This is a genomic window from Micromonospora sp. LZ34, from assembly GCF_052981855.1.
In genome coordinates, this window is record NZ_JBRIQN010000001.1 from 392021 (window position 1) to 449691 (window position 57671).

Annotated in this window: 47 protein-coding genes and 1 pseudogene (1 of these 48 cut by a window edge); 26 read left to right on the forward strand and 22 right to left on the reverse strand. The window is 73.2% G+C overall.

Features of this window, described 5'->3' with window-relative positions:
• Positions 1-396 carry the beginning of an ECF subfamily RNA polymerase sigma factor, BldN family gene (locus tag ACVCAH_RS01875; RefSeq protein WP_447134265.1) on the reverse strand. Its footprint begins 561 nt before the window's first position, so 396 of the gene's 957 nt are visible here — the first part of the coding sequence; its start codon is at positions 394-396; its stop codon lies beyond the left edge, outside the window.
• A gap of 781 nt (positions 397-1177) precedes the next feature.
• On the opposite strand from ACVCAH_RS01875, the gene ACVCAH_RS01880 reads away from it, so the two are divergent.
• Genes ACVCAH_RS01880 through ACVCAH_RS01890 form a run of 3 tightly spaced genes read left to right on the forward strand, consistent with a single transcriptional unit; the run spans position 1178 to position 3744 of the window.
• Positions 1178-2827 (forward strand): AMP-binding protein, encoded by a 1650-nt coding sequence (locus tag ACVCAH_RS01880; RefSeq protein ID WP_447134266.1) that lies wholly within the window; start codon positions 1178-1180, stop codon positions 2825-2827.
• Positions 2820-3071, forward strand: a complete 252-nt coding sequence (locus ACVCAH_RS01885) for a glutaredoxin family protein (RefSeq protein WP_447134267.1) — start codon at positions 2820-2822, stop codon at positions 3069-3071. The genes ACVCAH_RS01880 and ACVCAH_RS01885 overlap by 8 nt, the downstream gene beginning before the upstream one ends.
• Positions 3072-3093: 22 nt before the next feature.
• Complete coding sequence (locus tag ACVCAH_RS01890; RefSeq protein WP_447134268.1) at positions 3094-3744, forward strand: HAD family hydrolase; 651 nt, start codon at positions 3094-3096, stop codon at positions 3742-3744.
• Between the two features lie 31 nt (positions 3745-3775).
• Here ACVCAH_RS01890 and ACVCAH_RS01895 read toward each other — a convergent pair whose 3' ends face one another.
• Both ACVCAH_RS01895 and ACVCAH_RS01900 read right to left on the reverse strand, forming a co-directional pair.
• Positions 3776-4429, reverse strand: a complete 654-nt coding sequence (locus ACVCAH_RS01895) for a response regulator transcription factor (RefSeq protein WP_447134269.1) — start codon at positions 4427-4429, stop codon at positions 3776-3778.
• Positions 4430-4499: 70 nt separating this feature from the next.
• Positions 4500-5798, reverse strand: coding sequence for a sensor histidine kinase (locus ACVCAH_RS01900; protein ID WP_447134270.1), 1299 nt, complete (start codon positions 5796-5798; stop codon positions 4500-4502).
• A 390-nt stretch (positions 5799-6188) separates the two neighbouring features.
• Between ACVCAH_RS01900 and ACVCAH_RS01905 the strand changes: the two genes are divergently transcribed.
• The 5 genes from ACVCAH_RS01905 to hemB are packed head-to-tail and all read left to right on the forward strand — an operon-like array spanning position 6189 to position 11870.
• Entirely contained in the window at positions 6189-6959 is a 771-nt protein-coding gene (locus tag ACVCAH_RS01905) for a redox-sensing transcriptional repressor Rex (RefSeq protein ID WP_447134271.1), read from the forward strand.
• Positions 6956-8326 (forward strand): glutamyl-tRNA reductase, encoded by a 1371-nt coding sequence (locus ACVCAH_RS01910; RefSeq protein ID WP_447134272.1) that lies wholly within the window; start codon positions 6956-6958, stop codon positions 8324-8326. Before ACVCAH_RS01905 ends, ACVCAH_RS01910 begins: the two co-directional genes overlap by 4 nt.
• On the forward strand, positions 8323-9291 hold the full coding sequence (hemC, locus tag ACVCAH_RS01915) for a hydroxymethylbilane synthase (protein ID WP_447134273.1): 969 nt from the start codon (positions 8323-8325) through the stop codon (positions 9289-9291). The genes ACVCAH_RS01910 and hemC overlap by 4 nt, the downstream gene beginning before the upstream one ends.
• Positions 9288-10868 (forward strand): uroporphyrinogen-III synthase, encoded by a 1581-nt coding sequence (locus tag ACVCAH_RS01920; RefSeq protein ID WP_447134274.1) that lies wholly within the window; start codon positions 9288-9290, stop codon positions 10866-10868. The genes hemC and ACVCAH_RS01920 overlap by 4 nt, the downstream gene beginning before the upstream one ends.
• A gap of 18 nt (positions 10869-10886) precedes the next feature.
• A complete protein-coding gene (gene hemB, locus ACVCAH_RS01925; protein WP_447134275.1) occupies positions 10887-11870 on the forward strand; it encodes a porphobilinogen synthase in 984 nt (327 codons plus the stop codon).
• Between the two features lie 775 nt (positions 11871-12645).
• On the opposite strand, the gene ACVCAH_RS01930 is transcribed toward hemB, so the two are convergent.
• From ACVCAH_RS01930 to ACVCAH_RS01950, 5 genes are all read right to left on the reverse strand, one after another.
• Positions 12646-13749 carry a hypothetical protein gene (locus ACVCAH_RS01930; protein ID WP_447134276.1) on the reverse strand — a complete coding sequence of 368 codons (1104 nt, stop codon included), beginning with the start codon at positions 13747-13749 and terminating at the stop codon, positions 12646-12648.
• Positions 13750-13751: 2 nt separating this feature from the next.
• Positions 13752-14291, reverse strand: coding sequence for an RNA polymerase sigma factor (locus ACVCAH_RS01935; RefSeq protein WP_447134277.1), 540 nt, complete (start codon positions 14289-14291; stop codon positions 13752-13754).
• 156 nt (positions 14292-14447) lie between these two features.
• Positions 14448-17723 (reverse strand): lamin tail domain-containing protein, encoded by a 3276-nt coding sequence (locus ACVCAH_RS01940; protein ID WP_447134278.1) that lies wholly within the window; start codon positions 17721-17723, stop codon positions 14448-14450.
• Positions 17724-17817: 94 nt separating this feature from the next.
• On the reverse strand, positions 17818-18834 hold the full coding sequence (locus ACVCAH_RS01945) for a GNAT family N-acetyltransferase (RefSeq protein WP_447134361.1): 1017 nt from the start codon (positions 18832-18834) through the stop codon (positions 17818-17820).
• Positions 18835-18906: 72 nt separating this feature from the next.
• Positions 18907-20331: a lytic murein transglycosylase gene (locus tag ACVCAH_RS01950; protein WP_447134279.1), complete on the reverse strand. Its 1425-nt coding sequence runs from the start codon at positions 20329-20331 to the stop codon at positions 18907-18909.
• A gap of 38 nt (positions 20332-20369) precedes the next feature.
• Here ACVCAH_RS01950 and ACVCAH_RS01955 point away from each other — a divergent pair, with 38 nt between their 5' ends.
• Positions 20370-20594 (forward strand): FmdB family zinc ribbon protein, encoded by a 225-nt coding sequence (locus tag ACVCAH_RS01955; protein ID WP_447134280.1) that lies wholly within the window; start codon positions 20370-20372, stop codon positions 20592-20594.
• A 142-nt stretch (positions 20595-20736) separates the two neighbouring features.
• Entirely contained in the window at positions 20737-23580 is a 2844-nt protein-coding gene (locus ACVCAH_RS01960) for an ATP-binding protein (RefSeq protein ID WP_447134281.1), read from the forward strand.
• Between the two features lie 132 nt (positions 23581-23712).
• On the opposite strand, the gene ACVCAH_RS01965 is transcribed toward ACVCAH_RS01960, so the two are convergent.
• Together ACVCAH_RS01965 and ACVCAH_RS01970 are read right to left on the reverse strand one after the other, a co-directional pair.
• The gene (locus tag ACVCAH_RS01965) at positions 23713-24252 is read right to left on the reverse strand and encodes a phospholipase (RefSeq protein ID WP_447134282.1); all 540 of its coding nucleotides are present in this window, start codon (positions 24250-24252) and stop codon (positions 23713-23715) included.
• Between the two features lie 175 nt (positions 24253-24427).
• Positions 24428-26086, reverse strand: a complete 1659-nt coding sequence (locus tag ACVCAH_RS01970) for a glycoside hydrolase family 10 protein (RefSeq protein WP_447134283.1) — start codon at positions 26084-26086, stop codon at positions 24428-24430.
• 323 nt (positions 26087-26409) lie between these two features.
• On the opposite strand from ACVCAH_RS01970, the gene ACVCAH_RS01975 reads away from it, so the two are divergent.
• A complete protein-coding gene (locus tag ACVCAH_RS01975) occupies positions 26410-27909 on the forward strand; it encodes an amino acid permease (protein WP_447134284.1) in 1500 nt (499 codons plus the stop codon).
• 227 nt (positions 27910-28136) lie between these two features.
• Here ACVCAH_RS01975 and ACVCAH_RS01980 read toward each other — a convergent pair whose 3' ends face one another.
• The 5 genes from ACVCAH_RS01980 to arfA form a co-directional block, all read right to left on the reverse strand.
• Positions 28137-29159, reverse strand: a complete 1023-nt coding sequence (locus ACVCAH_RS01980; protein WP_447134285.1) for a glycoside hydrolase family 43 protein — start codon at positions 29157-29159, stop codon at positions 28137-28139.
• A complete protein-coding gene (locus tag ACVCAH_RS01985) occupies positions 29156-30013 on the reverse strand; it encodes a carbohydrate ABC transporter permease (protein WP_447134286.1) in 858 nt (285 codons plus the stop codon). Before ACVCAH_RS01985 ends, ACVCAH_RS01980 begins: the two co-directional genes overlap by 4 nt.
• A gap of 10 nt (positions 30014-30023) precedes the next feature.
• Entirely contained in the window at positions 30024-30989 is a 966-nt protein-coding gene (locus ACVCAH_RS01990; RefSeq protein WP_447134287.1) for a carbohydrate ABC transporter permease, read from the reverse strand.
• Positions 30990-30995: 6 nt separating this feature from the next.
• Positions 30996-32324 (reverse strand): ABC transporter substrate-binding protein, encoded by a 1329-nt coding sequence (locus ACVCAH_RS01995; protein ID WP_447134288.1) that lies wholly within the window; start codon positions 32322-32324, stop codon positions 30996-30998.
• A gap of 62 nt (positions 32325-32386) precedes the next feature.
• The gene (gene arfA / locus ACVCAH_RS02000; protein ID WP_447134289.1) at positions 32387-33901 is read right to left on the reverse strand and encodes an arabinosylfuranosidase ArfA; all 1515 of its coding nucleotides are present in this window, start codon (positions 33899-33901) and stop codon (positions 32387-32389) included.
• A gap of 146 nt (positions 33902-34047) precedes the next feature.
• Between arfA and ACVCAH_RS02005 the strand changes: the two genes are divergently transcribed.
• The gene (locus ACVCAH_RS02005; RefSeq protein ID WP_447134290.1) at positions 34048-35055 is read left to right on the forward strand and encodes a LacI family DNA-binding transcriptional regulator; all 1008 of its coding nucleotides are present in this window, start codon (positions 34048-34050) and stop codon (positions 35053-35055) included.
• Positions 35056-35180: 125 nt separating this feature from the next.
• Here ACVCAH_RS02005 and ACVCAH_RS02010 read toward each other — a convergent pair whose 3' ends face one another.
• The 3 genes and pseudogenes from ACVCAH_RS02010 to ACVCAH_RS02020 form a co-directional block, all read right to left on the reverse strand.
• Positions 35181-35906 carry a methyltransferase domain-containing protein gene (locus ACVCAH_RS02010; protein WP_447134291.1) on the reverse strand — a complete coding sequence of 242 codons (726 nt, stop codon included), beginning with the start codon at positions 35904-35906 and terminating at the stop codon, positions 35181-35183.
• Between the two features lie 234 nt (positions 35907-36140).
• Positions 36141-36386: pseudogene (locus ACVCAH_RS02015) on the reverse strand (hypothetical protein); the annotation flags it as partial.
• Positions 36387-36424: 38 nt separating this feature from the next.
• Entirely contained in the window at positions 36425-38062 is a 1638-nt protein-coding gene (locus ACVCAH_RS02020; protein WP_447134292.1) for an ABC-F family ATP-binding cassette domain-containing protein, read from the reverse strand.
• Positions 38063-38124: 62 nt separating this feature from the next.
• Here ACVCAH_RS02020 and ACVCAH_RS02025 point away from each other — a divergent pair, with 62 nt between their 5' ends.
• The 7 genes from ACVCAH_RS02025 to ACVCAH_RS02055 all read left to right on the forward strand — a co-directional run bounded on the left by ACVCAH_RS02025 (position 38125) and on the right by ACVCAH_RS02055 (position 43847).
• A complete protein-coding gene (locus ACVCAH_RS02025; protein WP_447134293.1) occupies positions 38125-38895 on the forward strand; it encodes an ROK family protein in 771 nt (256 codons plus the stop codon).
• A gap of 86 nt (positions 38896-38981) precedes the next feature.
• Complete coding sequence (locus tag ACVCAH_RS02030; RefSeq protein WP_447134294.1) at positions 38982-39350, forward strand: tetratricopeptide repeat protein; 369 nt, start codon at positions 38982-38984, stop codon at positions 39348-39350.
• A gap of 165 nt (positions 39351-39515) precedes the next feature.
• Entirely contained in the window at positions 39516-39770 is a 255-nt protein-coding gene (locus ACVCAH_RS02035; RefSeq protein WP_013736060.1) for a Smr/MutS family protein, read from the forward strand.
• Between the two features lie 400 nt (positions 39771-40170).
• Positions 40171-40890, forward strand: coding sequence for a hypothetical protein (locus ACVCAH_RS02040; protein WP_447134295.1), 720 nt, complete (start codon positions 40171-40173; stop codon positions 40888-40890).
• Positions 40891-41213: 323 nt separating this feature from the next.
• The gene (locus ACVCAH_RS02045) at positions 41214-41852 is read left to right on the forward strand and encodes an MBL fold metallo-hydrolase (RefSeq protein ID WP_447134296.1); all 639 of its coding nucleotides are present in this window, start codon (positions 41214-41216) and stop codon (positions 41850-41852) included.
• 691 nt (positions 41853-42543) lie between these two features.
• The gene (locus tag ACVCAH_RS02050) at positions 42544-43398 is read left to right on the forward strand and encodes an alpha/beta fold hydrolase (protein WP_447134362.1); all 855 of its coding nucleotides are present in this window, start codon (positions 42544-42546) and stop codon (positions 43396-43398) included.
• Positions 43399-43499: 101 nt separating this feature from the next.
• Positions 43500-43847: a pyridoxamine 5'-phosphate oxidase family protein gene (locus ACVCAH_RS02055; protein ID WP_447134297.1), complete on the forward strand. Its 348-nt coding sequence runs from the start codon at positions 43500-43502 to the stop codon at positions 43845-43847.
• Here ACVCAH_RS02055 and ACVCAH_RS02060 read toward each other — a convergent pair.
• Both ACVCAH_RS02060 and ACVCAH_RS02065 read right to left on the reverse strand, forming a co-directional pair.
• On the reverse strand, positions 43841-44080 hold the full coding sequence (locus tag ACVCAH_RS02060) for a hypothetical protein (protein ID WP_447134298.1): 240 nt from the start codon (positions 44078-44080) through the stop codon (positions 43841-43843). The two genes, ACVCAH_RS02055 and ACVCAH_RS02060, sit on opposite strands and share 7 nt — an antisense overlap.
• Positions 44081-44166: 86 nt before the next feature.
• A complete protein-coding gene (locus tag ACVCAH_RS02065) occupies positions 44167-46587 on the reverse strand; it encodes a M28 family peptidase (protein WP_447134299.1) in 2421 nt (806 codons plus the stop codon).
• A gap of 229 nt (positions 46588-46816) precedes the next feature.
• On the opposite strand from ACVCAH_RS02065, the gene ACVCAH_RS02070 reads away from it, so the two are divergent.
• From ACVCAH_RS02070 to ACVCAH_RS02100, 7 genes are all read left to right on the forward strand, one after another.
• On the forward strand, positions 46817-48061 hold the full coding sequence (locus ACVCAH_RS02070; RefSeq protein WP_447134300.1) for a PP2C family protein-serine/threonine phosphatase: 1245 nt from the start codon (positions 46817-46819) through the stop codon (positions 48059-48061).
• On the forward strand, positions 48058-49809 hold the full coding sequence (locus ACVCAH_RS02075; RefSeq protein ID WP_447134301.1) for a sensor histidine kinase: 1752 nt from the start codon (positions 48058-48060) through the stop codon (positions 49807-49809). The genes ACVCAH_RS02070 and ACVCAH_RS02075 overlap by 4 nt, the downstream gene beginning before the upstream one ends.
• Positions 49806-50258, forward strand: coding sequence for a response regulator (locus ACVCAH_RS02080; RefSeq protein ID WP_447134302.1), 453 nt, complete (start codon positions 49806-49808; stop codon positions 50256-50258). The genes ACVCAH_RS02075 and ACVCAH_RS02080 overlap by 4 nt, the downstream gene beginning before the upstream one ends.
• Positions 50251-51060, forward strand: coding sequence for an inositol monophosphatase family protein (locus ACVCAH_RS02085; RefSeq protein ID WP_447134303.1), 810 nt, complete (start codon positions 50251-50253; stop codon positions 51058-51060). Before ACVCAH_RS02080 ends, ACVCAH_RS02085 begins: the two co-directional genes overlap by 8 nt.
• Before the next feature lie 206 nt (positions 51061-51266).
• Positions 51267-52271 (forward strand): coiled-coil domain-containing protein, encoded by a 1005-nt coding sequence (locus ACVCAH_RS02090; RefSeq protein WP_447134363.1) that lies wholly within the window; start codon positions 51267-51269, stop codon positions 52269-52271.
• A gap of 36 nt (positions 52272-52307) precedes the next feature.
• Positions 52308-53861, forward strand: coding sequence for a fused MFS/spermidine synthase (locus ACVCAH_RS02095; RefSeq protein WP_447134304.1), 1554 nt, complete (start codon positions 52308-52310; stop codon positions 53859-53861).
• A gap of 71 nt (positions 53862-53932) precedes the next feature.
• Positions 53933-55549, forward strand: a complete 1617-nt coding sequence (locus tag ACVCAH_RS02100) for a serine/threonine-protein kinase (RefSeq protein WP_447134305.1) — start codon at positions 53933-53935, stop codon at positions 55547-55549.
• Between the two features lie 43 nt (positions 55550-55592).
• Here the strand turns inward: ACVCAH_RS02100 and ACVCAH_RS02105 are convergent, their stop codons facing one another.
• Entirely contained in the window at positions 55593-56225 is a 633-nt protein-coding gene (locus ACVCAH_RS02105) for a potassium channel family protein (protein ID WP_447134364.1), read from the reverse strand.
• Positions 56226-56250: 25 nt separating this feature from the next.
• On the reverse strand, positions 56251-57585 hold the full coding sequence (locus tag ACVCAH_RS02110; RefSeq protein ID WP_447134306.1) for a TrkH family potassium uptake protein: 1335 nt from the start codon (positions 57583-57585) through the stop codon (positions 56251-56253).
• Between the last annotated feature and the right edge of the window lie 86 nt (positions 57586-57671).

Below are 57671 nucleotides of genomic sequence, written 5' to 3' on the forward strand. Positions count from 1 at the left end.
CGGGTCGGACGGGTCCGGCCGGCTCGGGTAGCCCGTGGAGGCGTTGACCGGGGCGGCCGCCGGCACCGCGGGGAGCACCGCGGTCTCGGTCGTCGACGGGTCGGCCACCGCGGGTGGCTCCCCGGTGCGGCGTCCCTGCGCCGGCATGGTCGGTCGGGCGGGAACCGCCACCCGGCCGCCGACCGGCTTCGCGTTTCCCCCCGGTGTGGCCGGTCGCGGCGGCGGGTCGTTGTGGTGCGGCCGGCTGCGCAGCCGGTTCGACGCGCCCTCCCCCCGGGCCGGGAGGCTGCCGGTGTCCTCCACCGGGCCGCGGGCGGCGAGCCGTTCGTTCACTGTGGGGCGGGCCGCCGGGCCGGTCAGGCCGAGGGGGCGCTCCGCGTAGCCGAAGGTCGTCACCGGGCCGCCTCCGTCCCGCCGGCGGCCGAGCACGCCGGCCGGTGCGTCGGCGGCGACACCCGGTCGGGTAGGTGGTCGGGCACGGCGGGTCGGGGGTGTGCCGACGGGCGGCAGATCCCCTTGAGGTGCTGGTCCAATGCGCTCACAGGCACGGGGGCCTCCTCGGGCTGAGGGGTGTCGACTCACGGCAAATGGGGTGAGCCGACCCGAGTGATGATAGGGGCCAACGTCACCCGCGCGTGGCAAGTCCGTTACACAGGGCGGAAGTATTTCCCGCCGCGTCGCACGGATGGCGGACCGGTTGTCCGTCGTGTGCGGTTGACTTTCGGATTGGCAGATGGTCCGGAGTGGAAACCCTGGTCATCGGCGTGAACCAGGTTCGCTGAGCGTCCCGGGCGGACGGTGCCGCGGTGCGTCCGGCCCGGTGTCGAGCCGGCCCGGGTGCGTCCTGTCGACGGGACTGATCTTGTCCCGGGCGTCGTCATCGGCGTGTCCCGTCCACGGGACCCATCCCCCGCCCGGAGGAGCCCGCCCCACCGACCCGGCTGCGCCGCCCCGCCGACCGGACGATCCGCCCCCGTCCCGACCGCCAGCGGCCGCTCCGGCCGGCCCCGTCCGCCCGTCGTACGGGGGAGAGCCGCTCGCCGGCGACGTCCCGGACCGGGCGGCGTCCAGCGCACCGGTTGCCCCGCGCTCCACTCCGGCCGGCGGTGGACGCCCCGCCCGGCGCGGGCCGCTCCGGCATGGCCGGCGGGCCCGCGCTGTGCCAGACTCAGCCACCGTGCAGGACGCAGCCGACAGTTCCGCGCCGAACCTCGCCGACCGGCTCCACCGGGCGGCCGTCGCCCATGGCGACCGACCCGCGCTGCACTGGCGCGAGCAGACCCTGAGCTGGTCCGAACTGGACGCGGCGGTGACCGAGGTGGCCACCGCGCTGGCCGCGGCGGTGCCGGCGGCCGACCCGGCCGGGCGGCCCGCGCGCGTCGCGGTCGCCCTGCCCAACTCGCCGGACTTCGTGCTCGGCCTGCTCGGCGCCCTCCGGGCCGGGCTGGTCGCGGTGCCGGTCAACCCCGGATTCACCGCCCCCGAGCTGCGCCACGTGCTCGCCGACTCCGGCGCCTCCGTGCTGATCGGCACGGACCGGGTCGGCGACCTGGTGGCCGGCGTCGCCGGGGAACTGCCCGCGCTCACCGCCGTGCACAGCACGCCGCCCCGGCGGTCGGCCACCGGCGGCCCGTTCCCCGCCCGGCACGGCGACGACCTCGCGGTACTGCTCTACACCTCGGGCACCGAGGGGCGGCCGAAGGGCGCGATGCTCTCGCACCGGGCGTTGCTGGCCAACCACGAGCAGGTGGAGCGGATCGAACCGCCGGTGGTCGGCCCGGACGACCCCGTGCTGCTGGCGCTGCCGCTGTTTCACGCGTACGGGCTGAACTCGGGGCTCGGCGCGGTCGTCCACCATGGCGCGACCGGGGTGCTCGTCGACGACCTCGGCGCCGACGGAGGGCTCGCCGAGATCGCCCGGCACGGGGTCAGCGTGCTGGTCGGCGTACCGTCGATGTTTCTGGCCTGGTCCACGGCGGACGCCGGCGCGACCGCCGCGGCGATGGCGTCGGTGCGGGTCGCGGTCTGCGGCGCGGCGCCGCTGGAGCCGGCCGTGGCGGCGCGCTACGCCGAGGTCGCCGGCCACCCGGTGCACGTCGGCTACGGCCTCACCGAGACCGCCCCGGTGCTGACCACCACCCTGGTCGGCGGAGTCGCGAAGGCCGGCTCGATCGGCCGGCCGCTGCCCGGCGTCGAGCTGCGGCTGGTCGGCCCGGACGGCGCTGACCTGTGGCGCGACGGCGCGGCCGAGCCGGACGAGGACGCCGACGAGCTGGACTTCGCCGACTCGGCGCCGGGCACCGATCCGGGGCAGATCGTGGTGCGCGGGGCCAACCTCTTCTCCGGGTACTGGCCGGACGGCCGGGGCGGGCCGGACGCGGACGGCTGGTGGGCCACCGGCGACGTGGCGTACGCCGACGCCGACGGCGACCTCTTCCTGGTCGACCGGATCGGCGAGTTGATCCTGGTCAACGGCTTCAACGTCTATCCGCACGAGGTCGAGTCGGTGCTCTCCGCGCACCCGGGCGTGGCCGAGTCGGCGGTACTGGGTGTGCCGCACCCGCGGACCGGCGAGACTGTCCGGGCGTACGTGGTGCTGGCGCCGGGGCGTCCGGTGACCGGCGAGGAACTGCTCGCCCACTGCGCCCGCAACCTGGCCCGGTTCAAGTGCCCGACCGCCGTCGAGTTCGTCGACGCGCTGCCCCACTCCGCGATCGGCAAGGTGCGCAAGACCCTGCTCCGGCCGGTGCCGTCCCCGGCGGCCCCGGCCGGCGACCGCCCGTCGGCTCCGGCCGGCGCCAGCAGCACGGAGGACACCGATGCGTGAACCCCGACTCACCCTGATCACCCGGCCCGGCTGCCACCTCTGCGACGACGCCAAGGCGGCGTTGGACCGGGTGGTGGCGGTCACCGGCGACAAGTGGGTCGAGCAGGACGTCACCGGCGACATCGAGCTGGAACGCGAGTACGGCGACCGGTTGCCCGTGGTGCTGCTCGACGGCAAGGAGCACGGCTACTGGCGGGTGGAGGAGGAGCGGCTGCTGCGGGACCTGACCACCCCGCAGCTGTAACGGGGTTGGATAGGGTGCGGCGATGACCCCTGCGCGCACCCACCTGGTGTGGGACTGGAACGGCACCCTGCTCAACGACCTGAGCCTGGTGGTCGCCGCCACCAACGCCGCGTTCGCCAGCGTCGGCGGGCCCAGCGTGACCGCCGACGAGCACCGGGTCAGGTTCCGCCGGCCGGTCGCCGACTACTACGCCGAGGTGCTCGGCCAGGCCGTCGACGACGAGGCGTTCGGGCGGCTGGACCGGATCTTCCACGACGCGTACCGGGACGGGCTGACCACCTGCGAGCTGGCGCACGACGCCTCGTCGGCGATGGCGGCCTGGCCCGGCAGCCAGTCGCTGCTCTCCATGTGGTTCCACGACGAGCTGGTGCCGACCGTGCACACCTACGGGCTGAGCGGGCACTTCGTCCGGGTGGACGGCCTGCGGGCCGAGGTGGGCGGCGACCGCAAGGCCGAGTCGCTGGAACGGCACCTGGCCGAGCTGGGCCTGGACGGCGGCGCCGTGGTGCTGATCGGCGACTCCATCGACGACGCCGACGCGGCCGCGTCGGTGGGCGCCCGGGCGGTCCTCTACACCGGCGGTTTCACCGACCCCGACCGCCTGCTCGCCTCCGGCCACCCTGTTGCCGACACCCTCACCGAAGCGGTCAAACTAGCCCAAACCCTCCCCTGATCCCGGGCCTCCCCTGGCCGAGGGGCGGGGGTCAGTTGCGGAGGTAGGCGAGGACGGCCAGGACGCGGCGGTGTTGTTCGGTGTCGGGCGGCAGGTTGAGCTTGGTGAAGATGTTGCGGACGTGCTTCTCCACGGCCCCGTCGCTGACCACCAGGGTGCGCGCGATGGCGGTGTTGGACCGGCCCTCGGCCATCAGGGCGAGCACCTCCCGCTCACGCGGGGTCAGCTCGCGGAGCGGGTCGTCGCGGCGGCGCCGGGCGAAGAGTTGGCCGACCACCTCCGGGTCGAGCACGGTGCCGCCGCCGGCCACCCGGTCCAGCGCGTCGAGGAACTCGTCGATCGCGGCCACCCGGTCCTTGAGCAGGTAGCCGATCCCGCCCCCGCCGGCACCCGTGGTGGCGAGCAGGTCGTCGGCGTACGAGACCTCGACGTACTGGGAAAGGACCAGGATCGGCGTACGGGGCACCAGCCGGCGGGCCTCCACCGCCGCCCGCAGCCCCTCGTCGGTGTGCGAGGGCGGCATCCGCACGTCGACGATCGAGACGTCGGGCCGGTGCGCCACCACCGCCTCGACCAGCGCCTCGCCGTCCCCGACCGCGGCCACCACCTGGTGCCCCCGCTCGCTGAGCAGCCGGATCAGCCCCTCCCGCAGGAGCACGGCGTCGTCCGCGATCACGATCCGCATGGTGCTGTTGTCTACCACGTCCCGACCCCGCCCACGGGCGGTCGCGGCGCGCGGACCGCGGGTACCTCGGTCACAGCGGCAGTTCCGCGCGGACCTCGGTGGGCCCGCCGGCCGGGCTGACCACGTCCAGCCGGCCGCCGGCGGCGCGGACCCGGTCGGCGATCCCGACCAGCCCGTGCCCCTTGGCCAGGTGCGCCCCGCCCTGGCCGTCGTCGCCCACGGCGACCACCAGCCGCTGGTCCTGCCGCGCCACCGCGACCTGGCACTCGGTGGCCCGGCTGTGCTTGGCGACGTTGGTCAGCGCCTCGGCCACCACGAAGTACGCGGTGTTCTCCACCGCCGGGTCGAGCCGCCCGGCCGGGGTGCCGAGGTCCGGATCCACCCGCAGCTCGATCGGGATCAACCCGCGCCCGGCGAGCGCGGCGAGGGCGCTGGGCAGCCCCCGGTCGACCAGGATCGGCGGGGCGATGCCCCGGGACAGCGCGCGGAGCTCGGCGAGGGTCTCCCGGGTCTGGGTGACCGCCTCGTCCAGGGTCCGTCCGGCCGCCTCCGGGTCGGTGGCGAGCTGCTGGCGGGCCCGGCTCAGGTCCATGGCCAGCCGGACCAGGCGCTGCTGCGGGCCGTCGTGGATGTCGCGTTCGAGCCGGCGCAGCGCGCTGGCCTCGGCCGACACGGCGGCCCGCTTCTGCTCCTCCAGCACGGTGATCCGGTTGCGCATCTCGGCCACCCCGGTGAGCATCGCCCGGCCGAAGCTGGCCTGCAGCAGCGCGCAGCCGCGGGCCACGATCGGCAGGGTGATCAGGAAGAACAGCCCGATCGCGGTGTGCAGGCCGATCCGGGCGGTGGTCGAGTCGCCCAGGCCGAGGAGCTGGGGAAGGTCGACGTCCTCCGGGTCGGCGCGGGGCAGCGCCCAGTCGTACGCCCAGTAGAGCGAGCCGGCGACGGCGCCGGCCCACCAGACCAGCGTGACCACGAAGGTGATGATGGCCACGATCAGCTTGAAGATGCCGTGCGCCAGGTCGAGCCAGGACTGGGCGTCCGCCATCGGCACGAAGATCCGCCGCCAGGCGCTGGCGCCGGGTTCGGCGAGCCGGTACTGCGGGCGGATCCGGGCCTGACGCAGCACGGCCGGCAGCCGCAGCCGCTCGATGTCCGCCAGTCCCCGGGCGGCGTAGAGGGTGCCGCTGAGGATCGGCAGGCCGATCACCGTCACCACCAGCCCGAGGCCGGCGGCGAGGCCCACCACGAGCACGACGAAGCTGGCCAGGGCCAGCGGGAGGCCGAGCAGGACGTACCCGGAGTCGAGGAAGAGCTGGCGGGGGATGCTCGGCGCCAGCGGCGGCTGGGCGGCGGCGGGAACAGCGGTCATGTCACGAGGCTAGGCAGCGCGGTGGGGCCGGACCCATCCCGCCGGCCGCCGTTTCCGCCGTAGGGCTGGCCCTACCGGCGCCCGGCGGGGCGGGCGCGGCTTGCCGGTCGGGCCGCGACGCGCGGTCGCGCGATTGGTCAGAGAAGTCGGGATTGAGCAATAATTGCCGAGCGGCGCCGGCACTGGTTGCCGGATTGATCTTGCGGAATGGAGAGCCTGGTGGAGCCGCGTCGCGAGCTGTCAAGATCGCGATTTGTGCGTGCGTTCACAAGCGCCTACTCTGTAATTCCGACGCGCCCTGCTAGCACAGCCGGCAATCTCGGTCGCCAGCGGGAGTCCCGAAACGGCCGGCCGGTGGAGTTGGTCGAGGATCGCACCGCACGGAGTCTCATGAGTCAGCACCGTCACCCTGGCGCGCCCGGTCGCGCCGGTGCCGTACCGGCGCTACCGGACCTGCCCGAGGCGACCGTCGCACGGCTCCCCGAATACCTCCGCGCCCTGCACAATCTCGCCGAAACGGGCCACGAGACGGTGTCCAGCGAGGGGCTGGCCAGTGCCGCCGGCGTCAACTCCGCGAAGCTGCGGAAGGATCTGTCCCACCTCGGCTCGTACGGCACCCGCGGGGTCGGCTACGACGTGGCGCTGCTGATCGAGCAGATCGAGTTCGTGCTCGGGCTCACCCAGCGCCGGGCGGTCGCCCTGGTCGGCGTGGGTAACCTCGGTCACGCCCTGGCCGGCTACGACGGCTTCGCCAGCCGCGGCTTCCGGATCGCCGCGCTCCTCGACGCGGACCCGTCGCGGGTCGGCGAGGAGATCAACGGCCTGGTCGTCCGGCACGTCGACGAGCTGCCCCGGGTCGCCGCCGAGGAGTCCATCGCGATCGGCGTGATCGCCACCCCCGCCTCGGCCGCCCAGCGGGTCGCCGACCAGCTCGTCGCGGTCGGTGTGACGAGCATCCTGAACTTCGCGCCGTGCGTACTCTCGGTCCCGGAGGGGGTCGACGTGCGCAAGGTCGACCTCGCCATCGAGCTGCAGATCCTGTCCTTCCACGAGCACCGCAAGGCGTCGCTGACCGCGCTCCCCGCCACCGGCGGGTCCGCCCTCACCGCCCTGCCGGGCGGGCTCGCGGTCACCGAGACCCAGGAGGCGATCGGCACGTGAAACTGCTCGTCGTCGGCGCGTCGTACCGCACCGCTCCGGTCGCCACGCTGGAACAGCTGGCGGTGGCCCCGGCCGACCTCACCCGGACCCTGGACCGGCTGGTCGCCCAGCCGTACGTGGCCGAGGCGGTGCTGGTCTCCACCTGCAACCGGGTGGAGGTCTACGCCGCCGTGTCCGGTTTCCACGGCGGCCTCGGCGACATCTGCGCCGTCCTGGCCGAGCACGCCGGCAGCCCGCCGGCCGCGCTCGCCAACCACCTCTACGTGCACTACGACGCCGCCGCGGTCGACCACGTCTTCCGGGTGGCCGCCGGGCTGGACTCGATGGTGGTCGGCGAGGCGCAGATCCTCGGCCAGCTCCGCGACGCCTACCACTGGGCCAGCGGGGCGGACACCGCCGGGCGGCTGCTGCACGAGCTGATGCAGCAGGCGTTGCGGGTCGGCAAGCGGGCCCACGCGGAGACCGGCATCGACCGGGCCGGCCAGAGCGTGGTCACCGCCGCGCTGGAGCTCGCGGCCGGCCACCTCGACGGTGACCTCGCCGGCCGTCCGGCGCTGGTGGTCGGGGCCGGCGCGATGGGCTCGCTGGGCGTGGCGACGCTGTCCCGGCTGGGCGCCGGGCCGCTCACCGTGACCAACCGGGGCGCCGACCGGGCCGTCCGGCTGGCCGAGTCGTACGGCGCCGCCGCGGCCCCGATGGCCGAACTGACCGCCACCGTCTCCACAGTGGACATCGTAGTGGCCGCCACCGCGGCCACCGAACCGGTCCTCACCCTGGACACGGTCACCCGGGCGCTGGCCGATCGCGACCCGGGCCGGGGCCCGCTGGTCCTGCTCGACCTGGCCGTCCCGCGCGACGTCGAGCCCGGTGTCGCCGAGCTGCCCGGCGTCGAGGTGATCGACATCGACCGGATGGCGGCGCTGCTCGCCGACGGCCCGGCCGCCGCCGACGCCGCCGCCGTGGAGCAGATCGTCGCCGGCGAGGTGGAGAGCTTCCTCACCTGGCTGCGCGGGGCGGACGTGGCGCCGACCGTGGCCGCCCTGCGCGGGCGCGCCGACGACGTGGTCACCGCCGAGCTGCGCCGGCTCGCCCAGCGCCGCCCCGACCTCAGCGACGACCAGCGCGCCGAGGTCGCCCGCACCGTGCACCGCGTGGTCCAGCGGCTGCTGCACCAGCCGACTGTGCGGGTCCGCCAGTTGGCCGCGGAGCCCGGCGGCGACCAGTACGCGGCGCTGCTGCGCGAGCTGTTCGACCTGCAGGTCCCGCAGACCTCACCGGTCGACACCGTCCCCGACGTCATGGATTCCGACGTCACCACGGCGTTCGGCGCCGCCGACGTCACCCCGCCCGCCGGAGGTGAGCGATGAGCACGCCCCTGCGCCTCGGTACCCGGGGCAGCGCCCTGGCGATGGCCCAGTCCGGCCACGTCGCCGAGGCCCTGACCGCCGCCACCGGGCGCCCGGTCGAACTGGTCGAGGTGGTCACCGCCGGCGACCGCTCCGCCGCGCCGGTGCACCGGCTCGGGGTCGGCGTCTTCGTCTCCGCGCTGCGCGACGCGCTCGTCGCGCGGACCATCGACTTCGCCGTGCACTCCTACAAGGACCTGCCGACCGCCGCGGCGCCCGGGCTGCACATCGCCGCCGTGCCGCCGCGGCAGGATCCGCGCGACGCGCTGGTCGCTCGCGACGGGCGGACGCTCACCGAGCTGCCGCCCGGCGCGACCGTCGGCACCGGCGCGCTGCGCCGCATCGCCCAGCTGCACGCCCTCGGCATGCAGCTGGAGGTCACCCCGATCCGCGGCAACGTGGACACCCGCCTCGCGCGGGTGCTCGGCTCGGAGGCCGACCTGGACGCCGTCGTGCTGGCCCGGGCCGGCCTGGCCCGGCTGGGCCGCACCGACGTGGTCACCGAGACGCTCGACCCGATGCTGATGCTGCCCGCGCCCGCCCAGGGTGCGCTGGCGGTGGAGTGCCGGGTCGACGCCCCGGACCTGGTCGAGCTGCTGGCCGTGCTCGACCACGCACCGTCGCGCGCCGCGGTCGTCGCGGAGCGGGCGTTCCTGGCCACCCTGGAGGCCGGGTGCAGCGCACCCGTCGCCGCCTACGCCGAACTCGCCGAGGGCGACGCCGGCGAGGAGATCTACCTGCGCGGGGCGGTGATCAGTCCGGACGGTACGCGTGACCTCCGGCTGTCCCGCACCGGTACGCCCGCCGACGCGGCGGAGATCGGCAAGGCACTCGCCGCCGAACTCCTCGACCTCGGCGCCGACTCGATCCTCGGCCAAGAAGGACACGCCGGCCCGGGGACCCAGCAATTTGGGAGCACAGAATGACCCGCACCCGTAAGCCCGTAGGCCGTATCGCGTTCGTCGGGGCCGGTCCCGGCGATCCGGGCCTGCTGACCCGTCGGGCGCACGACGCCCTGGTCGACGCCGACCAGGTGGTGTACGACCGGGGAGTCCCCGAGTCGCTGCTCGACGCCGTCCGCGCCCAGGCCAAGACCGACGCCCAGTTCACGCCTGCCGAGGGCGCGCCGGGTGACGTGGCGAAGGTGCTGATCTCGGCGGCCCGCTCCGGGCTGAACGCCGTGCACCTGGTCGCCGGTGACCCGTTCGGCCACGACTCGGTGGTCAAGGAGGTGCAGGCGGTGGCGCGTACCGCCGCGCACTTCGAGGTGGTGCCGGGGGTCGGCCAGGCCGAGGGGGTGGCCACCTACGCGGGCGTGCCGCTGCCGGGCGTACGGACCGCGGCCGACGTCGAGGACGTCAGTACGCTGGACTTCGAGGCGCTGGCCGCGGCCGTCGGCCGGGGCTCGCTGGCGCTGGCCGTGGACGCGGGCGACCTGGCCGCGGTCCGGGACGGCCTGCTCGCCGCCGGGGTGGACGGCGCCACCGCCGTCGGGGTGACCGGCGACGGCACCGGGGAGACGCAGTACACCACCACGTCGACCGTGGACAGCTTCGTCGCCGCCGCGCTCGGTTTCACCGGCCGGGTGGTGCTCACCGTCGGCGCCGGGGTCGGCCAGCGGGACAAGCTCAGCTGGTGGGAGAACCGGCCGCTGTACGGCTGGAAGGTGCTGGTCCCGCGGACCAAGGAGCAGGCCGGCGTGATGAGCGCCCGGCTGCGCGCGTACGGGGCGATCCCGTGCGAGGTGCCGACCATCGCCGTGGAGCCGCCGCGCACCCCGGCCCAGATGGAGCGGGCGGTCAAGGGCCTGGTCGACGGCCGGTACGCCTGGGTGATCTTCACCTCGGTGAACGCGGTCCGGGCGGTCTGGGAGAAGTTCGCCGAGCACGGCCTGGACGCCCGGCACTTCGGCGGCGTCAAGATCGCCTGCATCGGCGAGGCGACCGCCGACGCGGTCCGCGCGTTCGGCATCCAGCCGGAGCTGATCCCGTCCGGGGAGCAGTCCTCCGAGGGGCTGCTGGCCGAGTTCTCGCCGCACGACGAGGTGCTCGACCCGGTCGGCCGGGTGCTGCTGCCGCGCGCCGACATCGCCACCGAGACGCTGGCCGCCGGGCTCACCGAGCGCGGCTGGGAGGTCGACGACGTGACCGCGTACCGGACGGTGCGGGCCGCCCCGCCGCCCGCCGAGATCCGGGACGCGATCAAGTCGGGCGGCTTCGACGCGGTGCTCTTCACCTCGTCGTCGACCGTCCGGAACCTGGTCGGTATCGCCGGGAAGCCGCATGCGCGTACCGTTGTTGCCGTCATCGGGCCCAAGACGGCGGAGACCGCGACGGAGTTCGGCCTGCGGGTCGACGTCCAGCCGCCGCACGCCTCGGTGCCCGACCTGGTGGAGGCGCTCGCCGCCTACGCCGTCGAGCTGCGCGAGAAGCTCGCCGCCATGCCGGCGAAGCAGCGCCGCGGCTCGAAGGTGCAGGGGCCGACCGCCCTCCGCTTCCGGTAGTCGCAGGAGGAGGCCCGCATGTCGTACCCCGAGATCCGGCCCCGTCGGCTGCGCCGCACCGCGGCGCTCCGGCGGCTGGTCTCCGAGACCCGCGTCGACCCGGCCGAGCTGGTCGTGCCGATGTTCGTCAAGGAGGGGCTGACCGAGCCGCGGGCGATCGCCTCGCTCCCGGGCGTGCTTCAGCACTCCCGGGACTCGCTGCGTAAGGCCGCGGTCGAGGCGGTCCAGGCCGGCGTCGGCGGGATCATGCTCTTCGGCGTGCCCGCGCAGCGGGACCCGGAGGGCTCCGGCGGGATCGACCCGAACGGCATCCTGAACGTGGCCATCCGGGACGTGGTCTCCGAGGTCGGCGACGCCACCGTGGTGATGAGCGACCTCTGCCTGGACGAGTTTACCTCGCACGGGCACTGCGGCCTGCTCACCCAGGACGGCGAGGTGGACAACGACGCCACCCTGGCGGCGTATGCCGAGATGGCGGTGGCCCAGGCCGCCGCCGGGGTTGGCGTGGTCGGGCCGTCCGGCATGATGGACGGCCAGGTCGGGGTGGTCCGCAAGGCGCTCGACACCGCCGGCCACACCGACGTCGCCGTGCTGGCGTACGCGGTGAAGTACGCCTCGGCGTTCTACGGCCCGTTCCGGGACGCGGTGGAGTCGGCGCTGGAGGGGGATCGGCGCACCTATCAGCAGGACCCGGCGAACCTGCGGGAGTCGCTGCGCGAGGTGGCGCTGGACGTCGCCGAGGGCGCCGACATGGTGATGGTCAAGCCGGCGCTGCCGTACCTCGACGTGGTGGCTGCGGTCCGCGCGGCGGTCGACGTCCCGGTCGCCGCCTACCAGGTCTCGGGCGAGTACGCGATGGTCGAGGCGGCCGCGGCGAACGGCTGGATCGACCGGGAGCGGGTGATGCTGGAGACGCTCACCTCGATCCGCCGGGCCGGCGCGCAGATCATCCTCACCTACTGGGCGGTCGAGGCCGCCCAACTGCTCCGCGACCGTTACTGACGAGCCCTCGGCCGGCTCGGGCAACCCCGGTCCGGGCAGGTAAGCCTGCCGGCACGGCCACCGGGCACGTCCGGAAGCGCACCGCGGCCGTGCCCGACGACCTGGCCGCGGCCCCGTTCGGACGCCCCGCGGGTAGCCCCCCTTGCCCCCTTTGCTCTGCTTCAACCCACGCAGCGTTTTGCGGCCGGATCCTGTGCGTTGGTTGAAGCAGAGCAAAGGGGCCAGTGCGAGGGTGTCTGTCAGCCGCCCGGCGCGTTGTCCACAGGTTCGTCCACAGGGGTTGCTCCGCAGCCGGACGGCCGGGGAAGGTTCGGCCATGCCCTCCGCGCTCGATCCGCCCGCCGCCGGGCCAACCGTCGGTCGGTTTCCCATCGCCGGCCTGGTCCGGCGGGCCAGCCGCATGGTCGGCGTCGGCCAGCTCCGGATGGCCCGTTTCGCCAAGGTGGCGCCGTCGACCGTCTCGCGGGTCGAGGCCGGGACGTTGACACCGAGCCTGGCGGTGCTCGAACGGCTGCTCGGGGCCGCCGGCCTCTACCTCGTCGTGGTCGATCAGGACGGCCGGATCATCCAGCCGATGGAGACCTGGGACGACACCCGGGACGGTGCCGGCCGGCGCTACCCGGCCCATCTCGACACGATCATCGAACCCGAACCCGGCGAGTGGTGGGGTGACCTCTACGGCCTGGCCCGTCCGCCGGAGACCTATCATCGTTGCCCGGTGGACCGCGAGGAACGGCGACGCCGCAGCGAGTGGGAGGTGCGCCCGCCCCACGCGCTACCGGACGGCGACGGTCACCACCTTCACCCCCTCGTCCACCGAATGCACGCCGCGCGCGCCCTCCGGAGGGTCGGTCCAGGCGACCCGCACCGTCGTGTCGTCGGCCCAGGCGACCCCCTGGATCGCGTCCGCCCCGGAGGCCCGGCGGGACGTGGTGACCGGCTGGTCGGCCCGGAGCGCCCCGCTGCTGATGTCGAAGACCGCGAGCCGCCGCTCCCGATCGCCGGTCCGGTCGGGGAAGCGCTGGTACGGGACCGCGACCAGACGGCCATCCGGCGACAGCCGGAGACCGTTCTCGCAAAGACCCTCGACCGTGAGCCGAGCGATCCGCTTCCCGTCGGTCAGCCGGCGCACGTCTGTGCGGCAGCCGTCGTCGGTCCGCTGCTCGGCCAGGTGGCCGGGCCCGAGCGCGGTCTGGCTGGCCGCCAGCAGGTCGACGCCCGCGGTCGACGAACGGAGCAGGAACTCCTCCCGACCGGTGGCCAGGTCGTGCGCCAGGATGCCACCGTCCCGGGCCAGGTAGGCGGACGTCCCGTCGGCGCCGACCAGCTCCACGCCGGCACCCCTGACCCGGACCTCCCGGCTCTGCTCGACGGTGTCGTCGGGGCTCAGCACCACCAGCTTGATCGACAGGCCCTCGACCTCCGGGCCGTCCCGCCGGGGCACCCCCGGCCGCAGATCGGTCAACTGCAGTCCGACCAGCCGTCCGTCGGCCAGCGCGACGGTCTGCTCCCACCCGTCGGGTACCCGGTGCCGCCGCAGCGTTCCGTCGGGTAGCACCTCGACCGCCATGCCGCCCAGCAGCCGCTGGGCCGGTGCGACCGTGGGCACGACCGGGGTCGCCGGTGGACTCGTGGCGGGGAGCGCCGGGATCGTCGGCGGGGTCGCCGGCGCGGGCGCGGTCCGGGCGTCGGCCAGCATCGGAAGAGCGCCGCCGGTGAGCGCCACCAGAGCCGCGAGTCCGCCAGCCGTGGCGGCCGCTCGCCGGCGGCGCCGGGCACGCCGGCGGCGGTGCACGTTCGCGAGGTCGGCAGCGTGCGGCGGGGTCGCCCGCGCGGCCTGGTGCACCGCTTCGATCAGGTCGTCGGGTACGGCGGTCATGGTCACTCCTTCTCGACCAGCGCGGCGCGCAGCCCGGCGAGCCCCCGGGACAGCCGGCTCTTCACCGTGCCCTCGGTCAGGTCGAGCACGGCAGCCGTCTCGGCGGTGGAGAGGTCGAGCAGGATCCGGCAGACGATCACGGTGCGCTGCGCGGTGGGCAGTCCGTCCAGGGCCGACCGGGCGGCCAGGGCGGCCGGATCCGGCCCGGCCTGGGACGGATGCAGTTCGTCGATGGCGGGCGGGCGCTCCCGGCGTACCTTGCGCCACCAGGAGGTGGCCCAGTTCAACCCGACCCGGAACACCCAGCCGGCGGGGTTGTCGAGCCGACGCACGTGTTCCCACCGCGCGTACGCCCGCGCCATCGCCTCGTCGGCCGCCTCGCGAGCCAGCGCGACGTCCCCGGTGGCCAGCGCCAGCGCCCGGTGGACCCGGTCGACGTGCGCCCGGTAGAACCGCTCGAACGGCAGGTCCGGATCGGGATCCGGCCGAGCGGGGACGAGCTCGTCCGGTGGGCGGGCCGGCGGTGCCGCGTTCCTTCCCATGCCAGGTACACGCCCGGCGGTCCGGATCCGTTCCCGTCCGTGCCGGCCGTCTTCTCCTTGGCCGCCCCGTGTCACCGTGAGCGCCAGTGCGACGGCCGACGGCCCGTCGGCCAGGCGCAAACCTGGCCGACGGGCCGTCGTCTTCCGCTGCCGACGTCAGTCGTCGTTGGCGATGGTGCCGGTGGCGATCGGGTCGGCCAGGCGCAGCCCCGGCACGCCGGTCACCACGAGGGTGAACTTCTCGTCCGGCTCCGGCTTCCGGTCGCCGCGTACGGTCACCGGGAAGGCCAGCGAGGTCTGCCCTGCGGCCAGCGTGCGGCAGCCGGCGTACGGGTCGTAGTCCTGGCCGGACTGGGCGGTGATGCCGATGGTCGCGGCGCAGACCAGCACCGGCTGGGACAGCGGCCGGGAGACGGTGACGGTGAAGGTAAGCGGGCTGGTGCCCTTGTCGCCCTCGGCCACCGTCGCGTTCCCGACGCTCAGCGAGGCGCGCGAGCGGAACCGGGCCACCTGCGGGTCGTGGTCGCTGGAGCCGCGGGTGCCGTCACCGGCGTGGTCCGCCGGCCAGTCGGCGTTGATGTGCGCGGCCCGCATCTGCACTAGGTCCCCGTGCAGCGCCTCGTTGACGAAGAGGTGGTCCAGCGTCTGCGCCTGCCCCTCGAAGCTGTACGAGTAGGCGGACGACGGCGCGTCGGCGAGCAGGTCCTCCCAGAGGTTGCGCATGCCCGCCTCGTACAGCGGGGCGAGCTGGTCCGACGGGGTCGGCCGGTCGGCCGTGGCGATCGGGTCGTCGGGGCGGGGGAAGACGTTCAGGTCCCCGCCGTAGACCACCCGGGCGTGCGGGTCCGACGCCTCGATCGCGGTGACGATCGCGGCCCCGTACGCGGCCTGCTCCCGGCGCTGGCCGACCCGGCTGTCCGGGCCGGACGAGTAGTGGTTGCTCGCCGCCCAGAGGGTGAACCGCTCGGTCGAACCGGGCGCGGCCGCCACGGTGAACTTGCCGAGCTGCGGTGCGCGGGTGAAGACGTTGTTGCCGTCCCGGCCGGTCGAGGTGTCCACGTCGGCCGGCAGCACCGCGTTGAGCGCCTTCGGGTTCTGCACGTCCGCGTTGCCGGGCAGCCCCGGCGCGCGGTACTGCACGGTGGGCGCGGAGCCCAGCAGCGGGTCGGTCGCGGTCGCCTCGGCCAGCGCCACCCGGTCGGTGCGGTAGAGGAAGGCGGCGGTGATGCCGCGGGCGTCCGCGCCGGTCCGGTCGTACGCGGCGGCGTAGGCGGGACCGCCGGCCGCCGCGATGGTCAGCGCCAGGTCCTGCAGGGTGTCCGGCGCGCCGTCGGCGTTGTTCGTGCTGCCGCAGCTCAGCTGCCCGCCGGAGACCGCGCAGATGTCCTGGTCCTCGGCCTCCTGGACGAGGATCAGGTCCGGGCTGTGCAGGTCGGTGGTGATCTGGTCGGCCAGCGCGGCCAGCTGGTCGCGGTACTCCTGCTCGCTGCCCGGCACGTAGTCGAACGGCGGGCTCACCCCGGCACAGCCCGCGTTGCCGGCGAAGTCGCAGCCGTCGAACGGGTCGTCCCGGAAGTCGTACAGGTTCTCGACGTTGTAGGTCGCGACGGCGACCTCCTCCGACCGGTTGGCCGGCTGCGGCGGGTGGTTCGTTGACGGGTCGGTGCCCGCCGCGAACTCGGCCCGCTCGACCTGCACGCCGTACTTCTCGAACGAGTAGTAGAGGCCGCCGACGGCGTCGGCGCTCAGCGTGTCGAAGGTGTGCACCGGCGGCAGCAGCGCGCCGCTGTTCCCGGTGCTGCCCTTCACACCCATGCTGCCGAGCATGATCCGCTGGCCGTTGCCGTCGTCGAAGCGGCGGGTCGGGTCGTTGTCCAGCGGGTGCGCGTCGCGGAACACCCGGCGGGCGTACGGGTCGGCGCGGTCCAGCAGCGGGTCGTCCCGGTCGATGACCCACAGCTCGGCGTCGGCGGTGGAGGCGAAGACGTCCCGCCCGCTCACCGCGCCGCTGCCGGCGCGCACCCGCAGCCGGGCGCCCTCGTGCCGCTCCCAGAAGCGGCCCGCCTCGACCAGATCGGCCGGCGGCACCGCGTCGGTGACCTCGACGGCGGCGTCCACGTCGACCCCGGAGGCGACCTTGCGGACCAGCGAGGCGCTGGAGAGCTGGGTCATGGTGAAGTACTCGGACACCCGGGCGCGGAGCACCACCTCGTCGCCGACGGTCGGCACGTAGCCGCCGATCAGCGAGGTGAACGAGCCCATGAACACGAAGATGCCGTCGGAGCTGGTCGGGTCGCCGTCGGTGGCGTCGGCCCGGCTCTGCAGGAAGAAGCCGCGCTGGTCCCGCCCGGAGGAGTCCCGGGCCAGGGTCAGCTGGGTGATCACGCCGCGGACGTCGTAGAGGGCGCTGCTGGTCCCGTTGCCGCTGGCCGGCGCGTACGGGGACCGGTCGGCCGGCCCGGACTCGCCGTCGGTGGTCGGGCCCTGCACCTCGCCGACCGTCAGCTCCCGGGTGACCTGCACGGAGAGCGTGCAGGTGGCGGTGCCGCCGCCGGCGTCGGTCGCGGTCAGCACGACGGTGTACGCCCCGGCGGCCAGGTCGGCGCTCGCCGCGACCGTGGCCCGGGCGGTGCCGCCGACCGCGTCGGCGGGGGTGAGCGCGGTGCGGCTGATCGAACCGGCGGTCGGGGTGGGGGTGACCGAGGTGACCGTCAGGTCGACGATCCGGTCGTCGGCGTCGGTCGCGGTGACCTCGCGGGTCGCCGCGGTGCCGGCCGGGGTGACCAGCGCCCCGCCGCAGTTCAGCGTGGCCGGCGCGTCGACCGGGCCACCTCCGTCCAGGGAGTGGGCGCCGAGCCCGTCGAAGGTGTCGGTGGCGAAGCCGGACCACTGGGCGGCCGGATCGAAGGCATCGGACGGCTCGGTGTCGCCGGCGGTGACGCTGGCCAGCCGGCGGAGGGTGTTGTCCGCGGTGCTGGTCAGGCCGCCGCCCCACTCGGTGCCCGGGTCGACGCCGACCTGGCCGAGCGAGTCGAGCACGGTGCCGGCGCGGCTCAGCACGACGGCGTCGTCGCCGTTGAACAGCCCCACGCTGGTGGTCTGGTCGGCCTGGGCGAGGATCGCCGGCCCGGCGGAGGCGTGGGCGAAGACGAAGACCTCCCCGGCCGCGACGCTGCCGGTCAGCGGCACGTTCGTCGGGGTGGTGGAGCCGTTGAAGTAGAGCTGGAGCTGGTATCCGCCGGCGGCCAGGTCGACGGCGGCGCCGGTGCCGTTGTAGAGCTCGATCGCCTTGTTGTTCGACGAGCCTTCGACGTACTCGGAGATGAACAGGTCGGTGGGCGCGGCGCTGGCCGCGGTGGGTGCGACGGCGACGGCCGTGGTGGTGACGGCTGCGGCGGTCGCGAGCGCGGCGATTGTGCGGCGCGGGCGCATGTGGCCTCCACGATGGGTGGACGTGAACTAACGCACGTTAAGGGGCGTCGCTGTCCAGCGTCCATCCCCCGGTGGACTGTTTCGTGAACTCCGGTCAGCGCGGGGCGTCGAGCCGGTGGACGAGGTCGGCGACGTCGACACTGTATTCGCACCAGTCCCGGTCGGGGCGGTAGCCCAGCTCCGCGTTGACCTTGAGCATCGCCTCGTTGGCCTGCGCGTTCCAGGTCTGCACCTCGGTCAGGTCGGGCTCGGCGGAGCGCAGCTCCAGCAGCATCCGCGCCTTGATCGCCCGGTCGATCCCGTAGCCCCGGTGGTCCTGCCCCACGATGGTGTCGTACTGGTCGGCCCGGGTGGGGTGCTGTGCCGGCACCACGACCTCGGTCAGGCCGGCCACCTCGCCGGTCTGCTCGTGCAGGGCGAGCACGATGTACGGCTTCATGCCGCGCCGGTGCAGGCAGTCCAGGCTGTCCCGCAGCCGCTCCGGGTCGTACGAGCTGGGGCGCAGTTCGCCGTCGTCGACGTCACGCACCTCGGCCTTGGCCCGCGCGTACGCCTCGATCAGGTCGTCCGGCGGCCCGCCGGGGCAGAACTCCAGGTGGTAGCCGGCGCCGACGCCGGTGGCCATCTCGGCCAGGTCGGCCCAGTCCACCGTGGAGAGGTCGAGCACGCTGCGGGTCTCGACGTATTCCCGGGTGAAGCCGAGCGACTCGTAGAAGGCCACCGCCGGGGTGTCGCCGACCACCTCGACCCCGATCGACTGGAAGCCCTCGTGGTAGGCCCGGCGGGCGGCGGTCCGCACCAGGTCGCGGCCGAGCCCGGAGCGCCGCTCCGAGGGGTGCACCAGCACCTCCAGCACGCCGATGTCGCCGAGCAGCAGCACCTGGACGTGGCCCAGGATCGCCCCCGGCGCCCCGTTGGCGGCCGGCTCCGCCTGGGCGACCCAGGAGAGCCGCCGTTCGCCGGGCATCACCTCGGAGAGGTATTCACGCAGGGAACTCTCCCGCCACGGCGGATCCTGCGGGAGATCGACCGCGAGGACCGCGTTGAGCGTGTCCAGCAGCGACGCGATCTCGGCGGACGACGCGGTCCTGGGGTCCCACTCGCGCACCATCACCCGTCTAGCTTGCCGCTAACAGCTGCCCGGGGGAAGTGTCCAGTTCTCCAATGTATGCGGACGATCACTTCACGTGCGGCTGGCCTGTCCGTACCGGTTGGCGGTGTCGAAGACGTCCTGGGCGTAACGGCGCACGTCGTTGTACGACAGGATCGCGTTCCACCAGTCGCCCGGAATGGTGAGGTTCCGGCCACCCTTGCAGAGGTAGTTGCCGGCGGCCAGGGCGGCGTCGTCCAGGTCGTGCGGGTCCTTGCGGCCGTCGTTGTCCGCGTCGGCGCCGATCTCCTGCCAGGTGGTCGGGATGAACTGCATCGGCCCGATCGCCCGGTCGTAGCTGGTGTCCCGGTCCAGCAGGCCGCGGTCGGTGTCGGTGATCCGCATCCGGCCGCCCTGCCCGTCCAGCGGCAGGCCGATGATCTCGGGCAGCGCCCGGCCGTCGGTGCCCAGCCGGGCGTTGTTCGCCTGGCCGTGCGCGGACTCGACGAACCCGATCGCGGCCAGCGTGGTCCAGCTCAGGCCGCAGCTGCGGTTCGTCTCGGCGAGCACCAGTTCGGCGTAGCCGTAGGCCTGCATGGCGACCGGCGAGATGCCGACCTTCGGGCCGACCTGCTGGGCCCACGCGGCGAGCGCGTCGGCCGGCCGGCCGGTGGCCACCGGGCCGACGGTGGGCCCGGTGGGCAGCGCGCCGCCCGGCGGCAGCGTCCCGGTGGGCAGCGGCGTGCCGGGCAGCCCCGGCAGGGCGGGCGGTGGGGTGGCGCTGGCGTCGGCGGCGACCGTGTGGGGCGCGCGCACGGCGCCGGGCACCACCAGCGCGCCCGCCGCGGCGGTACCCAGGACCAGCGCGAGCAGGAACACCCCGGGCAGGGTGAGCCGCCCGCTGGAGCGCCGCGACCAGTCCCGGGTCGCCCGGGCGGCGGTCAGCGCCACCCGGTGCGGCGGCTGCCGTAGGGCGTGCGCGAACGGCACCCGGCGGCGCCGGGCTCCCGCCGGTCGGTCCGTGGTCTTCGCGTCGCCCCCGGTCGCCGCGGTGTCGGGTTGCTCCGCGGTGGCCTTCGACGCACCCGCGCCGTCAGCCGGCTTGGCGGCGGTGTCCGCGCCCTCGCCCGGCTTGGTCGGGGCGTCCGCGCTGTCACGTGGCTTCGTGGTGGCGGTGTCCGCGCTGTCGCCCGGCTTGGTCGTGGCGTCGGCGTCGCCGTCCGGCTTCGTGGCGGCGGGGGCTGGCGCGTCCGTGCCGGTCGGCGCGGCGGAGACGGCAGCCGACTCGACGGCGGACTCCGCACCGGCGTCGCCGGTCTCCGCCTCGGCCGGCCCGGTCGAGGCGTCCGCCGGCGCGGCGGTTCTCAGCCACGGACGGCGCGGGCGGGGTAGCCGGGTCGCCGGGTCGTCGGGCGCCGCGCCCGAGCCGGCGAGCGGCCCGTCGAGCGGCGCGGCCGGTCGCAGGGGCCGAAGGGTCGGTCTGTCCTCGCCGTCCACCACCCGTCGAGTATCACCCATGTCCCGTCCGAAGTCAGGTCCGGTCGTACCCTGATGCCATGCCCCGCTACGAGTTCCGTTGCCGTGCCTGCGGCGACACCTTCGAGGTCAACCGTCCGATGATCCGGGCCGGTGAGCCGGCCTCCTGCCCGCAGGGGCACGACGACACGGTCAAGCTGCTTTCGACGGTCGCGGTGACCGGTCGCGGCGGCGCCCCGGCGTCCGGTGGCGCGTCCGCGCCCGGTGGCGGCGGTGGCTGCTGCGGTGGTGCCTGCGGCTGCTGATCCCGTCCGCTCGGGCCGTCGCGCTTGCCCGCGTCGAGGTCCAGTGGCACCTTGGGTCGGAACCTGCCCGGCCGTTCTCACGATGCGTGATGGCCCGGTATCAGGCAGCATGAACCCGACGTCACGGGCGGAGGTTCCACGCATGTCGCCACGGATCCACCTCCCGACCGGGTGGGTGACCTTCGTCTTCACCGACATCGAAGGCTCGACCCGGCTGGCTCAGCTGCTCGGGCCGGACTACCGTCCGGTGCTGCGCGAGCACCGCCGCCTGCTGCGCCGGACGATCGCCGCCACCGAGGGCGCGGAGCTGCTGACCGAGGGCGACTCGTTCTTCCTCGCGTTCGGCGACGCGACCGCGGCGCTCACCGCGTGCCTGACCGCGCAACGCGCACTGTCCGACCACGACTGGCCCACCGCCGAGGCCGCGCCCCGGGTACGGATGGGGCTGCACACCGGTTGGGCCGAGCCGCGCGACGGCGAGTACGCCAGCCCCGAGGTGCACCGGGCGGCCCGGATCGCCGCCGCGGCGCACGGCGCTCAGGTGCTCTGCTCGGCCGCCACCGCGCGGCACGCCGACCCGCTCCCGACCGGCGCCTCCCTGCTCGACCTCGGCCTGCACCGGCTGCGTGGCTTCGACGACCGGGAGCGGCTGTTCCAACTGGTCGCCCCGGGCCTGGAGCGGCAGTTCCCGCGGCCGCGTACCGCCGACGCGGTGGCGCACAACCTGCCCACCCAGGTCACCTCGTTCGTCGGCCGGCAGGCCGAGCGCGCCGAGCTGCGCCGGCTGGTCGAGGAGCACCGGCTGGTCACCGTGCTGGGCGCGGGCGGGGCGGGCAAGACCCGCCTGGCCGTGGAGCTCGCCACCGACCTGGTGGAGACGTATCCGGACGGGGTCTGGTTCGTCGACATCGCCACGGTGACCGACCCGGGGCTGGTGGCGTTCGCGATCGCCGCCGTGCTCGGCCTGCGCCCCGAGCCCGGTCGTCCGATGGTGGACACCCTGGTCGAGTACGCGGCCGCCCGCCGGATGCTGGTCGTGCTGGACACCTGCGACGCCCAACCCGCCGCCTCGGCCGACGTGATCTCCCGGCTGCTCGCCGGCGGGGTGGGCGTGCGGGTGCTGGCCACCAGCCGGGAGTCGTTCGGCCTGCCCGGCGAGGTGGTCTGGCGGATCCCGCCGCTCTCGGTCGACCCGCCGGTCGACGGCGCGGAGAGCGACGCGGTCGCGCTGCTGCTGGACCGGACCGCGGCGGCCCGGGGCGGCCGGCAGCCGGACCCGGCCGAGTCGGCCGACCTGCGCCGGGTGGTGCAGCGGCTGGACGGGTTGCCGCTCGCCATCGAGCTGGCCGCGGCCCGGTTGCGGGTGCTCTCGGTCGGCCAGCTCGCCGAGCGCCTCGACGACGTGCTCGGCACTCTGGACGCCGGACGGGACGACCCGGAGCCGCCCCCGGTGGAGCGCGGCTGGATGGGCAACCAGCAGGACACCGTGGACCTGGTCGCGGCGGCGGCCGGCGCCACGCCACCGACCCCGGCCACCCGGGCGGTGCAGCGGTCGGCCAGCGAGCGGCACCTCACCATGCAGGCGACGGTCACCTGGTCGTACCGGACGCTGGGGCCGCGGGCGGCCCGGCTGCTGCGCTGGCTGGCGATCTTCGCCGGCCCGGTGGACCTGGCCACCGTCGAGTGGCTGCTCGGCGACGACCCGCTCGACCCGCTCTCCGTCCTGGTGGACAAGTCGATGGTGCTGGCCGAGCCGCACGCCGCGGGCAGCACCTACCGGATGCTCGACCCGATCCGGGCGTACGCGGCGCGCCGGCTGGCCGAGGCCGGCGAGGAGCAGGCCGCCCGGGACCGGCACGTGGCCTGGTCGGCGCACGCGCTGGAGCGGGCCCACCTCGGCCCGGACGGGCGCCCGGTCACCCTCTCCCTCTACGCCCTCGACCCGCTCGCCGGGGAGCTGCGCGCCGCGCTGCGCTGGTGCGCCACCGGCGGCAGCGCCCGGGCGGGCCTGCGGCTGGCCGGTGGGCTCGACCAGTGGTGGCGGGAGCGGGGCCTGGCCCGGGAGGGACGGCTCTGGCTGTTCCGGCTCTACGGCCGGATCGCGGAGACCGGGGAGCCGATCCCGGAGGACGAGCTGGCGGCGGCGTACCACATGCACTCGCTGCACGCCGGCGCGGACGGCGAGTTCGCCGAGGAGCTGCGCTTCTCGCAGCGGGCCGAGGCGGCGGCCCGGCAGGCCGGCGACGCCGGGCTGCTGGCCCGGGTGCTCGCCGGGCGGGCGGCCCCGCTGGTCGACATGGGACAGTTCGCCGAGGCCGAGCGGGTCTGCCGGGAGGTCATCGAGTGGGCGCACGGCCAGGACGTGCTGGGCGACGCGCTGTTCGCCGTGTTCGGCCTGGCCGAGCTGCTCTGGCGGCGGGGCGCGCTGGACGAGGCGGCGGAGCTGCTCGGCGCCGCCCGCCCGGTCGAGGCGGCCCGCCCGGTGGAGCGGGGCCGGCGCTCGGTGGACATGCTGCTCGGCATGGTCGCCCTGGCCCGTGGTGACCTGATCGCCGCGCACGAGCACCTGCTGGTGGCGCTCCGGTCCCGGATGAGCCACGGCTTCCACGGCCGGGCCTGCGACACCCTGAACGGCGTGGCGGTGCGCTGTGCCGCCGGGGGCCATCCGCTGACCGCGGCCCGGCTCTTCGGCGCGGCCCAGGCCACCCGGGCCAGCCTGCGCTCCACCCCGGGCATCTACGGGACGTACTGGGCGGAGCGGCAGGCGCAGCTGCGCCGGGAGCTGGGCGACGCGGCCTTCGACGACGCGTACGGCGAGGGGGCCGAGCTGGGGCTGGAGGAGGCGGCGGCCCTCGCGCTCGGCGTGGAGCACCCCGACCTGGCGGCCGACTCGACCCGGTTCAGCACCGGCGTGCCGACCCCGGCTCCCCGCCGCCCGGCGGCGGACCCCCACCGCCACCCCACCCCTCACACCGAACACGCCTGACCCACCCCCCGGGCCCCGCCCCCGACCCGGTGATCATGAAGTTCACGTCCGGGTCCGGCCCGGAAATGACGCAAACCTCATGATCGACCTGGAGGTCGAGGGGGCGGGGAGAGGTGGGGTGGGAGGGAGGGTTCAGGAACGGGCGGCGGCGCGGCGTTCCGCGTCGGCCTTCATCCGGGCGGCGCGGTCGATGTCGGCCTGCTGGACGGCGGCGACCGAACCGAAGATGCTGACCGCCTGGTAGTAGGTCCAGGCCAGGCTGTAGCAGGCGGGCCGGACGACGGAGCTGTACGTGGCGCAGACCCGCTTCAGGTCCGCGTAGAAGGCGCTGTCCAGCCGGGACTTGTTGGCCGAGAACTGGCCCATCGCCTTGTAGTTGCGGTAGCCGAAGTCGTGCCGGTAGCAGGAGAGGTTGAAGGTGAACCCGAGGGGGTTGTCCGGGCTGGACGAGCAGTAGTCGGTGGACCAGTCGAACGCGTAGTCGGCCCAGGCGGCCTTGTTCAGCCGCGCCGCGTTCCAGGCGTTGTAGCTGGTGGCGCTGGTCTGGGTCCAGCTGGACAGGACGGAGAGCTTCTGTTGGGGCGTGACGGCGGCGGCGGGGGTGGCGATCCCGAGCGCGACCAGCAGGCCGAGCGCGCCCGAGGCGAGGAGGGTGGCGAGACGACGGGGCATGGCAACCTCCGCGAGGGTGTGCGGAACCATTTGTTACCGGCGGGTCACCGGATGTCGATTAGTGTCGATGAACCGCCCGCCCCGGATCTTGTATCGGTGTGAACTATTGGTGACATACGTTGAAACAGACGAATGCCCCGGGCGTCGGTGACGCCCGGGGCACTCGGTCGGTGGATCAGCGCACGACGTGCGGCGGGCTGAGCGGGCTCTCGTTGGCCAGCCGGTCGAGCGCCGTCACGTAGTAGGTGTAGCGCTTGCCCGGCTCGGCGGTGGTGTCCACCCAGGACTGCACCGCGCCCGGGGTGGCCCGGACGGTGTCCACCAGGTGCGTGGCGTCCGCGACGTCGCACTTGCCGGCCAACTGCACCCCGTCGAAGCGGTAGATCGCGTACGAGGCGGCCGTGCCGAGCGGGCCCATCCCGTCGGCCGGCTGCCGCCAGCTCAGCCGGACCCCGTCGTCCTGCCGAGCCGACCCGGTGACCACCGGCATGAGCAGCGGCTTGGCCGGCAGGTGCGACATGGTCGGGATCAGCGCCGGGCGGGAGTAGTGCTCGGCGGCGTAGATGTCGGTCGCGCCGAGCCGGTTCGCCCGGACCTGGACCGCCGAGAAGTGCACGTTGCCCAGCACCTCCGGGTGCGACCGGTTCAGCGTCAGGTGGTTGGACAGCTCCTGCGGGTTCATCCAGAACGAGCCGTACACCGGGTCACCGCTCTTGTAGTCGGCCTGTCCGATGTAGAGCTGCACCCGGGTGCCCTTCACCACGTCCGCCCACCACGGCACCAGCCGGGCGTAGTCGGCGGCCGGGTACTGGCCGATGTACCAGTAGAGCTGCGGCACCACGTAGTCGATCCACTCCTCCTTGACCCACTTGCGGGTGTCGGCGGAGATGATGTCGTACGACTGGCTGCCGGTGGTGTCCGAGCCGAGCGGGTCGGCGGACTTGTTACGCCAGATGCCGAACGGGCTGACCCCGAACTTCACCCACGGCTTCTCCGCCTTGATCTTGGCGTTCATCTCCTGGACCAGCAGGTTGATGTTGTCCCGCCGCCAGTCGGCCTTGTTGGTGAAGCCGCGGTTGTACGCCGCGAACGTCGCGTCGTCGGGCACCTGGTGGGTGCCGCTCGGGTACGGGTAGAAGTAGTCGTCGAAGTGCACACCGTCGATGTCGTACCGCTTGACGGCGTCCATCATCGCGGTCTGCACGAACTCGCGGACCTCGGGGATGCCGGGGTTGTAGTAGAGCCGGCTGCCGGCGACCCCGGCCGGCGGGTACGCGAAGGTCCACTCCGGGTGCTGCCGCGCCGGGTGGTTCGGGGCCAGCTTGCTGATGTCCGCGCCGGCGCCGCTCGGGGCCGGCATGGAGACGCGGTACGGGTTGAACCAGCCGTGGAACTCGAGGTTCCGCTTGTGCGCCTCCTCCACCACGAAGGCCAGCGGGTCCCACCCCGGGTCCTTGCCGCGCACCCCGGTCAGGTACTCCGACCAGGGCTCGTGCGGCGACGGCCAGAACGCGTCGGCGGTCGGGCGGACCTGGACCACGACGGCGTTGTGGTTCAGCCGCTCGGCCAGGTCCAGCCAGCCCAGGTATTCGGCCTTCTGGGTGGCGATCTGGTCCGGCGAGGTCCAGGACGCCTTGCTGGGCCAGTCGATGTTGGTGACGGAGGCGATCCACATGGCCCGGAACTGCCGCTTGGGCGTGGCCGGGTCGGTGACGCAGGTGGTGGCGGAGACGTCGGTCGCCGCCGCTTCGGTGGCGTTCGCGGGGGTGCTGGCGACGAGCGCGCCGAGCAGTGCCGCGGCCAGCCCGGCGGCTCCGAGCCGAGTTGCCTTCATGCGGTGTGTCCCTTCGTGGGGAATCCCGTGGCAGGTTTCGTCGCGGCGGCCCTCGGCAAGATTCGCCGTCGGCTATCTGCCGCTGGTAGGAAATTTTCACACCAGGTGTGCCGCGCGCAAGTGGTGCGGGGCGGAACGGTCCGTCCGTCGGATAGGCGGCGGTCCGGACTCCCGCGTCACGTTCCGGCGGGTGACCGGGAGCACACGGTGGGTGGTGACCGGGTTGGCCCGAAGAATGGCGGTTGGCGACGGTCCGCGGTGGGTACCGACGGCGGTCACCGGCCGCCAGCGTGGTGGTCGGCACGGTGGGGAGGGGTGACCGGGTGTCCGTGCTGCGTACCAAACCGATCAAGGACGTGCTGGCCCAGAGCGAGGCCGACGGCTCGGACGGCGGGCCCGGACTGAAGCGGCGGCTCGGCGCGCTCGACCTGACCGGTTTCGGCATCGGCATCGTCATCGGGACCGGCATCTTCACGCTCACCGGCATCGAGGCCCGGGACAGCGCCGGCCCCGGCGTGGTGATCTCCTTCGCCATCGCCGGCGTGGTGGCGCTGCTCGCCGCGCTCTGCTACGCCGAACTCGCCTCCAGCGTGCCGGCCGCCGGCAGCGCCTACACCTACGCGTACGCCACCATGGGCGAGATCGTCGCCTGGATCATCGGGTGGGACCTGCTGCTGGAGTTCGCGCTCGGTGCCGCGGTGGTCGCCCGCGGCTGGTCCGGCTACCTCGCCGAACTGTTCGACCTGCCCGCCGCCTGGTTCGCCGAGGACGGCAGCGTGGTCAACCTCGGCGCGATCGCGATCGTGCTGCTGCTCGGCGTGGTGGCCATCGTCGGCATCCGGGAGTCCGCCCGGGTGACCAACCTGCTGGTGCTGGTGAAGGTCGGCATCTGCGTCTTCGTGGTGCTCGCCGGCGCGTTCTTCGTCAAGGCCGCCAACCTGACCCCGTTCATCCCCTCGCCGCAGCCCGCCGAGGCCGGCGAGGACGGCATCAAGCAGCCCGTCACCCAGGCGCTGTTCGGGCTGGAGCCGTCGGTCTTCGGGTTCGTCGGCGTGCTCAGCGCCGCCGCGGTGGTCTTCTTCGCGTACACCGGCTTCGAGGCGGTGGCCAACCTGGGCGAGGAGACCCGCCGGCCGCGCCGGGACCTGACCCTCGGCCTGCTCGGCACGCTGCTGGTCTCCACCGTGCTCTACATCGGCGTCTCGCTGGTGGTGGTCGGCATGGTGCCGTACACCGAGATCGACCGGGGCGCGCCGATCGCCGCGGCGTTCGAGTCGGTCGGCGCCGGGTGGGCCGCCGTGCTCGTCTCCATCGCCGCGGTCGCCGGCCTGACCAGCGTCATCCTGGTCGACCTGGTGGCGATGGGCCGGATCGGCTTCGCCATCAGCCGGGACGGGCTGATCCCGCCGTCGATCGCCACGGTGCACCCGCGCTGGGGCACCCCGTACCGGATCTCGGCCATCATGACCGTGGCCGTCGCGCTGCTGGCCGGCTTCCTGCCGCTGTCCGCGCTGGCCGACCTGGTCAGCATCGGCGCGCTCTGCGCGTTCGTGCTGGTGTCGGTCGCGGTGCCGATCCTGCGCCGCAAGCGCCCGGACCTGGACCGGCCGTTCACCGTGCCGTTCTCCCCGGTGCTGCCGGTCGTCTCGGCGCTGGCCTGCCTCTACCTGATGCTCAACCTGTCGGTGGAGACCTGGCTGCGGTTCGGCGGCTGGATGCTGCTCGGCGCGGTCATCTACTTCGGCTACGGCTACCGGCGGAACCGTCTGGCCCGTCGTTCCTCGTCCTCGTCCTCTCCGGCTACCGAATCGGCTTCCGTGTGATCTCTGGGTGGGTTTCCGGGGAGCCCGGCCCGCTCCGGGCGGTCAGGCTTGATCCCTCCGCGGGCCGGGCTCCCCGGAAACCCTCCGGTGGTCCCACGCCGCGCTCCGGTCACGCTTCCTTTGCTGTACGCGACGGCGCGGCACCCGATCGTGTCGGGTGCCGCGCTGTCGGTGACTCCGGACCCCGGCGTGTCTTCCGGGTGGTCGGATTTATGGAAGGTCCCTGGTCAGGGTTTTTTCTGGGGTTCGGCCGTGGGGCCGTTGATCCTGGGTTTGCCGTCGGGCCAGGTGACCTCGTCGAGCCAGAGTTGGCGGCCCGGGTCGACGCTGCCCTCCTGGCCGGGCGGCCAGGCGTGGTAGAGCAGCCAGGTGCGGCCGTCCTTGACCACCATCGAGGCGTGGCCCGGGCCGGAGGCCGCCTCGTTGGTCTTCAGGATCGGGTTCTCCGGGGCCTTCAGGCAGGGGCCGGTGGGCGACTCGCAGACCGCGTAGCCCTCGGCGTACTCGGCCCGGTCGTAGGCGTTGGCGGCGAAGAAGAGGAACAGCTGTCCGTCCTGGCGGTGGAAGAACGGCCCCTCGATCAGGTTGCCCTCCCACGGCTCGGTCTGCTTGAGCAGCTTCGTCGGCTCGCCGACCAGGCGCAGCCCGTCGTCGGAGAGGCGCTGCGACCAGAGCCAGGTGTCCACCCCGATGGCGTTGCCGTCGTTCTTCCACAGCAGCCACAGGCTGCCGTCGGTGTCCCGGAACGGGCTCGCGTCGATCGCCCCGCCCAGCTCCGCCTGGCAGATCAGCGGCCTGGTCGAGTCGTCCCGGTACGGCCCCTGCGGCGCGCCGGCCACCGCCCGGCCGACGCACTGCCGGCCCGACTCGCGCCCGGCCACCGTGTAGTAGAGCAGGAACCGGTCCGGCGCCAGCTGGATCGCCTCCGGGGCCCAGGTCTTCCCGGCGTCCGCCCAGCCGGGCAGCTCGGGCAGCGCGTCGCCGGCCGGGGTCCAGTCGACCAGGTCGGGCGAGGTGAGCACCGGGACGTTCCGGCCGCCGGCGTTGGTGTGGAACAGGTACCAGGTGTCGCCCACCCGGATCGCCTGCGGGTCGGGCGCGTCGGTGCGTCCGACCGGGTTGGTGAACATGCTCGGGTCGCTCCCGGTGCTCGTCGGTTTCGGATCTTCGGCGCCGCCGCAGCCGGCGACGAGCAGCGCGGCGGCGAAGGCCGCCGCCGCGCCGCGCCACCGGGTCGTCCCGGCCGTCATCCCTTCAGGCCGCTGCGCGACACGCCCTGGATGATGTGCCGTTGGGCGAGCACGAAGAGGATCAGCACCGGCACGCTGGCCAGCACCGCACCCGCCATGATCACCGGGTAGTCGGTCACGTAGGCGCCCTGGAGCAGGCCCAGGCCCGGCGGCAGGGTGAGCATCTCCGGGCTGAACAGCACGAAGATCGGCCAGAGGAAGTCGTTCCAGTTGGTCAGGAACGACAGCACCGCCAGGGTGGCCAGCGCTGGCCTGGACAGCGGCAGCACCACCTTGAAGAAGATCTGCCACTGGTTGGCGCCGTCCAGCACCGCGGCCTCCTCCAGCTCCCGGGGCAGGGAGAGGAAGAACTGCCGCAGGAAGAACACCCCGAACGCGCTCGCCGCGCCCGGCACGATCACCACGGTGAGGGTGTCGATCCAGCCCAGCGTGTCGACGATCAGGAAGTTCGGGATGATCAGCGAGGTCGGCGGAATGAAGAGCGTCCCGACGATCAGCGCGAACGTCACCCCGCGGCCGCGGAACCGCATCCGGGCCAGGGCGTACGCGGCCATCGAGGCGGTCACCAGCACCAGCACCGCGTGCAGGGTGGCGGCCAGCATGCTGTTGGCGAACCAGCGCAGCACCGGGTTGGCCGTGTTGTTCAGGATCTGCTCGTAGCCGTACCCGGAGACCGGATCCGGCAGCCAGCTCGGCGGGATCTGCTGGGCGCCGGCGTAGGTCTTCAGCGAGGTGATGACCATCCAGACCAGCGGGGTCAGGAAGACCAGGGCGAGCGCCACCAGGGTGGCGTAGAGCACGGTCCGGCGCAGCACGGTCCCCGGGGCGCGCGTGGTGCGCGTGGGCGTCGTCATGGCGGTCCCCTCAGTCTTCCCGGTAGCGGAAGAGGCGGAAGTTGGCGATGCTCACCACCGCCAGCATCAGGGCGAACACGATGCTCATCGCGGCGGCCCGACCGGCGTCGTTGTCCCGCAGCCCCTCCTCGACGATGAACCAGACCACCGAGCGGGTCTCGGTGCCCGGCGCGCCCTGGGTGATCAGGAACGACTGGCCGAACACGTTCGCCGAGGCGAGCACGGTCGTGGTGATCACGAAGAGCAGCACCGGACGCAGCCCCGGGAGGGTGACGTGCCGGAACCGTTCCCAGGCGCTCGCGCCGTCCACCTTCGCCGCCTCGTACAGCTCGGCCGGGATGTCCTGCAGGCCGGCCAGGTAGATCACCGCGTTGAAGCCGGAGGTCCACCAGACGGTGACCCCGACCAGCGAGACCCAGGCCCACGGCACGTCGGTCACCCAGGGGGTGTCCGCCGGCAGGCCGACCGCGCCGAGCAGCCGGTTGACCAGGCCCAGGTTGGCGTCGAGCAGGAACCGCCAGAGCAGGCCGATCACCGCCACGCCCAGCACGTACGGCGCGAAGTAGATCGCCCGGAAGAAGGTCCGGCCGGGGAACGAGCGGTTGAGCAGCAGCGCCAGCCCCAGCGGGACCACCACCAGCAGCGGCACCGAGAAGACGGTGAAGATCGCCGTGGCCCGGACGCTCTGCCACCAGTCGCCGTAGACGGCCGAGTCGCTGGAGAAGAGCTCCTGGTAGTTGTCCAGCCCGACGAAGGGCCGGTTGGGCAGCTGGAAGTCCCACTGGTGCACGCTCAGCCAGAGCCCGAGCAGGATCGGCAGCAGGCCGAAGACCCCGAACAGCACCAGGTACGGGGCGAGGAAGAGGTAGGGCGTCAGCCGCCCGGTCCGGCGCGCCGAGGCGCCCCGGCGGGTGGTGCCGGCCGCCGGGGGCGGCGCGTCACCACGCGCCGCCCCGACCTCGATCACGTCCGCCACGGGGCATCAGCTCCCGTACTTCTTGCGGTTGTCCTCGAGCTGCTTGTTGGCCTTGGCCACCCCGTCGTCCATCGCCTGCTTGGGCGACTTCTTGCCGAGCGCGGCCTCGTTGAAGGAGTTGTAGAAGGTGGTCATGACCTCGCCGAGGCCCGGCGTCGCCGGCGGGAAGGCCGCGTACTCCAGCTCGGGGGCGAGCGAGTTGACCTCGGCCAGCGCCTTGAACTCGGCGCTGTCCCGGACCGTCTTGCGGGCCGGCACCTGGCCACCCTTGGCCCAGTCGAGGGAGTGCTGGCTGAGCCAGTTGATGAAGACCTTCGACGCGGAGACCTTGTTGGCGTCGTTGGCCCGCTGCTTGACGATGGTGAAGTTGTGCGAGTTCGCCCAGGCCGCCGGCTTGCTGCCGATCTGCGGCAGGGGCGCCACGCCCCACTGGATCTCCGGGCTCTTCTTCAGGTCGTTGATCTGCCAGATGCCGTTCCAGTTGAAGGCGTTCTTGCCGCTCTTGAACGCCAGGTAGTCGGCGTCCTGGCCGACGTTCGCCGGGGAGTGGCCCTGCTTGATCAGGTCGACCAGCCAGGTGCACGCCTCGACGGCCTGGTCGGAGTTGAAGACCGCCTTGGTGGCCTCGGCGTCGAACACGCTGCCGCCCCACTGGTGCACCAGCGAGTAGAAGGTCATGCCGCCGGTGAACTGGAACGGGCTGACCCAGAAGCCCTGCACGCCGGACTTCTTCAGCTCGGTCAGCGCGGCGGTGTACTCGTCCTTCGTCGTCGGCGGCTTGTTCGGGTCCAGGCCGGCCTTCTGCATGACCCCCTTGTTGTAGTAGAACCCGAGCGGGTGCATGTCCAGCGGGATGCCGTACCGCTTGTTGTTGTAGAGGCCGCCCTGCCAGACGGTGGGGGCGAAGTCGCCCTCGGAGAGCTCCAGGGTCTTGGCCACGTCGTCCAGCTCGGTGATCACGCCGCGGGCGGCGAAGGTGGCGAGCTGGTCCATGTGCATGACCGCGATGTCCGGGCCGTTGCCGCTGGAGGCGGCGCCGGGCAGCTTGTTGTAGTAGTCGTCCCACTGGTAGGTGGCGATCGACACGGCGATGTTCTGGTGCTCGCTGTTGAACTGGTTCACCAGGGTCTTGAAAATGTCGCCGTCACCGCCGGTGAAGCCGTTCCACAGCTTCAGGTCGACCTTCGGCCCGGTGTAGTCCTTGCCACCGTTGCCCGCCGCCGGGCCGGACGCGTCGTCGCCGCCGCCACAGCCGGCCAGGGTCAGCGTGGCCGCGGCGCCGAGCCCGAGCCCGAGGCCGAGCAGCCGCCGCCGGCTCATGTCGTTCTGCATCATGGCTGGTATCTCTCCTTGGGGGGACGGATTGAAATTGTGCCCTGGTCAGGGCCGGTCCGGCGTCAGGCGCCGGCAGGGGCGAAACGCAGCACGTTCCAGGAGACGGCGGGCAGGCGCACGGAGCACCGGCCGCCGTCGATGGTGGGGGTGTTCAACTCCCGGGGCGTCACCCGGTCGGGCTCGGCCTCGGTGTTCGTCGCCGACGGGTCATCCCCGGCGGCGAGGCTCACATGGGATGAAGCGGACAGGCCCGGCAGGCCGCGCAGGTCGAGCCGCAGCTCCAGGTCCGTCTCGTCGCGGTTGACCGCGAAGACGGTCAGTTCGCCGGTCTCCTCGTCGTGCACGGCGACCGTGTCCAGCACCGGGACGTCCCCGTACCGCTTGGTGTCGTAGCGGGGGGAGACCGGCTCGGTGCGCAGCACGGTGCCCCGGGCGTACCGGGCGGTCAGCGCGAACGGGTGGAAGATGCTCTGCCGCCAGGCCGGCCCGCCGGTGCGGGTGCGGATCGGGGCGATCACGTTGGCCAACTGCGCCTGGCAGGCCACGCCCACCCGGTCGGCGTGCCGGAGCAGGGTGATCAGCAGGTCGCCGACCACCACCGCGTCGACCGCGGTGAAGTCGTCCTCGATCAGCGCCGGTGCCTCCACCCAGCCGCGCCGGTCCAGGTCGGCCTTCAGCCGGGACTCGTACCAGACGTTCCACTCGTCGAAGGAGATCTTGAGCTTCCGCTTGTGCCGCTGCTTGGCGGCCACGTGGTCCGCGGTGGCGACCACCTCGCGGATGAAGTTGTCCATGTCCACGGCCGAGGCCAGGATGCTGGCCCGGTCGCCGTCGGAGGGGTCGTAGTAGGTGTGCGCGGAGATGTAGTCGACGTGCTCGTAGGTGTGCTCCAGGACGGTGGCCTCCCACGCCGCGAAGGTGGGCATCCGCCGGTTGGAGCTGCCGCAGGCGACCAGGCTGATCGACGGGTCGATCATCTTCATCGCGCGGGCGGTCTCGGCGGCCAGCCGGCCGTACTCGTCGGCGGTCTTGTGGCCGACCTGCCACGGGCCGTCCAGCTCGTTGCCGAGGCACCAGAGCCGCACCCCGTACGGATCCTCGGCGCCGTGCTTGCGGCGTAGGTCGGACAGCTGGGTGCCGCCCGGGTGGTTGGCGTACTCGAGCAGGTCGCAGGCCTCCTGCACGCCCCGGGTGCCGAGGTTGACCGCCATCATCGGCTCGACGCCGGCCTCGGCGGCCCAGGTCATGAACTCGTCCAGGCCGAAGGCGTTGGTCTCGATGGTCTTCCAGGCCAGGTCGAGCCGGCGCGGCCGGTCGCCGACCGGGCCGATCCCGTCCTCCCAGCGGTAGCCGGAGACGAAGTTGCCGCCCGGGTAGCGGACCACCGAGACGCCGAGCTCGCGGGTCAGCTCGAGCACGTCGCCGCGCAGCCCCCGCGTGTCGGCGGTGGGGTGCCCGGGCTCGTAGACCCCGCCGTAGACGCAGCGGCCCATGTGCTCGACGAACGAGCCGAAGAGGCGCCGGTCGGCCGGTCCGATCGCGAAGGCCGGGTCGATGGTGAGCTGCGCGGTCCGCAAGGGTGCCACCTTTCCTGTTGCCGGTCCCCGGTGACCGCGGTCACCGGGTATCCATGGTTTGTACAACGTTGTAAGCAACGTTGTAAAGAGGCTGTAATGCGGTCGTGACACGGTAAAGTGCGGTCAGCAACTGGGGGAGGAAGTCAGTGCGGCACAGGCTCAAGGACGTCGCGGAACGGGCCGGCGTGTCGGTGAAGACCGTCTCGAACGTCGTGAACGGCTACGTGCACGTACGGCCGGACACCCGGGCCCGGGTCGAGGAGGCCATCGCCGAGCTGAACTACCGGCCCAACCTCTCCGCCCGCAACCTGCGCAAGGGGCGCACCGGCGTGATCGCGCTGGCCGTGCCGGAACTGGACATCCCGTACTTCGCCGAACTGGCCCGGCACGTGGTCACCGCCGCCGCCGAGCTGGGCTGGACGGTGCTCATCGACCAGACCGGCGGCGGGCGCGAGCAGGAGCGGGTGGTCGCCTCCGGGATCACCGACCACCTGATCGACGGCCTGATCTTCAGCCCGCTGGCGCTCGCCGCCGAGGACCTCGCCAGCCTCGACGGCACCCCGATGGTGCTGCTCGGCGAGCGGGTGGACCACGGCCCGGCCGACCACGTGGTGATCGACAACGTGGCCGCGGCCCGGGAGATGACCGCGCACCTGATCGGGCTCGGCCGCCGGCGGATCGCCGCCATCGGCTCGCAGCGCACCCCGGAGGGGGCCAGCGCCCGGCTCCGGCTCGCCGGCTACACCGCCGCGCTCGCCGACGCCGGCATCGACTACGACGAGCGCCTGGTGGCGCCCGCGCCGGCCTGGCACCGCGCCGACGGCGCGGCCGCGATGCGCGCCCTGCTGGCCTCCGGCGTACGCCCCGACGCGGTCTTCTGCTTCAACGACACGCTGGCCCTCGGCGCCCTCCGCGCGCTGCACGAGGCCGGCCTGCGGGTGCCGGAGGACGTCGCGGTGGCCGGCTTCGACGACATCGAGGACGGCCGGTTCTCCATCCCCACCCTCAGCACCATCGCGCCGGACAAGGAGCGGATCGCCCGCCTGGCCGTCGAACTGCTGTCGAACCGCCTGGACACCGACCCCACCGCCCCACCGCGAGAACTCTCCGCCCCCTACCACCTGACCCCCCGAGAATCCACCCTCGGCCGCTAACCCCCTCCCCTCCCCTCCCGTCCCCGGGCCGGCCCCCGGGTCCCCCCGTTGATCATGGAGCTAGCGGCATTTTCGATCTCCGGAAGTGCCGCTAACCTCATGATCAACGAGCGTTGTGGGTGGGGTCAGGCGAAGAAGCGGGAGAGGTGGGTGGTGGGTGGGGGATCGGCGTCGGGGGGCAGGGGGGTGAGGTCGGCGAAGATGGAGGCGCCGTCGCAGCCGGCGTGCAGGGGGTACCAGCGCGGGGTGCCCGGCGGGCGCTGAAGGCAGATCCCCTTGATCGTCTGGACGTCCAGCAGCCGGACGTGAGTCGGGTCGGCGACCGCGTTCACGTGCCCCCACCACGGGCTCATCACGTGCAGCACGCCGCCCGGCCGGAGCACCCGGTGGCACTCGTCCACCAGCGGCAGGAAGTCGATCAGGTGCTCCAGGATGTGCACCGCGAAGAACACGTCCACCGAGTCGTCGGCCAGCGGCAGCGAGCCGGACAGGTCCGCCACCGCGTCCACCCCGGGCGCCGGGAAGATGTCCAGCCCCAGGTTGCCCGGCCACTGCTTGGTGGCGCCGCAGCCGAGATCCACCACCACCGGGTCGCGCCCGCCGACCCGGACCCGGCACCAGACACCGAACACCCCGGCCAGCCGGCCGACCAGGTCCCGGACCAGGCGCAACTGCGCCGGCTCGGCGACCTCGCCGCTCAGGTGGGCCACCCCGCGATCGAAGCGCACCTCGACCGCCAGGTCCCGCAGCCGGGCGTCGTGCCGGACCTGATCCGCCCACGCCTCGGCGAGAAAACCGTCGACCGACCGCAGCCGCTCGGCCGAGGGCGCGGTCTGTGCCAACGCGACCATGGGTCACCTCCCGCCGCCCGTTACCCGCATCCACGTCCGATATGCCTGCCGTTGCGGAGGCTCGTCGAACCGTGGCGCCCCGGCCAGGGCCGGGGCCCGGGCCACGGGGCGCGTGTCCCCCGGGCCAGGGGTCCGGGCAGGTTGCGGCCGGGAATCCGGCGGTCAGCCGGCGATGCTCCGCCGGGGACGGCCAGCGGCCCGCATCCGCTGCCGGGGCGGCGGGGTGGCCCGCTTCGGCCGCTTCAGGTGGTAGCGGTGCAGCTCGTTGTTGCCGGGCAGGGACGGGTCCTCGCTCATCGCGACCAACTCCCAGCCCTGGTCACCGGCCCGGTTCAGGTGGGCCAGCGCGGTGTCGCCGTAGGGCGTCACGTCGACCATGGAGCCGTCCGGGCCGTACCAGACGAAGACGACCTCCCAGCCGATGTCGTTGGTCGCCGCCTGGCGGCGGCGGACCAGCAGCGCGTACTCCCACTTGAGCATGGGGTCATTGTCACCCGCCGCGAGCGGGTCGGCACGGATCAATCCTCGGCGATCCGTCCGGCGTCCACCCGCAGCCGCCGGTTGGTGGCCACGGCGTCGAGCATCCGCCGGTCGTGGGTGACCAGCAGCAGCGTGCCGGGGTAGCTGGCCAACGCGGATTCCAGCTGCTCGATGGCGGGCAGGTCGAGGTGGTTGGTCGGCTCGTCCAGCACCAGCAGGTTGACCCCGCGTCCCTGCAACAGGGCGAGCGCCGCCCGGGTCCGCTCGCCCGGCGACAGCGTGGCCGCCGGGCGCAGCACGTGCGCCGCGCGCAGGCCGAACTTGGCCAGCAGGGTCCGCGCGTCCGCCGGCGACAGCTCCGGTACGGCGGCCTGGAACGCGTCGATCAGCGGCTGCCCGCCCAGGAACAGCCCGCGGGCCTGGTCCACCTCGCCGACCACCACCCCGGGGCCGAGGGTGGCGTACCCGGCGTCCAGCGGCAGCCGGCCGAGCAGGGCGGCCAGCAGGGTGGACTTGCCGGAGCCGTTCGCCCCGGTGACCGCGACCCGGTCGGCCCAGTCGATCTGGAGGTTCACCGGCCCGAGGGTGAAGCCGCCGCGGCGTACCACCGCGTCGCGGAGCGCGGCCACGACGGCGCCGGCGCGGGGCGCGGCGGCGATCTCCATCCGCAGCTCCCACTCCTTGCGCGGCTCCTCGACCACCTCCAGCCGCTCGATCAGCCGCGCGGTCTGCTTGGCCTTGGCGGCCTGCTTCTCGGTCGCCTCCGACCGGAACTTCCGGCCGATCTTGTCGTTGTCGGTGGCCTTGCGCCGGGCGTTCTTCACGCCCTTCTCCATCCAGGCCCGCTGGGTCCGGGCCCGCGCCTCCAGCGCCGACCGGGTGTCGGCGTACTCCTCGTAGTCCGCCCGGGCGTGCCGGCGGGCGACCTCGCGCTCCTCCAGGTAGGCCGCGTAGCCGCCGCCGAAGTGGTTGACCTGCTGCTGGGGCAGGTCCAGCTCCAGCAACCGGGTGACGGTACGGGTGAGGAACTCCCGGTCGTGGCTGACCAGCACCGTGCCGGCCCGCAGCCCGGTGACGAACTGCTCCAGCCGCTCCAGCCCGGCCAGGTCCAGGTCGTTGGTCGGCTCGTCGAGCAGGAAGACGTCGTAGCGGCTGAGCAGCAGCGAGGCCAGCCCGGCCCGGGCCGCCTGGCCGCCGGAGAGCCCGGTCATCGGGTGCTCCAGGTCGACCGCGAGGCCCAACTCGGCGGCCACCTGCTCGGCCCGCTCGTCCAGGTCCGCGCCGCCGAGGGCGAGCCAGCGCTCCAGTGCCTCGGCGTACGCGTCGTCGGCGCCCGCCGCGCCGGCGGTGAGCGCCTCGGTGGCGGCGTCCAGCGCGGCCTGCGCGCCGGTCACCCCGGTGCGCCGGGCCAGGAAGCCGCGGACCGTCTCGCCGGGCCGGCGCTCCGGCTCCTGCGGCAGGTGCCCGACGCTCGCGGTGGGCGGGCTGAGCGTGACGCTGCCGGCCTCCACCGGCAGCAACCCGGCGAGGGTACGCAGCAGCGTCGACTTGCCCGCCCCGTTCGGCCCGACCAGGCCGATCACGTCGCCCGGGGCGACCACCAGGTCGAGCCCGGCGAAGAGCGGACGGTCGCCGTGTCCGGCGGCCAGGTCTTTGACGATCATCGTGGCGCTCATGAGGACGCGAGCGTATCCGCCCGGGCGCACGCGAGCCGCCGGCACCGGGCAGACTCGGCGGAGTGGTGACCACACTGGCGATCGACTGCGGCGGCGGCGGGATCAAGGCGTCCGTGCTGGACGAGGCGGGCACGATGCGGGCCCGGCCGCTGCGGGTGCCCACCCCGTACCCGCTGCCGCCGACGCTCTTCGTCAAGACGCTGCTGGACCTCGGCGCCCGGCTGCCCGCGGCGGACCGGCTGACCGTCGGGATGCCCGGCATGATCCGGCACGGCGTGGTGGTGGCCACCCCGCACTACGTCACCCGGTCCGGCCCGCGCAGCAAGGTCCTGCCCGACCTGCTCACCGAGTGGTCCGGGTACGACGCGCGGACCGCCCTCGCCGAGGCGTTCGGGGTGCCCGCGCTGGTGCTCAACGACGCCGAGGTGCACGGCGCCGGGGTGGTCGCCGGGACCGGCTGCGAGCTGGTGCTGACCCTGGGCACGGGGCTGGGCAGCGCGCTCTTCGACGGCGGGGTGCTCGCCCCGCACCTGGAGCTGTCGCACGCCCCGGTGCGCTGGGGCACCACCTACGACACGTACGTGGGTGAGCCGGAGCGCCGCCGGCTCGGCGACGCGTTCTGGTCCCGCCGGATCCGGCAGGTGGTGGAGGGGTTGCGCCCGGTGTTCCGCTGGGACCGGCTCTACCTGGGCGGGGGCAACTCCCGGCTGATCCGGCCCGAGCAGCTGGCCCGGATGGGCGACGACGTGGTGGTGGTGCCGAACAGCGCCGGCATCGTCGGCGGCGTCCGCGCCTGGGAACTGGCCGCCGGCCGGCACGACGCCACCGCCTGAGCTCGAGCGTTCGGGGAACAGTCGCGGTACGGCCGGTGTTGTGCCAGCGTCGGGGGAGTGGCGGCGCGAACGAGGGGGTGGGTGCAATGGATCTTCTGGCCGAGTACCGGCGGGCGACCCTGTTCTTCGAGACCGGTGACCCGACCGGAGCGGCCCGGCTGCTCGAACCGATCGTCGAGGCCGAGCCGGGCAACGCCTCGGTACGCCAGCTGCTGGCCCGGGCCTACTTCCAGTCGGCCCAGCTCAACCGGGCCGAGGAGCAGCTGCGGGAACTGGTCGACCGGGACCCCAGCGACCATTACGCCCACCACGTGCTGGGCCGGACGCTGGAGCGGCTGAACCGGCACACCGACGCGCTGCGGCACCTGCGCATCGCCGCGGCGATGCATTCGGAGAACGACGACTACCGCACCGCCCTGCGCCGGGTCGAGACCCGGGTCGCCGGCGGTCGGTGACGCGGAGACCGGGCGACGCGCCCGGGTTGTGGTCGCAGGGACGGGGCAGCTCGACAGGGCTGCCCCGTCCCTGTCTTCGCGGGCCCTCGGATCCGCGCCCGGAGATGCCGCCGCGGTGCGGCCTACCATCGAACCCATGGGACCTGACCTGCCGGTGGGTGCGGCGTGAAGCTGAAGCTGGACCTGCACGACATCTTCAACAAGGGCCATGACATCGACCGCGCGCTGCGCGGGATCATGGACGAGGCGGTGGCGAAGAAGGCCACCCTCGTCGAGATCATCCCCGGCAAGGGCTCCGGCCAGCTGAAGAAGCGGGTGCTGCGGTTCCTCGACCAGAAGGACGTCAAGCAGCTCTACCACCGGGTCGAGAAGGACTCGAAGAACTTCGGCCGCCTCTTCGTCCACTTCCGCTGGAAGTAAAAGCCCCGGCTTTCCGACCTCCCATGCCACCCCGGGCGTGTTCCCTGACCTGCGGAAACGTCTTCCGTCGGTTTCCGGCATCTTCCGCCGTTACTCGCGCTCGGTTGTGCCGGATCTGTACCACCTGATCATGGCCACACCGGTCGATCCGACCCGGATCCCGGCCTGGCCAGCCGCGCGCGACGGGCCTTCAACGTCGGCGGCGAGCCGTCGAAGCCGCCGACGCCACCTTCCGCGTCCACGACGGCAACCAGCTCCTCACCGAAGTCCCCTGCACCACCACCAAGCCCATCGCCCGGTTCAAGGCCCGTAAACCGGAACCACCACGGCAGACGACGATCGGCAGGCGAAACGGACAATGACCCTCTACCGCCTCGACGGCCGGTGCCATACTCCTCGGATGCCAGACAGAGCCGCAACGACTCGGCTGGTCACAGCGGCGGCAGGCCAGCATCTGCAGCCGCTTGGACTGCACCGGCGAGGCGCATCACGCGTCTGGTTCGATGACCGAGGCTGGTGGCTGATCGTCGTTGAGTTCCAGCCTTCCCGCTCACACGGCACCTACCTCAACGTCGGCGCGATGTGGCTGTGGCATGAACGCGACCACTGGTCATTCAACGACGGCAGCCGCATCTACTGGCGCAACGACACCACCTTTGTCACGCAGCCGCCGATCGGCGAAGCCGGATGGACAAGCCTTCTCGACTTCGTCAACGCCGAGCAATTCACCCGCGACATGGACATGGTCGCCAGGATTGCCGCACAACGGGTCGAGCAACTGCGCAGCCAGTTTCCCGACCCCGCAGCCACCGCTCGCCAACTGGCCTCCCACCCGACCGGGCACGGCGAGTCGCCCTGGTGGCAGGCCTACCACACCGGGAGCGCAGCAGCTCTGGCCGGCGACCCCGACACCGCACGCCACGCATTCCAACGCATCACCGTCGGCAACCTAGACGCGGACTGGGCCCACGACCTCGCCCAGCACGCAAGACAACTTGCTGACCTCGCCGACAACCCGCGTGCTCTGCAGCAGCGCGTCATCGAAGCCATCCACGCCACCCGCCAGCGGCTCAAGCTACCGCCGGCCCCACCCCAGACCATGCCCACACCGCCCGCCTAGCGATCGGGGCGAGAACATCAGCGCGGGCAACTGACCGACTACCCTGACAATGAAGATCGTCTAGCCGGACGTGTCACCCACGTCCCGAGACTGATCACGCAGGTCCTGAGACCCGACACGCCGGCAGCCGGCAGCCGCCGGTTCGGACGCGTGTTCGATATAGCCGCTCCGGGTGGCGGTGCATGATCGCCGGTGGAATCGGGCACGGGCCGCATGGGCCGGCGGGACGTCTGGGTGGCGATCGGTCAGACGGGGCGTGGTGCCGCGCCCGCTCCGGCAGACTGCGCTGAGGACGTCACGATTCGATAATCGAGGAGTCACGAATGCGCCTGACCAAGTACGGCCATTCCTGCGTACGCATCGAGCACGACGGGGGAGTGCTGGTCATCGACCCAGGAGTAGTCAGCGAGCGGGCGGCACTGGACGGCGTGGACGCCGTGCTGATCACCCACGAGCACCCGGACCACGTGCACGTCGAGGCGCTGACCGCCCAGCACGAGCGGCGCCCGTTCACCCTGCACGGGCCGGCGTCGCTGGCCTCCGCTCTGGACGGCCTGGATGGCCTGGCCGACCTGCTCGAGCCGGTGGAGTCGGGCGCAGGTTTCACCGCCGCCGGCATCCCGGTCCGCGCCTACGGCGGGCGACACGCCGTGATCCACCCCGACATCCCGGTGGTGGACAACCTGGCGTACCTGGTCGACGACCGGGTCTACCACCCCGGCGACTCGCTCGTCGTGCCGGAGGACATCCAGATCGACACCCTCTTCCTGCCCATCCACGCCCCGTGGACGAAGTTCTCCGAGTCGCTGGACTTCCTCCGGGCGGTTGGCCCGCGCCGGGCGTACGCGCTGCACGACGGGTACCTCAACGACAACGGGCTGGGCGTGTTGAACGGCAACTTCAGCCGGCTCTACGAGGGGGAGTACCGCCGGCTCGAACCGGGTACGCGGGTCGACGCCTGACCCGGCGATGCCCGGCCCACCCGGAGGGCTGGTGCAGCGGATCTACACCACCTCACCGGACCGGTTCGTCGCGATCCGCGCGGCCACCACGGAGGGTGCCCGCTGGCCAGGAATCTGCCACTGGCCGAGGTGGAGGTGACCCTGAGCGCGCTCTCCGATCCGCCATGGTCCCGCGACCGGTGGCGTCACCGGCTCAACGGCAAGGTGTCTGCCCGCAGTGCATGCCACACCATTCCGACAGGTCCGCTCCACACCCGCCAGCCGCTAGCGTCTCGCCGTGTCTCGAGCCGCCGGGGGTATTCCTTGCCGTTGACAATTGTCTGGCCCCTCCACAGATGGCCCGGACGTACGCAGTGACCTTCGCTCGATCCTCGCCCTGGTCCTCGACTCCCATCGGTCCGACCGTCCCAAGCTCCGCCACAGTCGTCCGGTTTGATCGGCTACACCCAGAGTCTTGATCAATACCGCTGGAAGTAAGAGCCCCGCCTGCCCGACCTCCTGCCGGATCTGTGCGCCAGGGGACAGAGTAAGGGTTGACCCGGCTCGTGGATCCTCCCCACGTTCGCCCGATCTGGCCGCATGGTTTACGCATTACCGTCTAGCATCGGGTAAAACCGACATTGCGGGCGCGGGCGGCACCCTCCCTGCGCGACATTTCAGCGGTTCTGCGGTACCAGCCGGTCTGGCCGGCATGCCGACCGTGGCGCATCGGAAGGACAGCGGCATGAGCTACATCACCGCCAGGGACGGCACCGAGATCTATTACAAGGACTGGGGTGCGGGCCCGGTTGTCACCTTCTCTCACGGTTGGCCGCTGAACGCGGACGCGTGGGACGGGCAGATGCTCTTCCTCATGCAGAACGGTTTCCGGGTCGTCGCGCACGACCGCCGTGGTCACGGCCGGTCGGGCCAAGCCTCCAGCGGCAACGACATGAACGCCTACGCCGACGATCTCGCGGCGGTCATCGAGGCGCTCGACCTCACCGACGTCACGCTGATCGGGCACTCGACCGGCGGTGGCGAGGTGGCGCGCTACATCGGCCGCCACGGAACGGGGCGGGTCGCCAGAGCCGTCCTCATCTCCGCCGTGCCGCCGATCATGGTGCAGACGCCGGACAACCCCGAGGGCCTGCCCATCGCCGTCTTCGACGAGCTACGCGCCAACCTGGTGAAGGACCGGTCGCAGTTCTACCAGGACCTGGCGCAGATGTTCTACGGCGCCAACCGGCAGGGCGCGAAGGTCTCGAAGGGGATCCTCGACCAGTTCTGGCTATGGAGCATGCAGGCCGGCCTGTTGAACGCGTACGAGAGCATCAAGGCCTTCTCCGAGACGGACTTCCGTGACGATCTCGCCAAGTTCGACATCCCCACGCTGGTGCTGCACGGCGAGGACGACCAGATCGTCCCGGTCAAGGACTCGGCGAGAAAGACGGCCCAGCTCATCGCGAACGCCAAGGACATCTACTACCCGGGCGCGCCGCACGGCATCACGGCCACCCTCCAGGACCAGGTCAACAGTGATCTGCTCGCGTTCCTGAGGAGTTGACCGAGGCGACACAGCCTTTGAACTCCCGAGCTGGCCAGGCCCGGCCCCTGCCCCTCCCTGGCCGCTATCGAGGACGCGTAGCCAACCCCTGCGTCCGTACCGTGATCCACTTCCCGAGTGACTCAATCGCTCTCGACACCCCTCACGTGACGCCGGTCTGGTTCGTCTACGCCGACGGCATCTGGTGGATCGGATGCGACGGTCGCAGCGCCAAGGCCCGGAACGTGGCGGCCGACGCTCGGGTGTCCCTGGCCTTGGAGGATGCGACCGCTCCCGTCGTAGCAGAGGGCGTCGCCCACGTGCACCGCGACTTCCCAACCAAAGTCATCGAGGCGTTCGCAGGCAAATACGGAGGGTGGGACGTCAGGCAGCGGGTCATGCTGGAGGGTGACCGGGTGCTGCTGGAGATTCCCGTCCGACGGTGGCTGCTCACGGGCACGGCTCAGTAGTTCATGACAGCCAGCACGCGGTGACGCGATCGGCGCGGGCGCCCGTCGGCAGGGCGCGGTGCCGCCTGCGCGCGGACCAGGGCGTCGGTGAACCGTTCGAAGTCCGCGACCTGACCGCCCGCGGTCAGCCCGACCGTCTCGGACACCTCGGGCAGCGGTGGTGGAGCGGAGACGTCCTGCGTCTCGTACCGCGGTTCGATCCGCGGTGGCAGCCGGCGGAAGCGGTCGCTCATGCGGCCAGGGTGACAGACGGGCGCCAAGGCGGCGGATGCCGCCGGGCGGGAGTGGGCACGGCTGCGACGGCCACTCCCGGTGCCGGTTAGAGCGGATAGGTGCGGGCGACCGCGAGCATCTCCGAGCTGTGCGAGCCGACCACCCCGACGTCCGGTGGGCGGGGCCGGAACCCGGGCAGCGCGTCCAGGCCGTCGCTGGCGTCCATCGCCCGCAACTCCACCCGCTCCGCCTTCGGCGCGAGGGTCAGCGTGACCTCGATGCCCTCGGCGGGCGGGGCGTGGAAGACCACGCCGAAGCCCCACTTGCCCTCCCGCGCCTCGACCGGCACCGGCCGGCCGGCCACCTCGGCGCGCAGCACGGTCGCCGTCGCCGAGTCGACGTGCAGGCTGGCCAGGCGGACCGCGCGTTGCGGGGTGAGCCGCAGCCGCAGGGTGCGCTCGGCGCCGGCGGTGCTGTCGCCGAGCACGTCCAGCTTCGGCGCGGGCAGGTTCGCCGCCTGCGCCGGCCCGCCGAGCAGTTCGGCGTCGCCCAGGCCCGGAAAGTCGTCCGCCACCGAAACCTGACCGTCCACGTACTGGCTGGTCCAGGGCTGCGGGTCGGCCTCGTGGCTGAGCCAGCGGGCCTGGCCGGTGCCCGCGTCGAGGGCGTACATCAGGTGGGTGGGCGCAGGGTGCGCGGCGTCGAACCGGTCGACGGCGAGCCCCACCCCGGCGAACACCACCGCCGCGAGCGCGGCGGCCCCGGCCGGCAGCGCGCCGAGCCGGCGGGCGCGCAGCGCGACCAGTCCCCGCCGGCCGCCGGCCTGCGGGTGCAGCAGGTCTACCACCGGCAGCGCGGCCAGCCCGAGCAGCACCGCGACCAGCGCGGCCACCCCGCCCATCGCCATGCCGAGCGCCGGGAAGAGCAGCACGACCGTTGGCAGCAGGATCACCACGGCCACCGCGCCGGCCACCGTCACCGCGAGCACCGGCCACGGGCCGTCGAGCCGGGTGGCCAGCGCCACCAGCCCGCCGAGCGCGCCGGCCAGGGCCGGCAGGCTGAGCAGGTACGCCCCGCCGGGCACCAGCACGGCGAGCAGCACGCCGAGCAGGGCCAGCCAGCCCAGCGCGCCGACCGCCAGCGCGGCCGGGCCGATCCAGCGGCGGGTCAGCGCGTACCAGGCGAACAGGATGGCGACGGCCAGCGCCACCACCGCCAGCCGGTACCAGGTCGGCCGGTACGGGTCGAGCAGTTCGGCGTAGCCGGGCCGGATCGCGGTGACCGCCGCCCAGAGCAGTTGGGCGGCCACCGGGGCGGCCACGATCGGCACCAGCGTCAGCGCGACGCCGGCGGCCAGCCGGCGCCCGGTGGCGCGGTCCCGCCGGCGGGTCAGCCAGCCGAGGGCGACCACGGCGGCGAGCGCGAGCAGGGCCAGCGGCAGGGTCAGCCAACCGGGGTAGTGGACCAGCCCGCCGGGCACCGGGAAGTAGGTGGCGTCCTGGCCCGCGCGCAGCGTGCCCAGGTCGACCCGGCCGAACTCCCGGGCCAGGCCGAGCGCGTTGTCGCCGTGCTGCTGGAGGCTGGCCCGGTCCAGCGCGGCCGGGGTGTCCAGCGGGGTGTGGTAGATCGCACCGCCGTCGATGTACGCCGAGTTCAGCCCGAGGAAGTCTTCCGCCAGGAACGCGGTGAAGTCGGTGTCGTTGGGCAGCGCCCGGTAGATCTCCACCGCGAACGAGGTGCCCACCGGATGCGGCGCGGCCCGCCCGAAGACGTCCACCAGCTTCGCGTTGTTCCGCGACGTCTCGAACATGATCACCGGGCCGGTGGAGCCGCGGGCCTCCAGGTTGAGCACCACGCCGCCGTCGGCGGCCAGCGGGTGACTGGCGGCGAAGGCCGAGGCGCCGCAGAGGCACGCCTCCTCGGCGTCGGTGAGCACGAAGACGATGTCGTTGCGCGGTCGGGGCCCGGCGGCCAGCGCCCGGGCCACCTCCAGGATGGCGGAGGTGCCGGCGGCGTCGTCGTTGCCGCCCGGGCCGGTCTGCACGGAGTCGTAGTGGGCGACCAGGAAGACCCGGCCGGTCGGGTCGGTGCCGGGCAGCCGGGCCACCACGTTGCGCACCCGGGCCAGGGTGGCGCCGCCGGCCGCGCCGCTGAGCTGGCCGGCCTCCGGGGCGACGGTGTCCTGCACCTCGGTCTCCAGGCCGAGCCCGCGCAGCACCCCCTCGACGTGGGCGCGGACCTGGTCGTTGGCCGGGCTCCCCGCCACGTGCGGCCGGGCGGCGATGACCTCGACGTTCTCGTACGCCCGGTCGGCGCTGAACTCGCCCGCCGGCGCGTCGGCCGGGCGCGGCGCCGGGGTGCGCAGGTCGAGCAGCGTGCCGGCGCCGACGGCGAGCAGCGCGACCAGCGCCGCCGCGGCGGCGAGCAACCGGCGGCGCGGTCGGGCGAACGCCCGGTCGGCGGGGAGCACCGGCGAGCCGGGGCGGGCCGGCGCGTGATCCGGCGCGGGGGTGGGGGGTGCGCCCACGGGAACTCCTCGGGGTGGGACCAGGGTGGGCATCATCCTGCACCGCCGCGGCCGGCAGCGGGACCACCGATCCGCCACGGATCCGGTTTGTCCGTCAACGGGTAGTGATCCGGCCCATCCCGCCCCGCGCCGGGTCCGTCGTGTTGTGTGCGACCGTTGTCTAATACAGGATCAGCAGGGCACTCGGAAGGAGCCCGACATCACCAGCGAACTCCCGCGTCTCGCGGCGGTGACCCGGCCGTACCGGGGGACCGGTCTGGCCGGTTCCTCCGTGGTGCCGTACCCGCACGGCGGCCTGGGACGGCACCCCAACCTGCCGCCCGGTGAGCGGCTGCGGGTGCTGCTGGTCGAGGACGACGAAGGGGACGCCTTCCTGGTCGGCGAGCTGCTCGCCGAGACCAACTCGATGATCGACCTGCTGGTCGCGACCAGCCTGAGCGAGGCCCGGCAGCGGGTGATGGGCGTGGACTGCGTCCTGCTCGACCTCGGCCTGCCGGACGCCCAGGGGCTGGACGGGCTGCGGCAGGTGCTGGAGATGGCCAGCGGCGCCGCGGTCTGCGTGCTGACCGGCCGCTCCGACGAGCACCTGGGCATCGTGGCGGTCGCCGAGGGCGCGCAGGACTACCTGGTCAAGGGGCAGGTCGACGGGGTTCTGCTGACCCGCGCGCTGCGCTACGCGGTGGAGCGCAAGCGGGCCGACGAGAACGCCCGCCGGCTGCGCGAGGTGGAGCTGCGCCAGGCCGAGTCGGCCCGCCTGGAGCGCGGCCTGCTGCCGCAGCCGCTGATGACCACCGACCAGGTCGCGGTGCACGCCTTCTACCGGCCGGGCCGGCACGCCGCGCTGATCGGCGGGGACTTCTACGACGTGGTGCAGACCCGACCGGACCGGCTCGAGCTCATCGTCGGCGACGTCTGCGGGCACGGCGCCGACGAGGCGGCGCTCGGGGTCGAACTGCGGGTGGCCTGGCGGGCGCTGATCCTCGCCGGCGTGCCGGACGACGAGGTGCTGCCGGCGCTGGAGCAGGTGCTGATGAGCGAGCGCCGGTTGCAGGAGATCTTCGCGACCGTGGCCACCGCCCGGCTCGACCTGGACGCCAACCGGGCCACCGTGCGGCTGGCCGGTCACCCGCCGCCGCTGCTGCTCTCCGGCGGCCGGGTCGCGCCGGTGCCGGCGCCCGGCGGCCTGCTGCTGGGCGTACGGCCGCGCCGGCCCGTGGCCTACGACATGGAGTTCGACACCGATGACTGGTCCCTGTTGATGTACACCGACGGCCTGATCGAGGGCCGGATCGGCGAAGGCGACGAACGCCTCGACGTGCCCGGCCTGAGCGAGCTGCTCGCCGCTCCGGCCAGCCGGGCGGTGGCGCTGCCCGAGCTGCCGGCCTGGCTGGTCGGGCGGGCCGAGCAGCTCAACGGGGGCCCGCTCGCCGACGACGTCGCCATGCTGCTGCTCAGCCGGGGCGGTGGCCGGTGACCGCGAACACCCGCGGCTGGACCCTGCGCCAGCGGGTCGTCACGCTGCTGGCCGTGGTCGGGTTGCTGCTGATCGGCCTCGCGGTCGCCGAGGCGTCCGTGGCCGCCCAGAACCGCGCCAAGACCGACGCCGTGCTCAACCAGACCGCCCCGCTGCGGGTGCAGTCGCAGGAGCTGCTCAACGCGCTGCTGGACCAGGAGACCGCGGTGCGTGGCTTCGCGGTCAGCGGCGACCGGGCCGACCTGGCCCCGTACGACGCCGGCGTGAAGCTGGAACGGGATCGGGTCGTCTCGATGCGGGCGCTGCTGGACGACTATCCGGAGATCGGCGAGGAGCTGCGCCAGGTCGAGAGCCGGGCCGAGCAGTGGCGGCAGGCGGTCGCCCTGCCCGTGATCACCACGACCGAGCAGAGCGGCACGGCAGCCGGGCAGGCGCTCGTCACCGACCAGGCCCGCCAGCAGTTCGACCAGGTCCGGGCCGCGGTGAACGCCCTCCAGGAGGAGATCTCCGCCGCCCGGGACCGCAGCGCCCGGGACGTGCAGCGGACCGGCAACCTGCTGGTCGTCCTGCTGATCGTGGCCGCGCTGGTGGTGGTGGTCACCGGGGTCGTGCTGCTGGTCTCCCTGGACCGGATGGTGGTCCGTCCGCTGACCACCCTCGCCGACCAGGTGCGGGAGGTCGCCGAGGGCGACTACCAGCACGGCATCGTCGGCGCCGGCCCGCCGGAGTTCCTCCGCCTCGCCGACGACGTGGACGCGATGCGCCGGAAGATCGCCGCGGACCTGGCCGAGGTGCGCGAGGCCCGGGAACGCATCGAGTGGGTCAACAGCCAGCTGCAGAAGCAGGCCGAGGAGCTGACCCGGTCCAACCGCGACCTGGAGCAGTTCGCGTACGTGGCCTCGCACGACCTGCAGGAGCCGCTGCGCAAGGTGGCCAGCTTCTGCCAGCTGCTCCAGCGCCGCTACGCGGGGCAGCTCGACGAGCGGGCCGACCAGTACATCGCCTTCGCGGTCGACGGCGCGCAGCGGATGCAGCGGCTGATCAACGACCTGCTCGCCTTCTCCCGGATCGGCCGGCTCACCGCCGGCTTCACCGAGGTCGACCTGAACAAGGTGATGGGCGACGTGGCCGGGCAGACCGAGGCGGCCCGGCAGTACGCCGACGCCGAGCTGACCTGGTCCGAGCTGCCGGTGATCCGCGGCGAGGAGCCGCTGCTGACCAACCTGCTCGCCAACCTGGTCAGCAACTCGATCAAGTTCCGCCGTCCCGACGTGCGGCCCCAGGTGCACGTCTCGGCCCGCCTGGTCGGCGACGAGTGGGAGATCACCTGCCAGGACAACGGCATCGGGATCGAGCCGGAGTTCGCCGACAAGATCTTCGTCATCTTCCAGCGGCTGCACGCCAAGGACGCCTACCCGGGCACCGGGATCGGCCTGGCGATCGTCAAGAAGATCGTCGAGTACCACGGCGGCCGGGTCTGGGTGGACACCGACGTCGAGGAGGGGACCGCGATCCGGTTCACCCTCCCGGCGTTGCCGGAGGACGTCGCGGCGGCGACCGCGGCCACCGAGGCGCCGGACGAGACCCCGGTGACGGCCGAGGGGGAGCCGGCGACCGCGCCGGACGCCTCGGCCGGCGAGGTGGTGCCCGAGCAGGCCGGACGGGCCGAGGAAGCGCAGCCGGCGGACGGCCCCCGGGGCGCGCCGGACGAGGGTAGAACGGGTGGCATGAAGGAGACCGTGGGATGACCGCGCCGGCAGACGGCAAGAGCCCGATCGAGGTCCTGCTCGTCGAGGACGACCCGGGTGACGTGTTGATGACCCAGGAGGCGTTCGAGGAGCACAAGCTCCGCAACCGGCTGACCGTGGTCTCCGACGGCGCCGAGGCGCTGGCCTACCTGCGTCGCGAGGGCCGGTACGCGGACGCGGTCATCCCCGATCTGATCCTGCTCGACCTGAACCTGCCCAAGCGGGACGGCCGGGAGGTGCTCGAGGAGATCAAGAAGGACGAGCAGCTCTGTCGGATCCCGGTGGTGGTGCTGACCACCTCGCAGGCCGACGAGGACATCCTGCGCAGCTACCAGCTGCACGCCAACGCGTACGTCACCAAGCCGGTGGACTTCGAGCGGTTCATCTCGGTGGTCCGGCAGATCGACGAGTTCTTCGTCAGCGTGGTGAAGCTGCCGCCGCGTGGCTGACACCCTGCTCGACGACGTCGGCGGGCTGCTGCGCGAGACCGCCGACCAGGTCGTGCTGCCGTTGTTCCGCAAGCTGGACGACGCCGACGTGGCCGAGAAGGCGCCCGGCGAGATCGTCACCGTCGCCGACCGGCGGGCCGAGGAGACGATCTCGGCGACGCTGCGCCGGCTGCGCCCCGGCTCGGTGGTGGTCGGCGAGGAGGCGGTGGCCGACGACCCGGGCCTGCTGCGCCACCTGCGCGGGACGGGTGACGTCTGGCTGGTCGACCCGGTCGACGGCACCTCGAACTTCGCCGCCGGCCGGCGGCCGTTCGCGCTGATGGTGGCGCTGCTGACCGACGGCGAGCCGGCCGCCGCGTGGGTGCTCGACCCGCTCGCCGACACGCTGGCCACCGCCCGTGCCGGCGAGGGCACCTGGCTGGACGGGCGGCCGCTGCGCACCACCCGGGAGGCGCCGCCGGTCGGTGAGCTGCGGGGTGCGGCGATGACCCGGTTCCTGCCGCCGGCCTCCCGGGCCACCGTCGACACGGGGGCCGGGCGGTTCGGCGAGCTGCTTCCCGGCCAGCACTGCGCCGGCCGGGAGTACCTCGACGTCCTCCTCGGCGACCAGCAGTTCGTGCTCTTCTGGCGGACCCTGCCCTGGGACCACGGCCCGGGCACGCTGCTGGTCCGGGCGGCGGGCGGGGTGGCCCGGCGCTTCGACGGCACCGACTACCACCCGGCCGACGAGGGGCACGGTCTGCTGGTCGCCGCGAACGACGCGATCTGGACCGAGGTCCGCGACGCGCTTCTCGGCGGCTGACCGCAGCGGTCCGCGACCGGGTCGACACGCGCTGTCGAAGATCGATGGCGTGGCGGCTCACGGGCCTGGTCAAGACCCGCCGGTCCGGTATCCTGACCGCCGGTCTCCGCCAGCAGGCCGCCAACCGGCGCCGGCGGTGACCGCCGCCGCGCAGCGGTACCACGGGGGTCGGCGGCTGACGGAAGGATGCAGTCGTGCCCAGGACCATGCCCGTCGGGCGTCGTGGCCGCCGCCCGCTGATCGCCCTGCTCGCCGCCCTCGCGCTGCTGCTCGGCATGGGCGCCGTGCCGGCGTACGCGGAGCCGAACGAGGGCGGCACCAAGAAGCTGCGGGACGCCCTGGAGGCCACCGCGAAGGCGCACCTCGAGGCCAAGTCGAAGCTCGACAATTCCAAGCGCCGGCAGAAGGCGCTGGTGGGCGAGCTGGTCGGCCTGGAGGCCCGGTTGGGTGACCTGTCCGTCCAGGTCGCCGAGGTGGCCGCGCAGTCCTACCGGGTGGGCCGGCTCACCCCGGCGTCGATGCTGCTCAACAGCGCCTCCCCGGAGGCGTTCCTGGAGCGGGCGGCGAACCTCGACCTGATGGCGCAGCGCGACAGCAAGCGGCTGCGCGAGCTGGCCGAGGCGCGCGAGCAGGCGCGGCAGGCCAAGATCGCACTCGACGCCGAGGTGCGCGAGCAGCAGAAGCAGCTCGCCGTGATGGCGAAGAAGAAGAAGGAGGCCGAGGCCGCCCTGGCCGCGGTCAGCTCGGGCGGCAGCGGCGGCTTCAGCGGCGCCAGTTCCAGCTCGGCGAGACCGGCACCGCGCAACCCGGACGGGTCCTGGCCGTCGGAGTCCTGCTCGGTCAACGACCCGACCACCTCCGGATGCATCACGCCGCGCACCCTCAACGCCCTCCAGCAGACGAAGGCCGCCGGCTACAAGCGCTACGTCTCCTGCTACCGCAGCGGCGGCTCCGGCGAGCATCCGAAGGGCCGGGCCTGTGACTTCTCCGCCGCCGCCGGCGGGTTCGAGGACAGGACCGCCACCGGCGGGGACAAGGCGTACGGGGACAGCCTGGCCGCCTGGCACGTGCGCAACGCCAGCCGGCTCGGCGTGCTCTACGTGATCTGGTACCGGCAGATCTGGCATCCGGGCACCGGCTGGCGGTCGTACAGTGGGGGCGGCAGTCCGGCCGCAGACCACACGAACCATGTTCATCTCTCGATGTACTGACCCGGAGCGGCAGGTTCGCTGCGTACCATCGCGACGGTGAACTCCCCATCGCCCGACGTCGCGGTCCCGCCCGCGCGGCCCGAGCCGGCGACCGGCCGGGCCCTGCCCAACGGCCTCGCCGCGTTCCTGGTCTTCTTCTCCAGCGGCGCCGTCCTGGTGCTGGAGACGGTCGCGCTACGCCTGGTCGGTCCGTACGTCGGGGTGACCCTCCAGGTGACCAGCTCGGTCATCGGCATCGCGCTGGCCGCCATCGCCTACGGGGCGTGGTCCGGCGGCTGGCTGGCCGACCGGCGGGACCCGCGCACCCTGCTGGCCCCGGCGCTGGTGCTGGCCGGCATCGCCACCGCGGTCACCCTGCCGGTGGTCCGGTACTCCGGTGAGGTGCTGCGCGGCGGAGCGGCGACCGCCATCCTGCTGCTCGTCGCGCTCGCCGTCTTCGTGCCGGCGGCGCTGCTCGCCGCGGTCACCCCGCTGGTGGTCAAGCTGCAGCTCGCCGACCTGCGCCGCACCGGCCAGGTGGTCGGCCGGCTCTCCGGGATCGGCACGCTGGGCGGCATCACGGCCACCCTGGGCACCGGGTTCGTGCTGGTCGCCGCCCTGCCCAGCACGGTGATCCTGTTCGCCCTGGCGGCCGCGCTCGGCGTCACCGGGCTCGCCCTCGGGGTCTACCTGCGCCGCCAGGACCGCACCGCCACGCCCGGCCCGGCCCGGGCCAAGGCCGCGCTGGCGGTGCTCGGCCTGGTCGGGGCGGGGCTGACCACCGTCGCCCCGAACCCGTGCGACATCGAGACGGCGTACCACTGCGCCCGGGTCGAGTCCGACGCCGGCCGGGGCACCGGCCGGACCCTGCTGCTCAACTCGGCCCAGCACTCCTACGTGGACCTCGCCGACCCGACCCACCTGGAGTACGCCTACACCCAGTGGATCGGGGCGGTGGCCGACGTGGTGGCGCCGCCGGGGCGGCGGCTGGACGCGCTGCACCTGGGCGGGGGCGGGTTCACCGTGCCCCGCTACCTGACCGCGACCCGGCCGGGCACCGACAACGTGGTCTTCGAGATCGACGGCGGCCTGGTCGACCTGGGCGAGCGCGAGCTGGGCGTACGCCAGGGGCCGGAGCTGCGGGCGGTGGTGGGTGACGCCCGGATGCTGGTGGCCGGGGAACCGGGGGACAGCCGTGACCTGGTGGTCGGCGACGCGTTCGGGCACCTGGTGGTGCCCTGGCACCTGGCCACCCGGGAGATGGCGGCGGAGATCCGCCGGGTCACCCGGCCGGGCGGCGTCTACGTGCAGAACGTCATCGACTACCCGCCGCTGCGCTTCATCCGCAGCGAACTGGCCACCGTCGCCGCCGAGTTCCGGCACGTCGCCCTAGTCGCCCCGCCGGCCGCGCTCGCCGGCGAGCAGGGCTCCAACTTCCTCATCGTCGCCTCCGACACCCCGCTGCCGCTGGACGCGGTGCGGGCCCGGCTGGACACCCTCGACGAGCCGGTGAGCCTGCTGACCGGCGCCGAGCTGAGCGACTTCGTCGGCGACGCGCTGGTGCTCACCGACGACTACGCCCCGGTGGACCAACTGCTGGCCACCGCCTGAACGGGTGACTTTGCTGACCGATTCCGACCCTGGAGGTGTAGCCCCGGCCCTCCCGGGCAACAACGCTGACCATGGGTGGTGGGGTCCGGAACGGTGCGCAACTGCTCGGTGAGCGCTATCGGCTGATCGAGCAGCTCGGCGCGGGTGGCATGTCCGTGGTCTGGCGCGGCTACGACGAGGTGCTCGGCCGGCAGGTGGCGATCAAGGTGCTCGCCTCCCGGCTCGCCAGCGACCGGGCCTTCCGGCACCGGATCCGGATCGAGGCGCAGGCCGCCGCGCGGCTCTGCCACCCCAACATCACCAACGTGTACGACTACGGCGAGTCCGAGCAGGTCGGGCTGACCGTGCCGTACGTGGTGATGGAACTGGTCGACGGCGAGTCGCTGAGCGGCCGGCTGCGCCGCGGCGGGCAGCTGCCCTGGCGGGAGGCGGTGACCGTCGGCGCGGAGGTCGCCTCGGCGCTGGCCACCGCGCACGCCCGCGGGGTGGTGCACCGCGACGTCACCCCGGGCAACGTGATGCTGACCTCCACCGGGGTGAAGGTGGTCGACTTCGGCATCTCCGCGCTGGTCGGGGAGAGCGAGAAGGGGCCGGACGGCGCCCTGCTCGGCACGCCGGCCTACCTGGCGCCCGAGCGGATGGACAACGGCCAGGTCTCGCCGGCCACCGACGTGTACGCGGTCGGCCTGCTGCTCTACCGGATGCTCACCGGCCGGCTGCCCTGGCAGGCCAGCACCACCACCGAGATGCTGCGTGCGCACATGTACAACGACCCCGAGCCGATGCCGCCGGTGTCGGGGCTGGCCGACGAGGTCGCCGACCTGGTGCGCCGCTGCCTGGCCAAGCGCCCCGAGGAACGGCCGGCCACCGCCGAGGTGGCCCGCACCCTCGCCGAGGCGGCCGGCATGATCCCGGCGGTGCCGGTCTCCCCGGCGGCCGCGCCGGCCGACCCCGCCGTGCTGGCCAGCGCCGGCACCACCATCCTGCCCTGGTCGGCGGCGACCGACGCGCTGCCGTTCTCGCGTACCCGCAACCGGCGGACGGTGGCCCGGCGCCGGAAGGTGGAGGCCGGGGTGGCCGCCGCCGGCCTGGTCGCGGTGACCGCGACGATGTGGGGGCTGACCTCGCGCAGCCCGGCCAGCGGCGGCGTCGACGAGCCCACGCCGGCCCGGATGGGCGTGGAGAAGCCGGCCCCGTGCCGGGTCGCGTACGCGTTGCGCACGGACACAGGCAAGGACTTCACCGCCGAACTGACCCTGACCAACACCGGTGACCGGGAACTGCGTGACTGGACGATGCGCTTCACCTTCCCGGGCCAGCAGACGGTGACGAAGGCGGCACCGGCGCCGGTGAGCCAGCAGGGGAACAGCGTCACCGTGCGGCCGGCGCCGGAGCGGGCCACGCTGGCGCCCGGTGCCGCCGAGAAGCTCGCCCTGACCGGCCGGCACACCGGCGTGAACCCGCTGCCGTTGGAGTTCCGCCTCGGCGACGAGACCTGCGCGGTGCAGGTCTCCGGCGTGGCCGGCACGGTGCCGAGCACGGCCCCGGCCAAGCCCCCGGCCACCAAGGCCCCGCCGAAGAAGACGGCCACCACCAAGGCGGGCGGCGGCACCACGGCGAAGTCCGACAACTCCGGCAAGGGCAAGGGCAAGGGGTCGGGTGGTGGCTCGGGAAAAGGGGGACGGTAGGAAAGGGCCACGGGAAGGGTGACGGCCGGAAGGGCGGATGAGCTCAGCTGAGCGCAGAGAACCGCTGCACCTGCTGGATGCTCCCCTCGACGATCAGCGTGCTGCCGGGGAGGACCGTGGTGTCGTCCGTGGCGTAGCGGAACCGTTCGCCCGGTAGCTGCACTCCCACCACCCGTACGCCGTGCCGCTCGGCCGGCCGGACGTCCGCCAGCGAATGCCCGACCAGGCTCTCCGGGGCGCGCACCTTGGCGATGGCGAAGTCCTCGCCGAACTCGATGAAGTCGAGCATGTTGCTGACGATCAGGTGGGCCACCCGTTCACCGGTCTCCGCCTCGGGGAAGATCACGTGGTGCGCGCCGACCGAGCCCAGGATCTTGGCGTGCTTGGTCGAGGTGGCCCGGGCCCAGATCTGCGGCACGCCCAGCTCGACCAGGGCCAGCACGGCGAGCACGCTCGCCTCGACCGAGGCGCCGATGGCGACCACCGCGCTCTGGAATTCCGTCACGCCGAGCTGGCGTAGCGCGTCCTCCTCGGTGGCGTCGGTCTGCACCACCCGGTCGAGCTGTTCCGACCAGCGCTGCACCAGGTCGGGGTTGCGGTCGACGGCCAGCACCTCGTGGCCGAGCTGGGTCAGCGACTCGGCCAGGTAGCCGCCGAACCGGCCCAGCCCGATCACCAGGATGCCGCCTTCGTTCCTGCTGTCATCCGACAATGGGTTGCTCCTCAGGATAGCGGTAGAGCCGCCGTCGGGTGTTCAGGGCGATCGCCGACCCGAGGGTGAGCGGCCCGACGCGGCCGATGTACATCAGGGCGATGAGGGCGAGCTGGCCGCTCTCCGGCAGGTTGGGGGCGACCCCGACGGAGAGCCCGGTGGTGGTGAACGCCGAGGTCACCTCGAACAGCGCGGCGTAGTAGGGGACGCCCTCGGTCATCACGATCAGCCCCACCGTGCCGCCGACCACCAGCGCGACGCTGAGCAGCGCCACGGTGATCGCCTGCCGCTGGCTGGCGGTGGCCACCCGACGGCGCCCGATCGTCACGTCCGGCTCGCCGCGCAGCTCCGCCCAGATGACGAAGGCGAGCAGGAAGAACGTGGTCACCTTGATCCCGCCGGCGGTGCTGGCGCTGCCGCCGCCGATGAACATCAGCGCGATGATGGTTGGGTAGCTCTCCTCGCCGAGGCCGCCGGTGTCGACCACGTTGAACCCGCCGGTGCGGATGAAGGCGTCCTGGGTGAACGCCGCGAGCAGCTTTCCGGGCCAGCCGAGCTGGCCGATGGTGCGCGGGTTGCCCCACTCGACGGCGAGCAGGGCGAGGAAGCCGACCAAGAGCAGCACCGCGCTGCCCCAGACGGTCAGCTTGGTGGCCACCGCCCAGCGCCCCGGCTGCCGCCACTCGCGCACCGCTTCGAAGAGCGCCGGGAAGCCCAGACCGCCGATGATCGCGCCGAGGGCCAGCGGCAGGGTTACCCAGGCGTCGGTGGAGAAGCCGACCAGGTTGTCGGAGTAGAGCGCGAACCCGCCGTTGTTGAAGCCCTGCACGGCGTGGAAGACGCCGTGCCAGGCCGCTTGGCCGAGCGGGTAGTCGTAGGCGGCGGCCAGCCGGACGGTGAGGATCGCGGCGATCACCGTCTCGCAGACCAGCGAGGTGGCCGCGATGCGCATCAGCAGCCGGCGTACGTCGCCGAAGCCGAACTCCTGGGTCTCGGCCTGGACCAGCAGCCGGTTGCGCAGCCCGAGTCGCCGGGCCACCACCAGGATGACCAGGGTGGCGCCGGTGACGATGCCGAGCCCGCCGACCTGGGTGAGCACGGTGATCATCACGAGCCCGAACTCGTTCCAGTAGTTCGGGGTGTCGACCACCGCCATGCCGGTCACCGACACCGCCGAGGTCGCGGTGAACAGCGCGGTGACGAACGGGGTGTACCGGTGTTCGCTGGTCGCCCAGGGCAGCATCAGCAGGCCGGTGCCGAGCAGGATCGTCGCCAGGAAGCCGAACGGCACCAGCCGCACGGGGTGACGAAAGAACCGGCGCACCAGACAATCTTCCTGTTCCGCCCGGAGCGGGGTGGAGAAACCGGCATCCCGGAGGGTTCACCTCCCGGCCAGGCGCCGACCAACTG

Excerpts from the sequence above, each read along its gene's own strand:
- ACVCAH_RS02060 (WP_447134298.1), bottom strand. The coding sequence starts at position 44,080 with ATGAGCGACCGCTTCCGCCGGCTGCCACCGCGGATCGAACCGCGGTAC.
- ACVCAH_RS02100 (WP_447134305.1), top strand. The coding sequence starts at position 53,933 with ATGGGTGGTGGGGTCCGGAACGGTGCGCAACTGCTCGGTGAGCGCTAT.
- ACVCAH_RS02045 (WP_447134296.1), top strand. The coding sequence starts at position 41,214 with ATGCGCCTGACCAAGTACGGCCATTCCTGCGTACGCATCGAGCACGAC.
- ACVCAH_RS01965 (WP_447134282.1), bottom strand. The coding sequence starts at position 24,252 with ATGCCCCGTCGTCTCGCCACCCTCCTCGCCTCGGGCGCGCTCGGCCTG.
- ACVCAH_RS02090 (WP_447134363.1), top strand. The coding sequence starts at position 51,267 with ATGCCCGTCGGGCGTCGTGGCCGCCGCCCGCTGATCGCCCTGCTCGCC.
- ACVCAH_RS01950 (WP_447134279.1), bottom strand. The coding sequence starts at position 20,331 with ATGGGTGATACTCGACGGGTGGTGGACGGCGAGGACAGACCGACCCTT.
- ACVCAH_RS02040 (WP_447134295.1), top strand. The coding sequence starts at position 40,171 with ATGCCAGACAGAGCCGCAACGACTCGGCTGGTCACAGCGGCGGCAGGC.
- hemB (WP_447134275.1), top strand. The coding sequence starts at position 10,887 with ATGTCGTACCCCGAGATCCGGCCCCGTCGGCTGCGCCGCACCGCGGCG.
- ACVCAH_RS01890 (WP_447134268.1), top strand. The coding sequence starts at position 3,094 with ATGACCCCTGCGCGCACCCACCTGGTGTGGGACTGGAACGGCACCCTG.
- ACVCAH_RS01980 (WP_447134285.1), bottom strand. The coding sequence starts at position 29,159 with ATGACGGCCGGGACGACCCGGTGGCGCGGCGCGGCGGCGGCCTTCGCC.
- ACVCAH_RS01930 (WP_447134276.1), bottom strand. The coding sequence starts at position 13,749 with ATGACCGCCGTACCCGACGACCTGATCGAAGCGGTGCACCAGGCCGCG.
- hemC (WP_447134273.1), top strand. The coding sequence starts at position 8,323 with ATGAGCACGCCCCTGCGCCTCGGTACCCGGGGCAGCGCCCTGGCGATG.
- ACVCAH_RS01970 (WP_447134283.1), bottom strand. The coding sequence starts at position 26,086 with ATGAAGGCAACTCGGCTCGGAGCCGCCGGGCTGGCCGCGGCACTGCTC.
- ACVCAH_RS01955 (WP_447134280.1), top strand. The coding sequence starts at position 20,370 with ATGCCCCGCTACGAGTTCCGTTGCCGTGCCTGCGGCGACACCTTCGAG.
- ACVCAH_RS02020 (WP_447134292.1), bottom strand. The coding sequence starts at position 38,062 with ATGAGCGCCACGATGATCGTCAAAGACCTGGCCGCCGGACACGGCGAC.
- ACVCAH_RS01945 (WP_447134361.1), bottom strand. The coding sequence starts at position 18,834 with ATGGTGCGCGAGTGGGACCCCAGGACCGCGTCGTCCGCCGAGATCGCG.
- ACVCAH_RS02050 (WP_447134362.1), top strand. The coding sequence starts at position 42,544 with ATGCCGACCGTGGCGCATCGGAAGGACAGCGGCATGAGCTACATCACC.
- ACVCAH_RS01940 (WP_447134278.1), bottom strand. The coding sequence starts at position 17,723 with ATGCGCCCGCGCCGCACAATCGCCGCGCTCGCGACCGCCGCAGCCGTC.
- ACVCAH_RS01900 (WP_447134270.1), bottom strand. The coding sequence starts at position 5,798 with ATGACCGCTGTTCCCGCCGCCGCCCAGCCGCCGCTGGCGCCGAGCATC.
- ACVCAH_RS01895 (WP_447134269.1), bottom strand. The coding sequence starts at position 4,429 with ATGCGGATCGTGATCGCGGACGACGCCGTGCTCCTGCGGGAGGGGCTG.
- ACVCAH_RS01905 (WP_447134271.1), top strand. The coding sequence starts at position 6,189 with ATGAGTCAGCACCGTCACCCTGGCGCGCCCGGTCGCGCCGGTGCCGTA.
- ACVCAH_RS02030 (WP_447134294.1), top strand. The coding sequence starts at position 38,982 with ATGGATCTTCTGGCCGAGTACCGGCGGGCGACCCTGTTCTTCGAGACC.
- ACVCAH_RS01920 (WP_447134274.1), top strand. The coding sequence starts at position 9,288 with ATGACCCGCACCCGTAAGCCCGTAGGCCGTATCGCGTTCGTCGGGGCC.
- ACVCAH_RS02080 (WP_447134302.1), top strand. The coding sequence starts at position 49,806 with ATGACCGCGCCGGCAGACGGCAAGAGCCCGATCGAGGTCCTGCTCGTC.
- ACVCAH_RS01935 (WP_447134277.1), bottom strand. The coding sequence starts at position 14,291 with ATGGGAAGGAACGCGGCACCGCCGGCCCGCCCACCGGACGAGCTCGTC.
- ACVCAH_RS01985 (WP_447134286.1), bottom strand. The coding sequence starts at position 30,013 with ATGACGACGCCCACGCGCACCACGCGCGCCCCGGGGACCGTGCTGCGC.
- ACVCAH_RS01995 (WP_447134288.1), bottom strand. The coding sequence starts at position 32,324 with ATGATGCAGAACGACATGAGCCGGCGGCGGCTGCTCGGCCTCGGGCTC.
- ACVCAH_RS02010 (WP_447134291.1), bottom strand. The coding sequence starts at position 35,906 with ATGGTCGCGTTGGCACAGACCGCGCCCTCGGCCGAGCGGCTGCGGTCG.
- ACVCAH_RS01960 (WP_447134281.1), top strand. The coding sequence starts at position 20,737 with ATGTCGCCACGGATCCACCTCCCGACCGGGTGGGTGACCTTCGTCTTC.
- ACVCAH_RS01885 (WP_447134267.1), top strand. The coding sequence starts at position 2,820 with ATGCGTGAACCCCGACTCACCCTGATCACCCGGCCCGGCTGCCACCTC.